46 protein-coding genes and 1 tRNA gene are annotated in these 57433 nt (G+C 71.8%); 30 read left to right on the top strand and 17 right to left on the bottom strand.

Translation table 11 applies throughout. From position 1 onward, the window contains the following. Positions 1 to 103: 103 nt before the first annotated feature. On the top strand, positions 104 to 802 hold the full coding sequence (locus NP777_RS42200) for a DegT/DnrJ/EryC1/StrS family aminotransferase (RefSeq protein WP_256655491.1): 699 nt from the start codon (positions 104 to 106) through the stop codon (positions 800 to 802). A 60-nt stretch (positions 803 to 862) separates the two neighbouring features. Further along, positions 863 to 935 (top strand) — tRNA-Thr (locus NP777_RS42195). Between the two features lie 84 nt (positions 936 to 1019). Here the strand turns inward: NP777_RS42195 and NP777_RS42190 are convergent. Beyond that, complete coding sequence (locus tag NP777_RS42190) at positions 1020 to 3653, bottom strand: SpoIIE family protein phosphatase (protein ID WP_256655490.1); 2634 nt, start codon at positions 3651 to 3653, stop codon at positions 1020 to 1022. Positions 3654 to 3903: 250 nt separating this feature from the next. Between NP777_RS42190 and NP777_RS42185 the strand changes: the two genes are divergently transcribed. From NP777_RS42185 to NP777_RS42140, 10 genes are all read left to right on the top strand, one after another. Beyond that, the gene (locus NP777_RS42185) at positions 3904 to 9453 is read left to right on the top strand and encodes a HAMP domain-containing protein (protein ID WP_256655489.1); all 5550 of its coding nucleotides are present in this window, start codon (positions 3904 to 3906) and stop codon (positions 9451 to 9453) included. A gap of 274 nt (positions 9454 to 9727) precedes the next feature. Further along, the gene (locus tag NP777_RS42180; RefSeq protein ID WP_020868040.1) at positions 9728 to 10405 is read left to right on the top strand and encodes a response regulator; all 678 of its coding nucleotides are present in this window, start codon (positions 9728 to 9730) and stop codon (positions 10403 to 10405) included. Positions 10406 to 10581: 176 nt separating this feature from the next. After that, positions 10582 to 13419 carry a DNA translocase FtsK gene (locus tag NP777_RS42175; RefSeq protein WP_256655488.1) on the top strand — a complete coding sequence of 946 codons (2838 nt, stop codon included), beginning with the start codon at positions 10582 to 10584 and terminating at the stop codon, positions 13417 to 13419. A gap of 189 nt (positions 13420 to 13608) precedes the next feature. Beyond that, complete coding sequence (locus NP777_RS42170; RefSeq protein WP_256655487.1) at positions 13609 to 14439, top strand: helix-turn-helix domain-containing protein; 831 nt, start codon at positions 13609 to 13611, stop codon at positions 14437 to 14439. 63 nt (positions 14440 to 14502) lie between these two features. After that, positions 14503 to 15999 carry a 30S ribosomal protein S12 methylthiotransferase RimO gene (gene rimO, locus NP777_RS42165; protein ID WP_256655486.1) on the top strand — a complete coding sequence of 499 codons (1497 nt, stop codon included), beginning with the start codon at positions 14503 to 14505 and terminating at the stop codon, positions 15997 to 15999. After that, a complete protein-coding gene (gene pgsA / locus NP777_RS42160; RefSeq protein WP_256655485.1) occupies positions 15996 to 16631 on the top strand; it encodes a CDP-diacylglycerol--glycerol-3-phosphate 3-phosphatidyltransferase in 636 nt (211 codons plus the stop codon). The genes rimO and pgsA overlap by 4 nt, the downstream gene beginning before the upstream one ends. Beyond that, positions 16628 to 17146 carry a CinA family protein gene (locus tag NP777_RS42155; RefSeq protein WP_256655484.1) on the top strand — a complete coding sequence of 173 codons (519 nt, stop codon included), beginning with the start codon at positions 16628 to 16630 and terminating at the stop codon, positions 17144 to 17146. Before pgsA ends, NP777_RS42155 begins: the two co-directional genes overlap by 4 nt. Positions 17147 to 17255: 109 nt before the next feature. After that, entirely contained in the window at positions 17256 to 17642 is a 387-nt protein-coding gene (locus tag NP777_RS42150; protein WP_020868033.1) for a helix-turn-helix domain-containing protein, read from the top strand. Between the two features lie 146 nt (positions 17643 to 17788). Continuing rightward, entirely contained in the window at positions 17789 to 18271 is a 483-nt protein-coding gene (locus NP777_RS42145; RefSeq protein WP_256655483.1) for a Dps family protein, read from the top strand. Between the two features lie 271 nt (positions 18272 to 18542). Then, positions 18543 to 18845, top strand: a complete 303-nt coding sequence (locus NP777_RS42140) for a hypothetical protein (protein ID WP_256655482.1) — start codon at positions 18543 to 18545, stop codon at positions 18843 to 18845. Here NP777_RS42140 and NP777_RS42135 read toward each other — a convergent pair. Together NP777_RS42135 and NP777_RS42130 are read right to left on the bottom strand one after the other, a co-directional pair. Then, positions 18779 to 19585: an Fpg/Nei family DNA glycosylase gene (locus NP777_RS42135; RefSeq protein ID WP_256655481.1), complete on the bottom strand. Its 807-nt coding sequence runs from the start codon at positions 19583 to 19585 to the stop codon at positions 18779 to 18781. The two genes, NP777_RS42140 and NP777_RS42135, sit on opposite strands and share 67 nt — an antisense overlap. 96 nt (positions 19586 to 19681) lie before the next feature. Continuing rightward, positions 19682 to 24442, bottom strand: a complete 4761-nt coding sequence (locus NP777_RS42130) for an ATP-dependent helicase (protein WP_256655480.1) — start codon at positions 24440 to 24442, stop codon at positions 19682 to 19684. 81 nt (positions 24443 to 24523) lie between these two features. Here NP777_RS42130 and NP777_RS42125 point away from each other — a divergent pair, with 81 nt between their 5' ends. The 3 genes from NP777_RS42125 to NP777_RS42115 are packed head-to-tail and all read left to right on the top strand — an operon-like array spanning position 24524 to position 26413. Continuing rightward, positions 24524 to 25375: an AraC family transcriptional regulator gene (locus NP777_RS42125; RefSeq protein ID WP_256655479.1), complete on the top strand. Its 852-nt coding sequence runs from the start codon at positions 24524 to 24526 to the stop codon at positions 25373 to 25375. A gap of 1 nt (position 25376) precedes the next feature. Next, positions 25377 to 26114, top strand: coding sequence for an AzlC family ABC transporter permease (locus NP777_RS42120; protein ID WP_391858682.1), 738 nt, complete (start codon positions 25377 to 25379; stop codon positions 26112 to 26114). Then, positions 26111 to 26413, top strand: a complete 303-nt coding sequence (locus NP777_RS42115; protein ID WP_256655477.1) for an AzlD domain-containing protein — start codon at positions 26111 to 26113, stop codon at positions 26411 to 26413. The genes NP777_RS42120 and NP777_RS42115 overlap by 4 nt, the downstream gene beginning before the upstream one ends. Before the next feature lie 19 nt (positions 26414 to 26432). Here NP777_RS42115 and NP777_RS42110 read toward each other — a convergent pair whose 3' ends face one another. Further along, positions 26433 to 27428, bottom strand: a complete 996-nt coding sequence (locus NP777_RS42110; protein WP_256655476.1) for a hypothetical protein — start codon at positions 27426 to 27428, stop codon at positions 26433 to 26435. Positions 27429 to 27506: 78 nt separating this feature from the next. Here NP777_RS42110 and NP777_RS42105 point away from each other — a divergent pair, with 78 nt between their 5' ends. The 4 genes from NP777_RS42105 to recX all read left to right on the top strand — a co-directional run bounded on the left by NP777_RS42105 (position 27507) and on the right by recX (position 30874). Further along, positions 27507 to 27701 (top strand): DUF3046 domain-containing protein, encoded by a 195-nt coding sequence (locus NP777_RS42105; protein WP_020868025.1) that lies wholly within the window; start codon positions 27507 to 27509, stop codon positions 27699 to 27701. 79 nt (positions 27702 to 27780) lie between these two features. Next, positions 27781 to 28986: an AI-2E family transporter gene (locus tag NP777_RS42100; RefSeq protein ID WP_256655475.1), complete on the top strand. Its 1206-nt coding sequence runs from the start codon at positions 27781 to 27783 to the stop codon at positions 28984 to 28986. Positions 28987 to 29122: 136 nt separating this feature from the next. After that, on the top strand, positions 29123 to 30259 hold the full coding sequence (gene recA, locus NP777_RS42095) for a recombinase RecA (RefSeq protein ID WP_256655474.1): 1137 nt from the start codon (positions 29123 to 29125) through the stop codon (positions 30257 to 30259). Positions 30260 to 30262: 3 nt separating this feature from the next. Next, positions 30263 to 30874, top strand: a complete 612-nt coding sequence (recX, locus tag NP777_RS42090; RefSeq protein WP_256655473.1) for a recombination regulator RecX — start codon at positions 30263 to 30265, stop codon at positions 30872 to 30874. 85 nt (positions 30875 to 30959) lie between these two features. Here recX and NP777_RS42085 read toward each other — a convergent pair whose 3' ends face one another. The 8 genes from NP777_RS42085 to NP777_RS42055 form a co-directional block, all read right to left on the bottom strand. Further along, a complete protein-coding gene (locus NP777_RS42085) occupies positions 30960 to 31355 on the bottom strand; it encodes a rhodanese-like domain-containing protein (protein ID WP_256655472.1) in 396 nt (131 codons plus the stop codon). 5 nt (positions 31356 to 31360) lie between these two features. Then, positions 31361 to 31936, bottom strand: a complete 576-nt coding sequence (locus NP777_RS42080) for a cysteine dioxygenase (RefSeq protein WP_391858681.1) — start codon at positions 31934 to 31936, stop codon at positions 31361 to 31363. 61 nt (positions 31937 to 31997) lie between these two features. Next, entirely contained in the window at positions 31998 to 32087 is a 90-nt protein-coding gene (locus NP777_RS48390) for a putative leader peptide (RefSeq protein WP_309471148.1), read from the bottom strand. Positions 32088 to 32382: 295 nt separating this feature from the next. Then, the gene (locus tag NP777_RS42075; RefSeq protein ID WP_256655471.1) at positions 32383 to 34122 is read right to left on the bottom strand and encodes an FAD-dependent monooxygenase; all 1740 of its coding nucleotides are present in this window, start codon (positions 34120 to 34122) and stop codon (positions 32383 to 32385) included. 233 nt (positions 34123 to 34355) lie between these two features. Continuing rightward, a complete protein-coding gene (locus tag NP777_RS42070) occupies positions 34356 to 35300 on the bottom strand; it encodes an amino acid ABC transporter permease (RefSeq protein ID WP_256655470.1) in 945 nt (314 codons plus the stop codon). Beyond that, on the bottom strand, positions 35297 to 35944 hold the full coding sequence (locus tag NP777_RS42065; protein WP_256655469.1) for an amino acid ABC transporter permease: 648 nt from the start codon (positions 35942 to 35944) through the stop codon (positions 35297 to 35299). The genes NP777_RS42070 and NP777_RS42065 overlap by 4 nt, the downstream gene beginning before the upstream one ends. Positions 35945 to 36051: 107 nt before the next feature. Then, positions 36052 to 36963, bottom strand: a complete 912-nt coding sequence (locus NP777_RS42060; protein ID WP_256655468.1) for a glutamate ABC transporter substrate-binding protein — start codon at positions 36961 to 36963, stop codon at positions 36052 to 36054. 99 nt (positions 36964 to 37062) lie between these two features. Further along, positions 37063 to 37839: an amino acid ABC transporter ATP-binding protein gene (locus tag NP777_RS42055; RefSeq protein WP_256655467.1), complete on the bottom strand. Its 777-nt coding sequence runs from the start codon at positions 37837 to 37839 to the stop codon at positions 37063 to 37065. Between the two features lie 306 nt (positions 37840 to 38145). Here NP777_RS42055 and NP777_RS42050 point away from each other — a divergent pair, with 306 nt between their 5' ends. Both NP777_RS42050 and NP777_RS42045 read left to right on the top strand, forming a co-directional pair. Continuing rightward, entirely contained in the window at positions 38146 to 38856 is a 711-nt protein-coding gene (locus tag NP777_RS42050) for a response regulator transcription factor (protein ID WP_256655466.1), read from the top strand. A gap of 18 nt (positions 38857 to 38874) precedes the next feature. Further along, the gene (locus NP777_RS42045) at positions 38875 to 40311 is read left to right on the top strand and encodes an ATP-binding protein (RefSeq protein WP_256655465.1); all 1437 of its coding nucleotides are present in this window, start codon (positions 38875 to 38877) and stop codon (positions 40309 to 40311) included. 37 nt (positions 40312 to 40348) lie between these two features. On the opposite strand, the gene NP777_RS42040 is transcribed toward NP777_RS42045, so the two are convergent. Then, positions 40349 to 41338 (bottom strand): TAXI family TRAP transporter solute-binding subunit, encoded by a 990-nt coding sequence (locus tag NP777_RS42040; protein WP_256655464.1) that lies wholly within the window; start codon positions 41336 to 41338, stop codon positions 40349 to 40351. Between the two features lie 211 nt (positions 41339 to 41549). Continuing rightward, positions 41550 to 42272 (bottom strand): IclR family transcriptional regulator, encoded by a 723-nt coding sequence (locus NP777_RS42035; protein ID WP_256655494.1) that lies wholly within the window; start codon positions 42270 to 42272, stop codon positions 41550 to 41552. Between the two features lie 217 nt (positions 42273 to 42489). Between NP777_RS42035 and miaB the strand changes: the two genes are divergently transcribed. After that, entirely contained in the window at positions 42490 to 43941 is a 1452-nt protein-coding gene (miaB, locus tag NP777_RS42030; protein WP_256655493.1) for a tRNA (N6-isopentenyl adenosine(37)-C2)-methylthiotransferase MiaB, read from the top strand. Between the two features lie 22 nt (positions 43942 to 43963). Next, the gene (locus tag NP777_RS42025) at positions 43964 to 44713 is read left to right on the top strand and encodes a class III extradiol dioxygenase subunit B-like domain-containing protein (protein ID WP_256655463.1); all 750 of its coding nucleotides are present in this window, start codon (positions 43964 to 43966) and stop codon (positions 44711 to 44713) included. A 112-nt stretch (positions 44714 to 44825) separates the two neighbouring features. On the opposite strand, the gene NP777_RS42020 is transcribed toward NP777_RS42025, so the two are convergent. Together NP777_RS42020 and NP777_RS42015 are read right to left on the bottom strand one after the other, a co-directional pair. Continuing rightward, complete coding sequence (locus NP777_RS42020; protein WP_256655462.1) at positions 44826 to 45068, bottom strand: antitoxin; 243 nt, start codon at positions 45066 to 45068, stop codon at positions 44826 to 44828. Between the two features lie 24 nt (positions 45069 to 45092). Beyond that, positions 45093 to 45275, bottom strand: coding sequence for a gliding motility protein (locus NP777_RS42015; RefSeq protein ID WP_256655461.1), 183 nt, complete (start codon positions 45273 to 45275; stop codon positions 45093 to 45095). A gap of 285 nt (positions 45276 to 45560) precedes the next feature. Here NP777_RS42015 and miaA point away from each other — a divergent pair, with 285 nt between their 5' ends. The 6 genes from miaA to hflX all read left to right on the top strand — a co-directional run bounded on the left by miaA (position 45561) and on the right by hflX (position 53831). Beyond that, on the top strand, positions 45561 to 46499 hold the full coding sequence (gene miaA, locus NP777_RS42010; RefSeq protein WP_256655460.1) for a tRNA (adenosine(37)-N6)-dimethylallyltransferase MiaA: 939 nt from the start codon (positions 45561 to 45563) through the stop codon (positions 46497 to 46499). A gap of 108 nt (positions 46500 to 46607) precedes the next feature. Then, positions 46608 to 47105 (top strand): hypothetical protein, encoded by a 498-nt coding sequence (locus NP777_RS42005; protein ID WP_256655459.1) that lies wholly within the window; start codon positions 46608 to 46610, stop codon positions 47103 to 47105. Between the two features lie 74 nt (positions 47106 to 47179). Next, the gene (dapF, locus tag NP777_RS42000; RefSeq protein ID WP_256655458.1) at positions 47180 to 48112 is read left to right on the top strand and encodes a diaminopimelate epimerase; all 933 of its coding nucleotides are present in this window, start codon (positions 47180 to 47182) and stop codon (positions 48110 to 48112) included. A 137-nt stretch (positions 48113 to 48249) separates the two neighbouring features. Further along, positions 48250 to 50505 (top strand): RelA/SpoT family protein, encoded by a 2256-nt coding sequence (locus tag NP777_RS41995; protein WP_256655457.1) that lies wholly within the window; start codon positions 48250 to 48252, stop codon positions 50503 to 50505. A 120-nt stretch (positions 50506 to 50625) separates the two neighbouring features. Further along, positions 50626 to 52206 carry a M1 family metallopeptidase gene (locus NP777_RS41990; RefSeq protein WP_256655456.1) on the top strand — a complete coding sequence of 527 codons (1581 nt, stop codon included), beginning with the start codon at positions 50626 to 50628 and terminating at the stop codon, positions 52204 to 52206. Between the two features lie 122 nt (positions 52207 to 52328). Continuing rightward, complete coding sequence (gene hflX / locus NP777_RS41985) at positions 52329 to 53831, top strand: GTPase HflX (protein WP_256655455.1); 1503 nt, start codon at positions 52329 to 52331, stop codon at positions 53829 to 53831. Between the two features lie 120 nt (positions 53832 to 53951). Here hflX and NP777_RS41980 read toward each other — a convergent pair whose 3' ends face one another. Next, positions 53952 to 55127, bottom strand: a complete 1176-nt coding sequence (locus NP777_RS41980) for a trypsin-like serine peptidase (protein WP_256655454.1) — start codon at positions 55125 to 55127, stop codon at positions 53952 to 53954. Positions 55128 to 55386: 259 nt separating this feature from the next. Here NP777_RS41980 and NP777_RS41975 point away from each other — a divergent pair, with 259 nt between their 5' ends. Further along, entirely contained in the window at positions 55387 to 57132 is a 1746-nt protein-coding gene (locus tag NP777_RS41975) for a diaminobutyrate--2-oxoglutarate transaminase family protein (RefSeq protein WP_256655492.1), read from the top strand. Positions 57133 to 57433 lie beyond the last annotated feature (301 nt).

The raw sequence follows: 57433 nt of genomic DNA, 5'->3' as shown, positions 1-57433 counted from the left end.
ATTTTGTAGAGAGCCCTGTCGGGACTTCGGTCACCGGCAGGGCTCTTCTCTTGTTGTGTTGCGAGCCACTCGGTGTTCATGTTGTCTGGGCACGATGCCGCTCATGGGGACACCTACGGATGAGCTGCTGCATGAGTTGACCCGGGCGCGTGTGCGACCGGGCGACGAGGTCATCGTGCCGTCCTACGGCACTCCCGAAGCCGCGGAAGCGGTGCTGCTGGCCGGTGCCAGGCCGGTGTTCGTGGACATCGACGCCCATACCTACTGCATAGACCCGGCCGCGGTGGCCGAGGCGCTGACGCCCAGGACCGCGGCCATCGTGGCCATTCACACCTTCGGACATCCCGCCGATATGGCGGCCCTCACCGAGCTCGGCCAGCGGCACGGCGTGCTGGTGATCGGATACGGGGCTGTCAGCGAGCCCGCCGGGGAGATACTGCGGCGGCAGGCCAACGCGGCTTATCTGGACGGAAAGCTGCGTGGCGTCCTCACGCCGCCGGTCGCCCCCGGCGTCGAACACACCTACCAGCAATACGTCGTCCGGGTCCCCGGCAACGGCCGGCCGGACCGGGACGCGTTCGCCCGTACGCTGCGTTCTCGCGGCGTCGTATGCCATGTGCCCGTACAGACGCCCGCGCACCGCACCGCGCGCTTCCGGCGCGATCTGTGGCTCGCGGAGACCGAGCGCGCGGCCGATGAGTGCCTGGCGCTGCCCGTGGACCCGACCATGTCGCGGCGGGAGTTGCAGCGCGTGGTCTCGGCCTGCAACGCGCTGGGCGGGCTGCTGCAGTCAGCCGCCTGAGCCACGGGGCGGGTGGTCGGGAGCGCACTCGAGTTCGGGTATGATCGATCTCGTCGACGCGCCCCAATAGCTCAGTCGGCAGAGCGTCTCCATGGTAAGGAGAAGGTCTACGGTTCGATTCCGTATTGGGGCTCTCCTGCGAAGGCCCCCGCCAAGTGGCGGGGGCCTTCGTCATGTTCAGACTCCGCCGGGGGCGCCCCCGGCCCGCCCGGCCGACTCAGGCGTCCGCGGGCTCGGGCTCCGGGACGCGCATCGCCAGGATCGCCATGTCGTCGGACGGCGGCTCCGCGGCGAAGCGCTCGACCGCCCGCAGCACCCGGGCGGCCACCGCGCCCGCCGTAAGGCCGGTGCAGGTCGTGAGGACGTCGAGCAGGCCGTCGTCGCCGAGCATCCTGGTGCCCTCGCGTCGCTCCGTCACGCCGTCCGTGACGCACAGCAGCACATCGCCCGGGTCGAGCGTCACCGTCTGCTCGTACAGCTCGAGGTCCTCCATGACGCCGAGCAGCGGCTGGGGCTCGGCCGCCGCCTCCACACTGCCGTCCTGGCGCAGCCGGAGCGGCAGCGGGTGTCCGGCGCAGACGACCTTGAGCACCGCGCTGCCGTCGTGCTGCGGCCACAACTCGCCGTAGAGGAGGGTCAGGAAGCGGCTGCGGGCGCCCTCGTCGAGGATCGCCGCGTTGAGCCGCTCCAGGACCGCCGGGCCGCCGAATCCCTCGCGGGCGAGCAGCCGCAGGGCGTGCCGGGCGAGTCCGGTGACCGCGGCGGCCTCCGGTCCGGTGCCGCAGACGTCACCGATGGCGAAGCCGTACGCCCCGTCGCGGATCGGGAAGAGGTCGTAGAAGTCGCCGCCGACCTCGTTGCCCTCGCCCGCCGCGCGGTAGATGACCTCGACCTCGACTCCGGGGACCTCGGGCTGCTCGGGCGGCAGCAGACTGCGCTGCAGGGACTGGCTGATGGCGGTGCGCTCCGAGTAGAGCCGCGCGTTGTCCAGCGCGAGCGCGGCCCGGCGGGAGAGGTCCTCGGCCAGCTCCAGGTTCTCCTGGCGGAAGTGCTCGTCGGTGGGCTTGCCGAGGATGAGCATGCCGATGACGCGGTTGCGGGCCACCAGGGGCAGCACGACCGTCTCCCCGCCGACCGCGGAGGCGGTCGCGAGCGAGGCGCCGGGGCCGGAGGAGGGGCGGGCGGAGTCGCCGAGGCTGAGGCTGCGCAGCGAGGTGCGCAGGGCGGCGGCGTGGGCCGCGTCGTAGGGGCCGGACCAGCTGCGGGCGCCGCCGGTGGGGACCTGCTCCGGTGGGTCGATCTTCATCAGCAGGGCCTTGAGCCCGTCGATGCGGTCCTCGTCCTCATGCAGAACGTACGACAGCTCGGGATCGGACACCTGGTCGGCGACCGTATAGACGGCGCACCAACTGGCCAGCGTGGGCACCGTCATCTGGGCCATGAGCGCCAGCGTCTGATCGCGGTCCAGCGTGCCCGCGAGGAGGTCGGACGCCTCGACGAGGAAGGACAGGGAGCCGCGGCGCAGCCGCTCGAGCTCGGTGAGGCGGGCCCGCTCGACGGCGAGGGCGATGCGGTCGGCGGCGAACTGCAGCCGCAGGGCCTCTTCGTTGCTGTAGCGGGCGGGGGACTCGGCGGCGACGCCGAGCGAGCCGGTGAGCCGGCCCTCGACCTTCAGCGGGACCGTGACCACGGAGCGCATCCCCGTGTTCACCAGCAGCGGAACCGCGCCGGGCACCGCGGACAGGTCCTCGTGGACGGCGGGCATCCGGGCCGAGCCGTAGCGCCCGGTGCCCGCTTCGACGGGGACGCGGGCGAAGCGCTGGCGGGCGGAGGGCAGCCCGGTGGAGGCGCGGACCTCCAGTTCGGTCTCGTCGTCGGTGGCGAGCAGCAGATAGGCGGCGTCGCCGTCGAGCATGTCGCGGGCCCGTTCGACGGTGCGCTGGAGCAGTCCGTCGAGGTCGTCGGGGGCAGGGGAGCCGATGAAGACCTCGAAGGCGTCGGTGGCCGGGCCCCGCTCGGCGGTTTCGGCGGTGTCCACGTTCGCACCGCGCATCGGGCTCTGGAGCACCGCGCGCTCGCGGTCGCGCACCAGCAGACAGACGGTGGACGGCTCGCCCTCGGCATCGCGGATGCGCAGGTGGGAGGCGTAGACGGGGGAGACCCGGCCGTCGGCGCCGCGGATGCCGTACGAGCCCTCCCAGCGGGAGAGCAGGAGCGCCTCGGCGACGCCGGTGCCGGTGCCGGGGGTGTGCGGCCAGGCGGCGAGGTCGGTCAGCGGCTTGCCGATGATCTGTTCCGGGTGGTAACCGAACAGTTCCTGGGCGTCGTCGTTCCAGGCGCTGATCAGTCCGCCGCTGTCGACCTGGACCACGCCGACCCGGACCCGGGAGTCGGCGATGGGCAGGGCGCTGGAGGGCAGGGCGGGCCCGGCGGCCCGGGTGCCGGCCGGGCGGTCGGGGAAGTCGAGCTGGAACCAGACCTGCTTGTGGGTCGCGGTGTACTCGACGCCCCAGCGGGCGGCGAGCGCGGCGCACAGCAGCAGACCGCGGCCGCCCTCGCGGTCGGGGTGGCCGAAGTGGTGGCCGCCATTGCTCTGCAGCGGGACCTCGCGCTCGGGGTAGCGGTCGGCGACCTCGACGCGCACGCCGGTGTCGGCGCGGATGCAGACCACATCGGCGGTGGTACCGGCGTGCACCACCGCGTTGGTGACGAGTTCGCTGGTCAGGACGACGGCGTCGTCGACGATGTCGGTGAGTCCCCACCCCTGGAGGGTGTCCCGGACAAAGGCGCGGGCGGCGGCGACCGAGCGTCCGACCGGCTCGAAGGTGGCGGCTGCCCGCGCGGTGATCACAGGTCTCCTCATAAGTGTCTCGGCGAACTGCTCACCCATGTCGCAGCGCCCCTCCGATGCCCTGGCCGGTTGCCAGGTTACTTACCACCGATGCCGTCGCGAATGCCGGTCGGTCCTGAATCCACCCGGAGGTGCCCTCGGCGGTGTGGGATGCTGCCGAACTGTTATGGCCTGGTTGGGGCATGGTGAAACACTGGGGAAGCTGGAAGAAGAACCCGACGAGGACGGTCAACCCTGCGGGAGGGACACGGTGGAGTCTGGCGCAGCGGCGCGGGGCACGAATACGCGCGCGAAAGGCGGACGGTCCCGGAGCAATGGGACGACTGAAGTGGAGACGGCGGCCCTGAACCGGCTGCTGACCGCGATGACGGCCATGCGGGACGGGAACTTCCGCAAGCGGCTCACGGTCTCGGGCGAGGGCGTGATGTCCGAGATCGCCGCGGTGTTCAACGAGGTCGCGGACCGCAATCTGCAGCTCACGGGCGAGCTGACCCGGGTGCGGCGGGTGGTCGGCCGCGAGGGCAAGCTCACCGAGCGGCTGGAGACCGGCGCCTGTGAGGGGCAGTGGGCCGCGGCCATTGACGCGTCCAACGCCCTGGTGGACGATCTCGTACGGCCGGTGTCCGAGGTGGGCCGGGTGCTGTCGGCGGTCGCCGAGGGCGACCTGGAGCAGCGCATGGACCTGCGGGCGCAGGGCTCCGACGGGTCGGCGCATCCCCTGCGGGGCGAGTTCCTGAAAGTGGGCCGCACGGTCAACGGCCTGGTGGATCAGCTCTCGGCGTTCACCGACGAGGTGACGCGGGTCGCGAGCGAGGTCGGCACCGAGGGCAAGCTGGGCGGTCAGGCCCGGGTGCGCGGAATGTCGGGTTCGTGGAAGGACCTCACGGAGTCCGTCAACACGATGGCCTCCCGGCTCACCGCTCAGGTGCGTGACATCGCTCTCGTGACCACGGCGGTGGCCAAGGGTGATCTGTCCCGGAAGGTCACGGTTCATGTGTCCGGGGAGATGCTCGAGCTGAAGGAAACCGTCAACACGATGGTGGACCAGCTCTCCTCCTTCGCCTCCGAGGTGACCAGGGTCGCCCGTGAGGTGGGCACCGAGGGCGAGCTCGGCGGCCAGGCGAAGGTGCCGGGCGTGGCGGGCGTCTGGAAGGACCTCACCGACTCCGTCAACCTCATGGCCGGGAACCTGACCGCGCAGGTGCGCGGGATCGCCCAGGTCACCACGGCGGTCGCCAACGGTGATCTGTCGCAGAAGGTGACGGTGAGCGCACGCGGCGAGGTCGCGCAGCTGGCCGACACGATCAACACCATGACGGAGACGCTGCGCACCTTCGCGGACGAGGTCACGCGGGTGGCCAGCGAGGTCGGCGCCGAGGGGCTGCTGGGCGGTCAGGCGCAGGTGCCGGGTGCGGCGGGTACGTGGAAGGACCTCACCGACTCGGTGAACACCGCGTTCCGGAACCTCACCGCGCAGGTGCGGGACATCGCCCAGGTGACGACGGCGGTGGCGAACGGCGATCTGTCGCAGAAGGTCACCGTCGATGTGGCCGGTGAGATGCTGGAGCTGAAGAACACCGTCAACACGATGGTGGACCAGCTGCAGTCGTTCGGCGCCGAGGTGACGCGGGTCGCCCGGGAGATCGGTGTCGAGGGTGAGCTGGGCGGTCAGGCGCAGGTGCCGGGCGCCGCCGGTACCTGGAAGGACCTCACCGACTCGGTGAACACCGCCTTCCGGAACCTCACCGGACAGGTGCGCAACATCGCCCAGGTGACGACGGCGGTGGCGAACGGCGACCTGTCACAGAAGGTCACCGTCGACGTCTCCGGTGAGATGCTCAAGCTGAAGAACACCGTGAACACCATGGTGGACCAGCTGTCCTCGTTCGCCGACCAGGTCACCAGGATGGCGCGGGACGTGGGCACCGAGGGCCGGCTGGGCGGTCAGGCCCGGGTGGACGGGGTCAGCGGCGTCTGGGCCGACCTGACCGACTCCGTGAACTCCATGGCCGGGAACCTTACGGCGCAGGTGCGCGGTATCGCCCAGGTGACGACGGCGGTCGCGCGCGGCGATCTGTCGCAGAAGATCGAGGTGGACGCGCGCGGCGAGATCCTGGAGCTGAAGAACACCATCAACACGATGGTCGACCAGCTCTCCGACTTCGCCGAGCAGGTGACCCGGGTCGCCCGCGAGGTGGGTACGGACGGCCGGCTGGGCGGTCAGGCGCAGGTGCCCGGTGTGGCGGGCGTCTGGCGGGATCTGACCGACTCGGTGAACGGCATGGCGGGCAACCTGACCGCCCAGGTGCGGAATATCGCGCAGGTGGCCACGGCGGTGGCGCGCGGTGATCTGTCGCAGAAGATCGACGTCGATGCGCGCGGCGAGATCCTTGAGCTGAAGAACACTCTGAACACGATGGTCGACCAGCTGTCGTCCTTCGCGGAGGAGGTCACCAGGGTCGCCCGTGAGGTGGGCACCGAGGGCCAGTTGGGCGGCCAGGCCGAGGTGCAGGGCGTCTCCGGGACGTGGAAGGACCTCACCCAGTCCGTCAACAGCATGGCCAACAACCTGACGTCCCAGGTGCGTTCGATCGCGGAGGTGACGACGGCGGTCGCCAAGGGCGATCTGTCGAAGAAGATCACCGTCGATGCCAAGGGCGAGATCCTCGAGCTGGTCACCACGGTGAACACGATGGTGGATCAGCTGTCGTCGTTCGCCGAGCAGGTCACCCGGGTGGCCCGTGAGGTGGGTACCGAGGGGCAGTTGGGCGGTCAGGCGCGGGTGCCGGGCGTGACCGGTATCTGGAAGGACCTGAGCAACAACGTCAACCTGATGGCCAACAACCTGACCATCCAGGTGCGGAACATCTCGCAGGTTTCGGCCGCGGTCGCCAACGGCGATCTGACGAAGAAGGTGACGGTCGAGGCGCGCGGCGAGGTCGCGGCGCTGGCCGACACCGTCAACACGATGGTGACGACGCTGTCCTCGTTCGCGGACGAGGTCACCCGCGTGGCCCGAGAGGTGGGTACGGACGGCATCCTGGGCGGACAGGCCCGGGTGCCCGGCGTCTCGGGGACGTGGAAGGACCTCACCGAGTCCGTGAACTCGATGGCGTCCAACCTGACCGGCCAGGTCCGCAACATCGCGATGGTCACCACGGCCATCGCCCAGGGTGATCTGACCAAGAAGATCGACATCGAGGCACGGGGCGAGATCCTCGAGCTGAAGACGACCATCAACACGATGGTGGACCAGCTCTCCTCGTTCGCCGACCAGGTGACCCGGGTGGCCCGTGAGGTGGGCACCGAGGGCCAGCTGGGCGGCCAGGCGCGGGTGCGGGACGTGGCCGGCACCTGGAAGGACCTGACCGAGTCGGTGAACGAGATGGCCGGGAACCTGACCCGACAGGTGCGCGCCATCGCCGAGGTGGCCACCGCGGTGACCCGTGGCGATCTCAACCTCAAGATCGACGTGGACGCCTCCGGCGAGATCCAGGTCCTCCAGGACCACATCAACACCATGATCGCCAACCTTCGTGAGACCACGCTCGCCAACAAGGAGCAGGACTGGCTCAAGGGCAACCTGGCCCGGATCTCCGGTCTGATGCAGGGCCGTCGCGACCTGGAGGACGTCGCCCGGCTGATCATGAGCGAGCTGACCCCGGTGGTCTCCGCCCAGCACGGCGCGTTCTTCCTGGCCGTACCGCCAGGCGAGGGCACCGACGTGGTCGCGGACAGCACCTCCGACGACGGCTACGAACTGCTGCTGGTCGGTTCCTACGGCTACACCCAGGGCTCGATGCCCACGCGCTTCAAGCCCGGTGAGACGCTGATCGGCACGGTCGCCGAGGAGAAGCGGCCGATCCTGGTGGAGAACGTGCCACCGGGCTACCTCAAGATCGCCTCCGGGCTCGGTGAGGCGGCTCCGGCCCATGTGATCGTGTTGCCGGTGCTCTTCGAGGGGCAGCTGCTGGGCGTGATCGAGCTGGCCTCGTTCCAGCCCTTCGCCCAGATCCAGAAGGACTTCCTCAACCAGATCGCCGAGATGATCGGCACCAGCGTCAACACCATCAGCGTCAACACCAAGACCGAGGTGCTGCTGAAGCAGTCGCAGGAGCTGACCGAGCAGCTGCGGGAGCGGTCGGCCGAGCTGGAGAACCGGCAGAAGGCCCTCCAGGCGTCCAACGCGGAGCTGGAGGAGAAGTCCGATCGGCTGGCCCGCCAGAACCGCGACATCGAGGTCAAGAACACCGAGATCGAGGAAGCCCGGCAGGTGCTGGAGGAGCGCGCCGAGCAGCTCGCCGTCTCGATGCGCTACAAGAGCGAGTTCCTGGCGAACATGTCGCACGAGCTGCGCACGCCGCTCAACTCGCTGCTGATCCTGGCCAAGTTGCTCGCCGACAACGCCGACGGCAACCTCTCGCCGAAGCAGGTGGAGTTCGCCGAGACCATCCACGGCGCGGGTTCGGACCTGCTGCAGCTGATCAACGACATCCTGGACCTGTCGAAGGTCGAGGCGGGCAAGATGGACGTCAGCCCGACCCGTATCGCCCTGGTCCAGCTCGTCGACTATGTGGAGGCCACCTTCCGGCCACTGACCGCCGAGAAGGGCCTGGACTTCTCCGTAAGGGTGTCGCCGGAGCTCCCGGCGACGCTGCACACCGACGAGCAGCGGCTGCTGCAGGTGCTGCGCAATCTGCTGTCCAACGCGGTGAAGTTCACCGACAGCGGCGCCGTGGAGCTGGTCATCCGGCCGGCGGGCGCGGATGTGCCGAACGCCATCCGGGAGCAGTTGCTGGAGCACGGCGCGCTGCGCGACGCGGACGCCGAGATGATCGCGTTCTCGGTGACCGACACCGGTATCGGCATCGCGGCGAGCAAGATGCGGGTGATCTTCGAGGCGTTCAAGCAGGCCGACGGCACCACCAGCCGTAAGTACGGCGGCACCGGACTCGGCCTGTCCATCAGCCGGGAGATCGCCCGGCTGCTGGGCGGCGAGATCCACGCGGCGAGCGAGCCGGGCCGCGGCTCGACGTTCACGCTCTATCTGCCGCTGCACCCCAGCGAGCTGCCGCCCCAGGGCTACCCGCAGCTCGCCCCGAGCAGCTCCGCACCGGGCCTGCTGGCGCTCCCCGGCGCCGTGGAGGAGACCGCGGAGAACGGCGCCGGGGCGGAGCGGGAGGAGGCCGCACAGGACGCCTCCGACGGCTCTTCGGTGGCGCGCGGCCAGGGCGGCTCCGGGCTGTTCCGGCGGCGCCAGCGGGCCGAGCAGGAGGCGTCGCGGACGGACGTGGAGCAGGCCCCGACGGAGCCGGAGACGGGCGCCCGGTCGGCGGGCCGCCGCCCGGGACGGCAGTCGCAGGCCCCCGAGCCATGGCTGCTGGGTGGCCAGGACCTGGTGGCCCCGGAGCCGGTGGGCGGCTTCCAGGGCGAAAAGGTGTTGATCGTCGACGACGACATCCGTAATGTCTTCGCGCTGACCAGTGTGCTGGAGCAGCACGGGCTGCAGGTGCTGTACGCGGAGAACGGCCGGGAGGGCATCGAGGTCCTGGAGCAGCACGACGACGTCGTACTGGTCCTGATGGACATTATGATGCCGGAGATGGACGGCTACGCCACGACGGCCGCGATCCGCAGGATGCCGCAGTTCGCCGGGTTGCCGATCATCGCCCTCACCGCGAAGGCGATGAAGGGCGACCGGGAGAAGAGCATCGAAGCGGGCGCGTCGGACTACGTCACCAAGCCGGTCGACACCGATCATCTCCTTACGGTGATGGAGCACTGGATGTCGGTTGAGTGACCCGAGGTACGCGCGGGACAGCCGTGGTGTTGACTGAGTGTCGCCGAACACGTGTGGGAACGCGGTATTCGGGGAACCTTCTGGTCTTCCACCGCGTTTCTGCTACGTGCACAGTGACATCGCGGTGACAGGGTGTGGCGAACAGCGGGGTGCGGCTACCATGACCGGCACAAGGACGGGCGGCGCAAGGGAGCCGTCCCCTGGGGCGGCGCCCGGTGCTTCCCCCAGCTCTGCGAGCTGGGGAGACCCCAAGCCGGGACGAGGAGGACGGGGCATGGTGCAGAAGGCCAAGATCCTCCTGGTCGATGACCGGCCGGAGAATCTGCTGGCGCTGGAGGCCATTCTCTCCGCGCTCGATCAGACCCTGGTGCGGGCATCGTCAGGGGAGGAAGCGCTCAAGGCGCTGCTGACGGACGACTTCGCGGTGATTCTGCTGGACGTCCAGATGCCGGGCATGGACGGATTCGAGACCGCGGCGCACATCAAGCGCCGGGAGCGGACCCGCGACATCCCGATCATTTTCCTCACGGCCATCAACCACGGCCCGCACCACACCTTCCGGGGCTATGCGGCCGGCGCGGTGGACTACATCTCCAAACCCTTCGACCCGTGGGTGCTCAGAGCCAAGGTCTCGGTCTTCGTGGATCTGTACATGAAGAACTGTCAGCTGCGGGAGCAGGCGTCGCTGCTGCGGCTGCAGTTGGAGGGCGGCCAGCCCGCCGCCGGCGAGGCCAAGGAGTCGGCGGGGCTGCTCGCCGAGCTGTCCGCGCGGCTCGCCGCCGTCGAGGAGCAGGCCGAGGCGCTGTCCAAGCAGCTGGACGAGTCGGCCGACGCCGCCGCCGTGGCCACCGCGGCCCATCTGGAGCGCAAGCTGACCGGTCTGCGGCGGGCGCTGGACGCGCTGGAGCCGGGCGCGGGCAGCGGGGCCGGCCAGGTCCCCTCGCAGAACTGACCCGCCGCCCCACCGTCACCGCCGGTCGGTCATCGATGACCGGTCACCCGCACTTTGACGTGCCGTCATGGCCGTCTCACCGCCTCGTCGGCGCAGCGGCACCGGCGTGACGTCAGTGGTGCCCGATACCCCCGCCATGCGTGCTCCGTACGGCGGACGCGGGTAACCTCGCCTCCATGGCCTCTCGTACGTCCGGCAAGGGTTCCCAGAGCACGGCGGGCACCTCGAAGAAGCGCGCCGGGCAGTCCGGAGGCGCGGCGAAGAAGGCGGCCGCCAAGAAGGCGCCCGCGAAGAAGGCTCCCGCCAAGAAGTCCGCCGCGCCCGCGAAGAAGGCGCCCGCGAAGAAGGCGGCGGCCAAGGCGGCTCCCGCACCCGCCCCGAATCCCACCAGTGGTGTGTTCCGCGTCGTGCGCGCGGTGTGGATGGGTATGGCGCGCGGCCTCGCGGCGATGTTCCGCGGCATAGGACGCGGCGCCAAGGGGCTCGACCCGGCCCACCGTAAGGACGGCAGCGCGCTGCTGCTGTTCGCCCTCGCCCTGATCGTCGCGGCGGGCACCTGGTCCAATCTGGACGGGCCGGTCGGCGGGCTGGTCGAGATGCTGATCACCGGTGCCTTCGGCCGGCTCGACCTGGTGGTGCCGATACTGCTGGGCACCATCGCCGTCCGGCTGATCTTCCACCCGGAGCGGCCGGAGGCCAACGGGCGGATCGTCATCGGGCTCTCGGCGCTCGTCGTCGGCGTCCTGGGGCAGGTGCACATCGCCTGTGGCGCCCCGGGGCGCGGCCAGGGCGCCGAGGCGATGCAGGACGCGGGCGGTCTGATCGGCTGGGCCGTCTCCCAGCCGCTGATCTACCTGATGGGCGATGTGCTGGCCGTACCGCTGCTGATGCTGCTCACCGTCTTCGGGCTGCTGGTGGTCACCGCGACGCCGGTCGCCGCCATTCCGCATCGGCTGCGGCAGCTCGGCGTCCGGCTCGGCCTGGTGCGGGACCACGAGGACGCGTACGCGTCGGAGGCCGGGTACGACGCGGCGGAGTACGCCGACGAATGGCGCGAGACGCCCGCCAGACGGCCTCGCAGAACCTCGCTCGCCAAGGAGGACCCGGACGGCGCCGGAGGCCCGGAGCGGGCCGAGGAGGAGGAGGCGCTGCGCAAGCGCCGGCGTTCGCGCCGCTCGTCGGCCACCCAACCGCCGCTCGACCGGCCTCTGGACGCGGTGGACGTGGCGGCCGCCGCGGCCGCCTCGCTGGACGGGGCCGTGCTGCACGGTGTGCAGCCCTCGCCGCTGGTCGCCGGGCTCAGCAACGGACTTTCGGGTGAGCGCGAGGACGGAGCCGCGAGCGGCGGGGTGCCGGGCGCACGCGATGCCGACAAGGAGTCCGGGAAGGGCGGCGCCAAGGGCGGGGCGGCGGCCGGGAAGGGCCGTACGGACGGAGCCGACGAGGCGGACTCGGCCCAGGTTCCCGATCTCACCCGGACCACGGTCGAGTCCGGCGAGCCGCTGCCGCCGCGCGCCGAGCAGCTCCAGCTCTCCGGCGACATCACCTACTCGCTGCCCTCGCTCGAGCTGCTGGAGCGCGGCGGCCCCGGTAAGACGCGCAGCGCGGCCAACGACGCGGTCGTGGACTCGCTGACGAAGGTGTTCACGGAGTTCAAGGTGGACGCCGCCGTCACGGGCTTCACCCGGGGCCCGACGGTCACCCGCTACGAGGTGGAACTCGGCCCGGCCGTCAAGGTCGAGCGGATCACCGCGCTGACGAAGAACATCGCCTACGCGGTCGCCAGCCCCGATGTTCGTATCATCAGCCCGATCCCCGGCAAGTCGGCCGTCGGCATCGAAATCCCCAACAGTGACCGCGAGATGGTCAACCTGGGAGATGTGCTGCGCTCGGCGGACTCCGTCGGCGACGACCACCCGATGATCGTCGGGCTGGGCAAGGACGTCGAGGGCGGCTATGTGGCGGCCAACCTGGCCACCATGCCGCATGTGCTGGTGGCGGGCGCGACCGGTTCCGGCAAGTCGTCCTGCATCAACTGCCTGATCACATCGATCATGGCCCGTGCCACGCCGGACGATGTGCGGATGGTGCTGGTCGACCCCAAGCGGGTGGAGCTGACCGCGTACGAGGGCATTCCGCATCTGATCACACCGATCATCACCAACCCCAAGCGCGCCGCCGAGGCGCTCCAATGGGTCGTGCGGGAGATGGATCTTCGCTATGACGACCTCGCGGCCTTCGGCTTCCGCCATATCGACGACTTCAACGCGGCGGTCCGCAAGGGGAAGGTGAAGGAGCCCGAGGGGAGTGAGCGGGAGCTCAAGCCCTATCCGTATCTGCTGGTGATCGTCGACGAGCTGGCCGATTTGATGATGGTCGCACCGCGGGACGTCGAGGACTCGATCGTGCGGATCACCCAGCTGGCGCGTGCGGCCGGAATCCACCTGGTGCTGGCCACCCAGCGGCCCTCCGTGGACGTCGTCACCGGTCTGATCAAGGCCAATGTGCCCTCACGACTCGCCTTCGCCACCTCCTCGCTGGCCGACAGCCGCGTCATCCTGGACCAGCCCGGCGCCGAGAAGCTGATCGGCAAGGGTGACGGCCTCTTCCTGCCGATGGGCGCGAACAAGCCCACCCGGATGCAGGGCGCCTATGTCACCGAGTCCGAGGTCCAGGCGGTCGTCGCCCACTGCAAGGCGCAGATGACACCGGTCTTCCGCGACGACGTGACGGTCGGGACGTCGAAGAAGAAGGAGATCGACGAGGAGATCGGCGATGATCTCGATCTGCTCTGCCAGGCCGCTGAGCTGGTGGTTTCCACTCAGTTCGGCTCGACGTCGATGCTGCAGCGCAAGCTGCGGGTGGGTTTCGCCAAGGCGGGTCGGCTGATGGATCTCATGGAGTCCAGGAACATCGTCGGCCCGAGCGAGGGATCCAAGGCGCGCGATGTGCTCGTCAAGCCGGATGAATTGGATGGCGTGCTCGACGTGATCCGCGGTAAGGCTCACTCATAAGGGTTTGGCGGGCAACCGTTTCCCCTGCCGAAACGTCAAGTTGAGGGAGGTGGCGGAGTGAGACCCCAGAATCGTGATCGAACGGCAATCCCGATGGCGGACAAACTCCGTCCTCCCGCTTGCCCGACCCTTTCGCCCCACCCCTAGACTGAACCCCCAGCAGGTGGCTCACGCTCGAAAGGCGCCCCCGTGTCCATCGGCAACCTTCCCGAAGACGGCAACTCCCCCGAAGACGACCGGCCTTCCATCGGTCGCGCCCTCCAGCAGGCCCGTATCGCCGCGGGGCTGACCGTCGACGAGGTCAGTTCCTCGACCAGGGTGCGCACCCCCATCGTGCGGGGCATCGAGCAGGACGATTTCTCGCGCTGCGGCGGCGATGTCTACGCCCGGGGGCACATCCGGGTGCTCGCGCGTGCCGTGGGCCTCGATCCGGAGTCCCTGATCGCGCAGTTCGACGCCGAGCACGGCGGCCGGCCCGCGCCGACCGCACCGGCGCCGCTGTTCGAGGCCGAGCGGATCCGTCCCGAGCCCCGGCGCCCCAACTGGACGGCCGCGATGGTCGCGGCGATCGTCGCCGTCGTCGGATTCGTGGGCTTCACCCTGTTCCGGGGCGGTGACGGCGACGGTTCGAGCGTCGCCGAGGACACCGCCTCGCCCAAGCCCAGCGCCTCCGCGCCCACCAACAGCGCCGCCCCCTCCAAGCCCGCCACCCCGCACAAGCCCGACCCGTCCGACAGCGCCATCGCGGGCGTCCCGGCGGACAAGGTCACTGTCAAGCTGACCGCCGAGGGCGGCCAGAGCTGGATCTCCGCCCAGGACCACAACGGCCGGCTGATCGAGGAGGGCGTGCTGCGCGAGGGCGACTCCAAGACCTTCAGCGACAGCAGGCGCATCGACCTGGTGCTGGGCAACGCCGGGGCGATCAAGCTGTTCGTGAACGGCAAGGAAGTGAAGAACGTGGGCACCAGCGGGGCCGTCCAGCGGCTGAGCTACACCAAGGGAGACCCCGAGGCGGGCTGAGCCGCGCGAAGATCGGCAGCCCTGGCAGCGGGGGCTGTCGTGGGGACAAAGTAGTCTGAGCCCATGCCCGAACGCCGCACCGTCGCCCTCGTCACTCTTGGCTGCGCCCGTAACGAGGTGGACTCGGAGGAACTCGCAGGCCGCTTGGCGGCGGACGGCTGGGAGCTCGTCGAGGAAGCCGCCGACGCGGACGTCGCCGTCGTCAACACCTGTGGCTTCGTCGAGGCCGCCAAGAAGGACTCGGTCGACGCCCTGCTGGAGGCGAACGATCTGAAGGACCACGGCCGCACCCAGGCCGTGGTCGCCGTCGGCTGCATGGCCGAGCGGTACGGCAAGGAGCTCGCCGAGGCGCTGCCCGAGGCCGACGGAGTGCTCGGCTTCGACGACTACGGCGATATCTCCGACCGCCTCCAGACCATCCTCTCCGGCGGTATCCACGCCTCCCACACCCCGCGCGACCGCCGCAAGCTGCTGCCGATCAGCCCCGCCGAGCGCCAGGACGCCACCTCGGTGGCGCTCCCCGGCCACGCCCAGGACACCGCGCCCGAAGATCTGCCCGAGGGGGTGGCCCCGGCCTCCGGGCCGCGGGCCCCGCTGCGGCGCAGACTGGACACCAGTCCGGTCGCCTCGGTGAAGCTGGCCTCCGGCTGCGACCGGCGCTGCTCGTTCTGCGCCATCCCGTCCTTCCGCGGCTCCTTCATCTCCCGCCGCCCCTCCGATGTGCTGGGCGAGACCCGCTGGCTGGCCGAGCAGGGGGTGAAGGAGATCATGCTGGTCTCGGAGAACAACACCTCGTACGGCAAGGACCTCGGGGACATCCGGCTGCTGGAGACGCTGCTGCCGGAGCTGGCCGCGGTGGACGGCATCGAGCGGATCCGGGTCAGCTATCTGCAGCCCGCCGAGATGCGCCCCGGGCTGATCGACGTGCTCACCTCGACCGAGAAGGTCGCGCCGTACTTCGATCTGTCCTTCCAGCACTCGGCGCCCGGGGTGCTGCGCGCCATGCGCCGCTTCGGTGACACCGACCGGTTCCTGGAACTGCTGGAGACGATCAGAGGCAAGGCGCCGCAGGCCGGCGCCCGGTCCAACTTCATCGTCGGCTTCCCCGGCGAGACCGAGGAGGACCTGGCCGAGCTGGAGCGCTTCCTCAATGCGGCGCGGCTGGACGCGGTCGGCGTCTTCGGGTACTCGGACGAGGACGGCACCGAGGCCGCCGGTTACGAGAACAAGGTCGACCCGGAGGTGGTCGCGGAGCGCCTGGAGCGCGTCTCGCGGCTCGCGGAGGAGCTGACCGCCCAGCGGGCGGAGGAGCGGCTCGGCGAGGTCGTGGAGGTCCTGGTGGAGGAGATCGACGACACCGGGGCGGTCCTGGGCCGTGGCGCCCACCAGGCGCCGGAGACCGATGGCCAGACGCTGCTGCGCACCGACGGGGAGCCGGAGGTGGGCCGTATGGTCGAAGCGAAGGTGATCGCGACGGAGGGAGTGGACCTCGTCGCGGAGCCGCTTGAGCCGCTGGAGCGGCGGGGCGGCGGCGCGTCCACCGGAGAGGCGGACAGATGACGGGTGTCCCGGCCTCCGCCGCGGGGGGGCACCACCGACCGGCCGCCGCCACGGTCGGGCCCGCCAGTTTGTGGAACATCGCCAACATCCTCACCATGGTGCGGCTGCTGCTCGTGCCCGGGTTTGTGTTGTTGATGCTGCACAATGGCGGGTACGACCCGGCGTGGCGCTCCTTCGCATGGGCGGCGTTCGCCATCGCCATGATCACCGATCTCTTCGACGGTCATCTGGCCCGCCGGTACAACCTGGTCACCGACTTCGGGAAGATCGCCGATCCGATCGCGGACAAGGCGATCATGGGCGCGGCGCTGATCTGCCTGTCGGCCCTGTCCGATCTCCCCTGGTGGGTGACGGGAGTGATCCTCTTCCGTGAGATCGGAATCACACTGATGCGGTTCTGGGTGATCCGGATCGGGGTCATCCCGGCCAGCCGGGGCGGAAAGATGAAGACGCTCGCGCAGGGCACCGCCGTCGGGATGTACATCCTGGCGCTGACCGGACCGCTGGCTTCGCTGCGGTTCTGGGTGATGGCCGTGGCCGTCGTCCTGACCGTGGTCACCGGCCTCGACTACGTCCGGCAGGCGATCGTGCTGCGCCGGGCGGGACGGACGACGGAGGAGGCCACACCGTGAGCGACGGCGGGACGGCGGCCGATGTGCTGGCGCTGCTGGAGCGGCGCGGGCAGACCCTGGCCGCCGCCGAATCGCTCACCGGCGGCCTGGTGGCCGCCGAGCTGACCTCGGTGGACGGAGCCTCCCGCGCCTTCCGGGGCTCGGTGACGGCGTACGCCACCGACCTCAAGCGCGAGGTGCTGGGCGTGGACGGGGCCCTGCTGGCCGAGCGCGGCGCGGTCGATGCCGAGGTGGCCCGGCAGATGGCCCGGGGCGTGCGGCGTGCGCTGGGCGCGGACTGGGGCGTGGCCACCACCGGTGTGGCCGGTCCCACACCCCAGGACGGCCAGCCCGTGGGCACCGTTCATGTGGCCGTCGCGGGACCCTCGGGCGCGGTGGCGGCGGCCGCGCTGAGGCTCGAAGGAGACCGCGCCGGAATCCGCGGCCAGACCGTCCATGCCGCCGTCAAGCTGCTGTTCAGCGAATTGATCGCGACGGCGGGGGCAAAGGATACGGAACAACACGACGAGATTTGATGTTTGCAGCCCTGAGTGAACACGACATCGCTCCCCGCACGGGCGCAGCCGGAGGCGGTACGGTGGGGCGTGAAGGATCCGGATCCGAGGTCCGAGGAGGGAGCCAGCGATGATTCTGCTCCGTCGCCTGCTGGGTGACGTGCTGCGCCGGCAGCGCCAGCGCCAGGGCCGTACTCTGCGCGAGGTTTCCTCCTCCGCCCGGGTGTCGCTCGGCTATCTGTCAGAGGTCGAGCGCGGTCAGAAGGAAGCCTCGTCCGAGCTGCTGTCGGCCATCTGCGACGCCCTGGAGGTACGGATGTCGCAGGTCATGCGCGAGGTCAGCGACGAGCTGTCGCTCGCCGAACTGGCCGAGTCGGCCGCGTCCACCACCGAGAAGGTGCCGGCGCCCATGCGTCCCGTGCTCAACCCCGTGTCTGTGACGTCCGTGACGGGCGTCCCGGAGGAGCGCGTGACCATCAAGACGCCCAAGGAAGCCGTGGACGTGGTGGCGGCCTGAGAACGCCCTGAGAAGCCAGCTCTCCGAGGCCCCGGCCGGTAGCGATACCGGCCGGGGCCTCGATGTTTGTCCGGCCGGATTCGGGTCACCCCAGAGGAAGAGAGGCAATCAAGAGGGGCCAAACGGTCGAGAACAGGAGGAAGTGGATGTCTGTGGTGAAGAGCCCGCTGCCGGAGGAGCACCTCAAGATCGTCGCCGATGCGCTGCAGGGCGCCCTCGTCGATCTCGTCGACCTCCACCTGGTGGGCAAGCAGATCCACTGGACCGTCGTGGGCCCGCGATTCCGCACGGTTCATCTGCAGCTCGACGAGGTCGTGGCGTCGACCAGGGAGTATGCCGACACGGTGGCGGAGCGGGCCTCTGCGCTCGGGGTGCCGCCGGACGGACGGGCCCAGACGGTCGCCGCGACCAGCGGTGTCGACACGGTCAAGGACGGCTGGACCGATGACGCGCAGGCCGTCCGGACGCTCGTGGACGCCCTCGGAGCGGTGATCGGGCGGATGCGGGAGCGCATCAGGGCGACCGACGAGCCGGACCCGGTGACCCAGGACATTCTCATCGAGCTCACTCGTGACCTGGAGAAGCACCACTGGATGTTCCAGGCCGAGAACGGCGGCCATCGCGGTTAGACGGCGGCCGGTGCGGTTTGACGGCGCACAGCGCGGCTGGATGGCGGCTGGTGCGGCCAGACGGCGGCTGCCGCGGCTGAGGCGGATGTGGGGCCCGGCCGGGCGGGGCTGAGGCCACCGCGTTCCGGCCCGGTGGCCCGCTCTGGGTGCGCCGTATCGCCCGGCTGGGCAAACTGGGGGGAGCGCGAGTGTCCGACACGCGCCGACGTGCCTCCTGTGCGCCCTCCCGCCGTATGCGAACAGGCGTCTAGCGTCGCCGAAGGAGGCAGTCATGGCAGCCGTCGGAGGGGCCGACACCCAGGGGCTCAGGCCGGTCCGGTGGGTGCTCGCGCTCGTTCTGGGCGGCGTCTGGTGGTGGTCGGTGCTGCGGCTGGCGGTGCAGCCGGGGGAGACCGGACCGGTGGAGGGGGCGTTAGCGGTCGGCGGCTGGGGGCTGAGCCTGTTGCCGGTGCACTGCGGTCCCTCGCCCAGAAGGCGTGGCGCCCGCCGCCGGGGAGGCCCTCCGCGTCAGGACGGGACGGGCCCCTGTGGTCCCGCCTGGCAGCTCGGGCACCAGAAGGTCGAGCGCTCCTGACCCGCGCGCCCTTGGTCGGCGGCTCGCACCGGTGTGCCGCAGCGCAGACAGGGCCGCCCCGGGCGCCCGTACACCCATAGCCTGCGGTCACGGCGTGACTCGGCCGTGGTGACCCGGGCACGCCGGTTCCTGTTGGCCTCCAGGAGCTTCTTGGCGTGGGCCACCAGGCGCTCGGGGGAGGCCACCTCGCCGATCGGCAGCCACGGCGACACACGCAGCAGGAAGCACAGCTCGGACTTGTAGACATTGCCGATCCCGGCGAGGTTCCGCTGGTCGAGCAGCGCTTCGCCCAGGGGCCGGGAGGGATCGGCGAGCAGTCGGCGCAGCGCCTCGTCCGGATCCCAGTCGGGGCCGAGGAGATCGGGGCCGAGATGGCCGACGACCCGGTCCTCGTCGCCGGTGCGGAGCAGCTCCAGGACGGGCAGCCGGTAGCCGACGGCGGTGTGGGCGGCGTTGGCGAGGATGGCCCTGATCTGGTGGTGCGGGCCGCCGCGCCAGCGCTCGTCCGGCCCGTAGACCTGCCAGGAGCCGTCCATCCGCAGATGGGAGTGGAGGGTCAGCCCGCCCTCGACACGGGTCAGCAGATGTTTGCCGCGCGGGACCACCTCGAGAACCCGGCGGCCGGTGAGGTCGGCGGTCGCCAGATGGGGGACGCGCAGGTCGCTGCGGATGAGCGGGGGTCCCGCGAGGGCCTGGTGCAGGCGCTGCGCGGTCTGCCAGACGGTGTCTCCTTCGGGCATGCCATCCATGATGCCGGTGGGCGCGGGCAGGCGGGAGCGGCCGGTGATCGGGGGCGCGCGGAGCCGTTGTTCCGGGGCGCGGACGACGGGGGTTGATCAAGGGCGCAGGCGGAGGCCACGGGGAGTCGGGTGGAAGCCCGCCGATTCCAGGAGCTTGCCGATCGGGGACGAGAGCGCCTGGGCGCCGTTGACGCGCTCGACGGTGACGGAGCCGAGCGCACCCGCGCGGGCGGACTCGGCCAGCGCCTCCACCGCCGTCCACAGCCTGACGTCGTCCTCCGGGGAGGCGGCCTCGGCCTCGCCAGATGGCCAGGCGAGCAGGGTCTTGCCGCCCCGCTCCATGTAGAGGGTCAGCTCTCCGTCGACGAGCACCACCATCGCTCCAGCCTTACGGCCCGGCCGGTGGCCCGCGTCGGCGGGCGGATCGGGCCAGGGGAGAGCGGCGCCATAGGCGTTGGCGGGGTCGGCCGAGGCGAGCACGAAGGCGCGCCGGGGCTGCCCCCGCTGTCCGTCGAAGGCGGGGGCCGCGGCGCGGTCGCGGGCCGTGCTGACCGCGCGCAGCCGGTCCACCGCGCCGTCCATCGCGAACTGGGCGGCGCCGAGGCCCTCGATCACATAGCCGCGGCGCGCCTGGCCGGACTCCTCGAAGGCGGACAGCACCCGGTAGGCGGCGGAGAAGCCGCCCTCGACCCCCTCGGCGGCGACCGCCCCGCGGGTGACCACGCCGTGCCGGTCGAGCAGGGTGCGCGCCAGGGCGTGGGCGCGGTGGGTCGGTTCGGGCTCGCGCTCCGGCAGCAGGGACCAGCGACCGGCGACCGTGGGCGGGCCGTTGCGCGACGCCGTCGGGCGGCCGGTGCGGCCCGTAAGGCCGCCATAACGCCCCCTGGGGACCGTGCGCTTGGCGCGGTGGGCCGTGGAGCCCGCCGTACGGCCCGAGCCCAGCAGGGAGCGCAGCGGGGCGAGGGTGTCACCGGTGACCCGGCCCGACCAGACCAGGTCCCACAGGGCCTCGGCGAGCTCGGGATCCAGGAACTCGTGCCCGGCGGCGCGGGCCTGCTCGGCGATCTGGCGGAAGAACAGCCCGTACCCACCGGCCAGGGCGTCGAGGACGGCCTGGTGGAGCGGGCCCGCCTCGAGAGGGTGCGGGGTGTGCAGCAGCAGTGGGGCGGTGTCGGCCAGGTGCAGGGTGACCCAGCCGTCCTTGCCCGGCAGCGCGCCCGCGCCGGCCCAGACGACCTCCCCGGAGGCGCTGAGCTCGTCGAGCATCGTGGGGGTGTAGTCGCTCACCCGGGACGGCAGGACCAGCTTCTCCAGGGCGGAGGCGGGGACCGGTGCGCCCTGGAGCTGCTCGACCGCGCGCACCAGCCCGTCGATACCCCGCAGGCTGTGGGTGCCCAGATGCTGCCACTGCGGGAGGAAGGAGGCGAGCGCCGAGGGCGGTACGGGCTCCAGCTCATGGCGCAGCGCGGCCAGGGAACGGCGCCGCAGGCGGCGCAGCACCGCCGCGTCGCACCACTCCTGGCCCGTGCCCAAGAAAGAGGTCGCGCGAAGCGCATCGTCAGAAGGGTGGTGGTGGGTGACGGGTGGGCGGAATTCGCCCTGGACGACGCGGGCGCTCGCGGCGAGCCGGTGCAGGGCGCCCTCGGTGACGGCCGTGCCGAGGCCGAAGCGGGCGGCGGCCTGCGCCGAGGTGAACGGGCCGTGGGTGCGGGCGTAGCGGGCCAGCAGATCGCCGAGGGGGTCCTTGACCGGCTCGGTGAACGCCTCGGGGACGCCGACCGGCAGGGCCGTGCCGAGCGCGTCCCGCAGCCGCCCGGCGTCCTCCACCGCGGCCCAGTGGTCCTCGCCCGCGATCCGGACCCGGATGGCGCGCCGGGCCCCGGCCAGGTCCTCGACCCACCCGGGCTCGGCACCGCGCTCGGCCAGATCGGCGGTGGTGAGCGGGCCGAGCACCCGCAGGGCGTCGGCCACGCCCTCGGCGTCCTTGATCCGGCGGTCCTCGGTGAGCCACTGGAGCTCCTGCTCCAGCTCGGCCAGGACGTCGGCGTCGAGCAGCTCGCGCAGCTCGGCCTGGCCCAGCAGCTCGGCCAGCAGCCGCGAGTCCAGGGAGAGCGCGGCGGCACGGCGCTCGGCGAGCGGGGAGTCGCCCTCGTAGAGGAACTGCGCCACATAGCCGAAGAGCAGCGAGCGGGCGAAGGGGGACGGCTCGGGGGTGGTCACCTCCACCAGCCGGACCCGACGGGTCTCGATGTCGCCCATCAGCTCGGTGAGGCCGGGGACGTCGAAGACGTCCTGGAGACATTCGCGGACCGCTTCGAGGACGATCGGGAAGGAACCGAACTCGCTCGCCACCTGGAGGAGTTGCGCGGCGCGCTGGCGCTGCTGCCACAACGGGGTGCGCTTGCCGGGATCGCGGCGGGGCAGCAGCAGGGCGCGGGCGGCGCATTCACGGAACCGGGAGGCGAACAGCGCCGAGCCGCCGACCTGGTCGGTGACGATCTGGTTGATCTCGCCCTTGTCGAACGCGACATCGGCCGCGCCCACCGGGGACTGCTCGGTGTCGTACTCCACGCCCTGGCGCATCGGGTCCGCGTCGAGGAGGTCGAGCCCCATCAGATCGGCGTCGGGCAGCCGCAGCACGATGCCGTCGTCGGCGTGCATGACCTGGGCGTCGATGCCGTACCGCTCGGACAGGCGGGCGCCCAGGGCGAGCGCCCAGGGGGCGTGGACCTGTGCGCCGAAGGGGGAGTGGACCACCACACGCCAGTCGCCCAGCTCGTCGCGGAACCGCTCCACCACGATCGTGCGGTCGTCCGGCACATGCCCGCAGGCGCGGCGCTGCTCGTCCAGATACCCGATGACGTTCTCGGCGGCCCAGGCGTCCAGACCGGCGGCCAGCAGCCGCAGGCGGGCGTCCTCCGGCCGCAGCGCGCCCACCTCGCGCAGGAACGCGCCCAGGGCGCGGCCCAGCTCCAGGGGGCGGCCGAGCTGGTCGCCCTTCCAGAAGGGCAGCCGGCCGGGGACGCCGGGGGCGGGGGAGACCAGGACCCGGTCGCGGGTGATGTCCTCGATCCGCCATGAGGTGGTGCCCAGGGTGAACACATCGCCCACCCGCGACTCGTACACCATCTCCTCGTCGAGCTCGCCCACCCGCCGCCCGCCACCGCCCCGGGCCGAAGCGCTTCGCGCTGCCGATTGGCCGCCGCCCTTCTCGGGGCCGGCGCCCGCCAGGAAGACGCCGAAGAGCCCGCGGTCGGGGATGGTGCCGCCGGAGGTCACCGCGAGCCGCTGCGCCCCGGGGCGGCCGGTGACCGTATGGGCGACGCGGTCCCACACCAGCCGCGGCCGCAGCTCCGCGAAGGCGTCGGAGGGGTAGCGGCCCGCGAGCATGTCGAGGACCGAGGTGTACGCCGACTCCGGGAGCGAGGCGAACGGCGCGGCGCGGCGGATCAGGGTCAGCAGCTCGTCCACGTCCCAGGTGTCCATGGCGGTCATGGCGATCAGCTGCTGGGCGAGCACGTCCAGCGGGTTGGCGGGCACCCGCAGCGACTCGATGGCGCCCTCGCGCATCCGCTCCGTGACCACCGCGGCCTGCACCAGATCGCCGCGGTACTTGGGGAAGACGACGCCGGTGGAGACCGCGCCCACCTGGTGGCCGGCCCGGCCGACCCGCTGCAGCCCGGAGGCCACCGAGGGCGGCGACTCGACCTGGACGACCAGGTCGACCGCGCCCATGTCGATGCCGAGCTCGAGGCTGGAGGTGGCGACGACGGCGGGCAGCCGGCCCGCCTTGAGGTCTTCCTCGACCAGCGCCCGCTGCTCCTTGGACACCGAGCCGTGGTGCGCGCGGGCCAGCAGCGCGGGCGCGCCACGGGCCGCACCGGCCTCGGCCATCAGCTCGGCGGGGGAGTGGTCCTCGGGCAGGGCCTCACCGGTGGCCCGCTCGTAGGCGATCTCGTTCAGCCGGTTGCACAGCCGCTCGGCCAGCCGGCGGGAGTTGGCGAAGACGATGGTGGAGCGGTGGGCCTGGACCAGATCGGCGATCCGCTCCTCCACATGGGGCCAGATCGACGGCCGCTCGCCCGCCTCTCCCTCCTGGGCGGGGGCGCCGCCCAACTCGCCCAGGTCCTCCACGGGTACGACCACCGACAGGTCGAACTCCTTGCCCGAGGGCGGCTGGACGATCTCCACCTTGCGCCGCGGTGACAGGAACCGCGCCACCTCGTCCACCGGCCGCACGGTCGCGGACAGGCCGATGCGCCGGGCGGGGCGCTCGAGCAACTCGTCGAGGCGCTCCAGGGACAGCGCGAGATGGGCGCCCCGCTTGGTGCCCGCGACGGCGTGGACCTCGTCCAGGATCACGGTCTCCACCCCGCGCAGCGCCTCCCGGGTGGCGGAGGTGAGCATCAGGAACAGCGACTCGGGGGTGGTGATGAGGATGTCCGGCGGGCGGGTGGCCAGCGCGCGGCGCTCGGCGGCCGGGGTGTCGCCCGAGCGCGTACCCACCCGGATCTCCGGCTCGGGCATGCCCAGCCGCACCGCCTCCTGGCGGATACCGGTCAGCGGGCTGCGCAGATTGCGCTCGACGTCCACCGCCAGGGCCTTGAGCGGGGAGACATAGAGCACCCGGCAGCGCTTCTTCGCCTCGGCGGGCGGCGGCTCACCGGCCAGCCTGTCCAGGGCCGCGAGGAAGGCGGCCAGGGTCTTGCCCGAGCCGGTGGGGGCGACGACCAGGACGTCCGAGCCCGCGCCGATCGCCCGCCACGCGCCCTCCTGCGCGGGGGTGGGCGCGGTGAAGGCACCCGTGAACCATCCGCGGGTGGCCGGGGAGAAACCGTCGAGCGCCGAGCCTGCCATGCCCTCCATCGTGCACCGCACCACTGACAACGGACGGAGTCGCAGGTCAGAGGGGGCCCGGGTGGGGCGCACAATGGTGCCATGGCCAACCGGGAAAGCGCGCGGCACTGGCGGTACCCCCAGCTTCCGGGCGTCGATCTGCTGCGGGCCCGCTACATCGACAAGACCTTCGTCTGGCACACCCACGAGACCTTCGTGATCGCCGCGATCACCGAGGGCGTCGAGGAGTTCCACCACCGCGGTGCCATCGAGCGCACCGGGCCCGGCGGGCTCGCGCTCATCAACCCCGAGGTGCCGCACACCGGACGGGCGGGGGCGCCCGAGGGGTGGGCGTACAGCGTGCTGTACCCGGCCGCGGACCTGGTCGCCGGCATCGCGGCCGAGACGACCACGCTCCGGGGTACGGCCGGATTCCGGATCCCCACCGTGGCCGATCCCCAGGGCTCGCGGCTGGTCACCGCGGTGCACCGGGCCGCCGAGGAGGGCAACGCGCTCGCCGCCGACAGCCTGCTGCGCGTCGCGCTCGCCCGGCTGCTGCGCGACCACGGTGGCCCGCTCCCCGAGCGCACGGCGCGCACCGCGGGTGCGCGGACGGCGACGCGCGCCCGCGCGATCCTCGAGGAGCGGATGGCGGACCCGCCGTCCCTGGAGCGGCTGGCGGCCGAGGTGGGCACCGGTCCCTTCGCCCTCCTGCGCGCCTACCGCGCGGTCTACGGGATGCCGCCGCACACCTGGCTCACCGACGCCCGGGTCCGCCGGGCCCGACGGCTGCTGGACGCCGGGACCGCGCCCGCCGAGGTGGCCGTCGCCGTCGGCTTCACCGACCAGTCCCACCTGAACCGTCACTTCACCCGCATCGTGGGGGTGCCACCGGGCGCCTACCGACGCGAGCGCGCAAGAACGTACAAGACCGGAGCCGAAGTGCTCGCCTAGCGTGCGCGCTGTGTCAGAACAGATAGAGATACGAACCGATCCCGCCGCGCCCCCGGCGGACTCGGCCGTCGTCCGGGACGCCCTGGGCGTCGGTGTCGCGGTGGGGCTCTCCGGCTTCGCCTTCGGGGTGACGTCGGCGGGCGCCGGGCTCGGCCTGCTGCAGACCTGCGCGCTCAGCCTGCTGGTCTTCACCGGGGCGTCGCAGTTCGCCCTGGTGGGCGCGCTGGCGGCGGGCGGCAATCCGTTCACCGCCGCCGCCGGGGCATTCTTCCTCGGGGTGCGCAACGCCTTCTACGGGCTGCGGCTGTCCGGACTCCTCGGGCTGCCGCGCGCGGTGCGCCCCCTGGCGGCCCAATGGGTCATCGACGAGACCTCGGCCGTCGCCCTCGCCCAGCCAGACCGGCGCACCGCGCGCCTCGGCTTCACCGTCACCGGGCTGACGCTGTACGTCCTGTGGAACCTCACCACGCTGATCGGCGCCCTGGGGGCGTCCGCCCTCGGCGACACCGACGCGTGGGGCCTGGACGCCGCGGGGCCCGCCGTCTTCCTCGCCCTGCTGGCACCCATGCTCAACGGCACCGTCGAACGGGCCGTGGCCGGTCTCGGGGTCCTGCTGGTGCTCCTGTGCCAGCCGGTGCTGCCCGCAGGGGTCCCGGTCCTGGTGGCGGCGCTCGCCGCTCCCGTCGTCCTTACGGTGCACGGGCGCATGGCGCGCGGCGCGGAGGGTGAGCGCCGATGACCACCTGGATCGCCATCGGCGCCACCGCCGTGGGCTGCTACCTGGTCAAGCTGCTGGGCCTCTCGGTGCCCGCCGGAGTCCTGGAGCGCCCGCTCGTCAGGCGTCTGGCCGCGCTGCTGCCCGTGGCCCTGCTGGCCGCCCTCACCGCCCAGCAGACCTTCAGCGACGGCCGGCACCTCCTCCTGGACGCGAGGGCGGCCGGGCTGGGGGCGGCGGCGCTCGCGCTGGTGCTCCGCGCCCCCTTCCTGGTCGTGGTCGCCGTGGCCGTCGCCGTCACGGCCGGTGTCCGGGCCCTGTGACCGCCCCGGACGCCCGCGCTCAGATCGGCCGCCCGTAGGCCCGCAGCGTCAGCAGCGCCTCGATGGTCGCCACCGACCGCCACTCGAGCGTGGCCCCAGGCGTCCACGCCCGCCGGTGCGGCGGCCAGCCGCCGTCCTCCTGCTGTGCGGCCACCAGAGCGTCCAGGGACCGCTCCACCTCGGCGTCGGTGAACCACCGGCGCGCCGGTGAGCCGGGCGTACGGGCGATGTCGTGCACCTGCAGGGGCTCACAGGGCCCCGGCGCCAGGGGGCGGTCCTCGGCGGGCCCGGGGGCCGGGGGCGGCACGATCAGCCGTTCCTCCCGCACCCGGCGGCCGAGCCGCTGGGCCGCGGCCTCGGCGCGGGCCCGGTCCGGTGCCCCGTCGAGGAAGGCGACGGCCGCGGCGACCTCGTACGGACGTACCGTCGCGCCGCCCTCCGCCAGGGCGGCGACCGCCTCCCAGCAGAAGTCCGTGGCCCGGAACAGCCACGCATGCCACACCTCGTTGCGGTGCAGCAGCCCCACCACCGGCCCGGTGGTCAGCAGATCACCGCGCGGATCGTCCGCCGACGGGATCCAGGGGGCCGCCGGATAGCCGTGCGGCGAGGGGCGGCAGGCGGGCAGCGCGCCGTCCGGGGTGGACACCGACGTCAGATAGCGGCACAGGCGCTCCACTCGCTGCCCGCCGCACCGCCCGATCCCGTCGAGCACCCGTAAGGCGTGCACGGCATGCGGCGGCTGGCTCACCGGGCCGCGCAGATCCGGATCCAGCGCATGGCCGTAGCCCCCGTCGGTCCCCAGATACGCGGTCAGCGCGGTCTCGACCGCCTCGGCGCCGCCGTCCAGGAAGTGATACGCGAATCTGCGCTGCTCCAGCACGCGGGCGGACAGCCAGATGAACCGCTCGGCGCGGGAGAGCGTGGAGGAACCGGCCGGCCGGGCCGGCTCGGCGGGCCCGGGCGTGGGCAAGGGGGGCGACGACGGCGAGGAGGGGAGGCTTGCGGATCGATCCATGGACAGACCGTAGGCCGGAAGACACGGTCAGTAGGGGGCTCACGCACCGGTGCACCCCGGGAGCGCGATACTGGTCGCATGCGGTTGACGGACTTCTGGCAGCGAATGGCGAACCACTTCGGCGAGGCGTACGCCGACTCCTTCGCGCGCGATCATGTGATGTCGCAACTCGGCGGCCGGACGGTGCACGAGGCGCTGAGGGACGGCTGGGAGGCCAAGGACGTCTGGCGCGGGGTCTGCGCCGCGATGGAGATCCCCGAGAGCAGGCGCTGAGGTCTCTCCGGGCGCTCCGGACGTATCAGCTTCCCGGGGTGGCCGGATTTCTTCGACCGGTGTACGCCACACTTGCTCCGTGGCCCCGACCGAAGAGACCCTCTCCTCCGACGCCGACGACAACCCGAGCGCCGCTCGGGCCTCCTCGGATTCCCCGCAACCCGCCGCGCACATGCCGCGCTGGCTGCCGCGCGCCATGGTCCTCGCACTCGCGCTGGTGGCCTGTTACCGCCTTGCGACCTGGGCCTTCGACCAGCTGACCGGGCTGTTGCTGAACATCCTGATCGCGTTCTTCCTGGCGCTCGCGATCGAACCGGCCGTGGACCGGATGGCCGCCCGCGGCATGCGCCGGGGGCTGGCCACCGGGCTGGTATTTCTCGCCATCCTCGTCGGCACCGCGGGCTTCTTCACCCTGCTCGGCTCGATGCTCGCCGACCAGATCATGACCATGGTCCAGGACTTCCCGAAGTACCTCGATGACGTGGTCAGCTGGATCAACGACACGTTCCATACGCATCTGTCGCGTCTGGAGATCCAGGACAGCCTGCTGCACTCCGACTGGCTGCAGAGCTACGTCAAGAACAGCGCCGACAATGTGCTGGACGTCTCCGCGCAGGTGCTCGGCGGGTTGTTCAAGACGCTGACGGTGACCCTGTTCGCCTTCTACTTCGCCGCCGACGGCCCCCGGTTGCGCCGCGCCCTGTGCTCGGTGCTGCCGCCGACCCGGCAGGTCGAGGTGTTGCGCGCCTGGGAGATCGCGGTCGCCAAGACCGGCGGCTACATCTACTCCCGCGGGTTGATGGCCCTGATCTCCGGTGTCGCCCACTACATCCTGCTGGAGGCGCTGGGCGTGCCCTACGCCCCGGCGCTCGCCGTCTGGGTGGGGCTGATCTCGCAGTTCATCCCGACCATCGGCACCTATCTGGCCGGGGCCCTGCCGATGCTCATCGCGTTCACCATCGAGCCCTGGTACGCGCTGTGGGTCCTGATCTTCGTCGTGATCTACCAGCAGTTCGAGAACTATCTGCTGCAGCCGAGGATCACCGCCAGGACGGTGGACATCCACCCGGCCGTGTCCTTCGGATCGGTGATAGCGGGCACCGCGCTGCTGGGCGCGGTGGGCGCGCTGATCGCGATTCCGGCGACCGCGACGCTGCAGGCGTTCCTCGGCGCGTACATCAAGCGCTATGACGTGACCGACGATCCGCGGGTGCACGGGCGCACGCGGCGGCGCGGACTCTCGGCCCTCGCGCGGATGCGTGCCGCGCTGGCGCGGCGTAGTTGACACAAAAATCGAACATCCATTCTCATGGAGATCCCGGCAGTTATCCACAGGCCGAGGACGACAGGGCCGCTTGTCAGTGGCAGGCGCTAGCGTCTTGGACGTGAAGCGATCGACTCAAGCAAACCGGGTGGGACCCATGGCAGGAACCGACCGCGAGAAGGCCCTCGACGCCGCGCTCGCACAGATTGAACGGCAATTCGGCAAGGGCGCCGTGATGCGCATGGGCGACCGGCCGAACGACCCCATTGAGGTCATCCCCACCGGGTCGACCGCTCTGGACGTCGCCCTCGGCGTGGGCGGCTTGCCGCGTGGCCGCGTGGTGGAGGTCTACGGCCCGGAGTCCTCGGGTAAGACGACCCTGACCTTGCACGCGGTGGCCAACGCCCAGCGGGCGGGTGGCACGGTCGCCTTCGTGGACGCGGAGCACGCCCTCGACCCGGACTACGCGCAGAAGCTCGGCGTGGACACCGACTCGCTGATCCTGTCCCAGCCGGACAACGGCGAGCAGGCGCTCGAGATCGTGGACATGCTGGTCCGCTCCGGCGCTCTCGACCTCATCGTCATCGACTCCGTGGCCGCCCTGGTGCCGCGCGCGGAGATCGAGGGTGAGATGGGCGACTCCCACGTCGGTCTCCAGGCCCGGCTGATGAGCCAGGCGCTCCGCAAGATCACCAGCGCGCTGAACCAGTCCAAGACCACCGCGATCTTCATCAATCAGCTGCGCGAGAAGATCGGCGTCATGTTCGGCTCCCCGGAGACGACGACCGGTGGCCGGGCGCTGAAGTTCTACGCCTCGGTCCGCATCGACATCCGCCGCATCGAGACCCTCAAGGACGGCACCGACGCGGTCGGCAACCGCACTCGCTGCAAGGTCGTCAAGAACAAGGTCGCGCCGCCCTTCAAGCAGGCCGAGTTCGACATCCTCTACGGCCAGGGCATCAGCCGCGAGGGCGGTCTGATCGACATGGGCGTCGAGCACGGCTTCGTCCGCAAGTCCGGTGCCTGGTACACCTACGAGGGCGACCAGCTCGGCCAGGGCAAGGAGAACGCCCGCAACTTCCTGAAGGACAACCCCGATCTCGCCAATGAGATCGAGAAGAAGATCAAGGAAAAGCTCGGTATCGGGGTGAAGCCCCAGGATCCGGCCGCCGCACCCACCGCGGACGCGGCAGGTGCCGCGGGCGTGGCCGCCGCCGCACCGGCGAAGGCCGTGGCCGCACCGGCGGCCAAGTCCGGGGCGAAGGCGGCCAAGACCGCCGCGGCCAAGAGCTGATCCATGACACGGCGGACCGAATGGCCGGACGGCCCAGGCCGCCCGGAGCGCCCGGACCGTCCGGACAGCGGCGCCCCCTCCTTGTCGAGGGCCGAGCAGGGGCCGCCGCCGGGCCCGGAGGAGCAGGCGCGGGCAATCTGCCTGCGCCTGCTCACCGGGACCCCGCGCACCCGTAAGCAGCTCGCGGACGCGCTGCGCACCCGGGGCATCCCCGACGACGCCGCGCAGGAGGTGCTGTCCCGGTTCGAGGACGTCGGTCTGATCGACGACGCGGCGTTCGCGGAGGCATGGGTGGAGTCCCGGCACCACAGCCGGGGGCTCGCCCGGCGGGCGCTCGCCCGTGAGCTGCGCACCAAGGGCGTGGACTCCGCCCTGATCGACGACGCCGTGGGACAGCTCGACGCCGATCAGGAGGAGCGGACCGCGCAAGAGCTGGTCGAGCGCAAGCTGAGGGCCACCCGTGGCCTGGACCGGGAGAAGCGGATACGCCGTCTCGCCGGGATGCTGGCCCGCAAGGGTTACTCCGAGGGGCTGGCACTGCGGGTGGTGCGGCGGGCGCTGGAGGAGGAGGGCGAGGACGCGGAGCTGCTGGAGCATCACCTTCCCGACCTCTGAGAGGCCTGGTGGGCTCCTGCGGAGACGTAGTGGCTCCGTCTCGGGGCTATGGGGCTACGGGGCTATGAGGGCGGGGGACGGCCTCTCAGCTCACCGGGAGGCCCGCCGCGCGCCACGCCTGGAAGCCGCCGATCAGATCGGTCGCCCGCGCCAGCCCCAGCCGGCGCAGCGAGACCGCCGCGAAGCTGGACGCGTAGCCCTCGTTGCACACCACCACGACCCGCAGATCGTGGTGGGTGGTCTCGGGCAGCCGGTGGTCGCACTGCGGGTCAAGCCGCCACTCCAGCTCATTCCGCTCGACGATCAGCGCCCCGGGGATGGTGCCGTCGCGCTCCCGCAGCGCCGCGTACCGGATGTCCACCAGCAGCGCGCCCTCGGTCTGCGCCGCGGCGGCGTCGAGGGGCTCCAGCCGGACGAGTTCCTCGCGGGCCTCGGCCAGCAGTTCGTCCACGCTTCGCTTGGTGGTGTTGGTCGTGCCCATCGCGTCTATCCCCACTCCTCGGGCCGCTCGACCTGCTCCAGCCGCAGCGTCTGACCGGTGCGGCTGTAGCGCCGCATGAGCGGCAGCGGCGGATAGTAGGCGTGCACCGACACCGCGTGCTCGGTGTCGGAGGGGTTGATCACCTCATGCACATGGTGCGGCCCGAAGGCCCGGCCCTGCCCGGCGGGCAGCCGCCGTTCGCGGTCCACGCCGTCGGCCAGCTCCAGGGTCTTCCAGCCCTCGGTGGGCAGACTCGCGGCGAGCGACTGCTCGTTGAGCTCACCCGCCGCCGAGACGAAGGCGCCATGGGAGCCGCCGTGGTCGTGCCAGCCGGTGCCGGTGCCCGGCGGCCAGCCGATCAGCCAGGCCTCACTGCCGCCGGGCCCGTCGAGACGCAGCCAGGTGCGGCCCTCCGGGTCGAGCGGAAGCGAGGCGACGAGATCGGCGTCGACGGCGGTCCGGCGGGCGAAGTCGAGCAGTTCCGCGGCGCTGGGCGGGGTGACGGGACCGGATACGGGGTCCGTGACGAGGTCCACGGCGGGGCGCACGGGACTGGAGGTGGAAGTGCGTACGTCGGGCACAGAGAACCGTCCTGAATGATCGCGAAAGGGGCGCGGCCGCGCCGCGCGGAAAAGAAGCGGATCAACAGGACGGACGACACACACAGCCCGCGTAGCGGACCAGGTCCAGATGGACCCTCCGCCAGAAGCGAGGCAAGCAGGTGTCAGTCACGCTGCGAAGTGAATCATGTGCCGGAAAGGAAGGTCAACCTCACCGCCCCGGACGTGGGTGCGCGGCCGGATCACGCACGCCCCCGAGACGTCCACGCACGCCCGCGGACGACCGTCCGCGCCCGCAGACGATCTCCTGCGCCCGGACACGGACACGCCCCGGACACGGACACGCCCCGGACACGGTCGCGCGCCCTGGACGCGCACCGCGACCGGGGCGCGCGACCAGGCGCCCGAGCGCACCGGGCGCGCCCCGCTGAGCCCGCGCTTCCGGCGCTACCGCCGTGCTTCCCGCTTTACCGCCGCGCGCTCGCCTGCGCCGGGGCGCCCCTGGCCGCGATTCCGCCCCGGGCCGCGTCCGCGCACGCGTACAGCGCGCTCGGCCGCACCCCGGACAGCGCCGCGGCGAGATGGCCGTCCGGCCGCACCAGCAGCACGGTGTGCGCCGGGGCGCCCGGATACACCTCGGTGACCAGCAGCTCGGTGCGCAGGGGCAGCGCCGCGACGGCCGCCGCCAGCCGCGGCATCAGCCCGGCGCGCATCCAGTGGCGGCGGTCCCACACCCCGGTGCCGGGGGCGACCAGCACCACCAACAGCTCCCGGCCGAGCCGCTCCCGCAGCCGTACCACCGAGCCGTCCGGCGCGGTCACCGGCACATCGGCGACCGGCGCCCCGAGCGCCGTGCCCACCGTGATCGAGCCGTCCGGCGGTGCCGCCGGGGCCAGCGGCGAACGGTCGTAGACCGGTGGCGCGCCCAGCGGGCCCCGCCCGAGATGACCGTCGGTGAGCAGCACGTCGTGCCCACGCGCCCCGCCGGGTCGCACGGTGCGCCGTACCGCGTGCCAGCCGCCGGCCGCCCGTACCAGCGGCAGCGCCTGGTCCGCCGCCCGCAGCCGGGCCCCGACGGCTCCGCGCCGCTCCGCCTGATAGCTGTCCAGCAGCGCGTCCGAGGCCCCGTGGTGCCAGGCGAGGGAGAGTTTCCAGGCGAGGTTGTCGACGTCCCGCAGCCCTTCCTCGAGCCCCTGGGTGCCGAGCGCGCCCAGCAGATGGGCGGCGTCCCCGGCCAGGAAGGCGCGGCCGACGCGCCAGCGCAGCGCGAGCCGGTGGTGCACGGTGTGCACGCCGGTGTCCAGGAGCTCATAGGGGGGCTCGGATTCGCCGCACCACCCCGCGAGGGTGTCGCGCACCCGCACCATCAGGGCGTCCGGGGTGACGAGATCGCGGCCGGGCGGCAGCAGCCAGTCGATCCGCCACAGGCCGTGCGGCAGCGGCCGGGCGGTCACCTCGGCATCGATGCTGCGCCAGGGCGGGGAGCGGTGCAGCAGGGCCTCCCCGGGCCAGGGGAGTTCGGCGCGCAGCGCCGCGACGGCGTGCCGCTCCACCGCCGTACGGCCCGGGAAGCGCACGCCCAGGAGCTTGCGGACGGTGGACCGCGGCCCGTCGCAGCCCACCAGATAGCTGCCCCGCCACCAGGTGGCCTGGGCGCCCCGGGTGCGCACCCCGACCCCGTTGTCGTCCTGCTCCAGGTCGTCGATCCGGGTTCCGGAGACGATCCGGACGAGGTCCTCGTCACCCATGGCGGCCAGCGAGCCCCGCAGCGCCCGGGCGAGCTCATGCTGGGGCAGATGCAGCGGTGAGGGCGCCGACACCGGTGCCGACTCGTCCTCCGAGGCGGGCGCGTCCCCCTCGGGAGCCTCCATGGCCTCCGTAAGGCCGCCGTCCCAGCCGCCGGTGCCGCGCGCGGGCGACGGCGAACCACCGAAGAGACCGCCGGGCGTGAGGGGCACCTGCCGCACCAGCTGCCGCCGCCGCATCGTGCGCCAGCCGGTCCACGGCCGGGCGCGGGCGGTGACCCGGCAGCCCAGCCGCTCCAGCAGGGCGGCGGCATCCGGGCGCAGCACGACGGTGCGGGCCAGACGGCTCTCCTCGGCTTCCGTGGACTCGTCCAGCAGGATGACGGGCACCTCGAGGCGCGCGAGGGCGAGGGCCAGGGTGAGGCCGACCGGGCCCGCCCCGGCGACGATCACCGGGTCCACGGTGCGGTTCCTGTGTCCCTGCGGGTCGTACGTGACGTACGGAAATTGGCAGTTGAAACCCGGTGAGCGATCACAGAAAGCATGCAACCCACTGCCGCTGCCCGCGTCAAGCGACGAAGGGCGGTGGCGCGTGCGCCACCGCCCTGGTAAGGGTCTCGCTCATCCGCCCGGCCCCCGGATGGCGTCCCGTCCGGCCCTCCGGGCGGCGTCCGTCCGGAGGACCGGACGGCCCCTCAGTTCGTCTTGCCCGCGGACGCGTCCGGTGCCGAGGCCGCGGACTGGTCGACGACGTCGAGCGCGTCGGCGGCCGCGAGCGGCTGTCCGGCGTCCGCGACCCGGATACCGGTCTTGGCGCGCCGGCCGCGCCGCTCGATCCAGGTGGCGAGGGCGGAGAGGGCCAGACACATCGCGATGTAGATGACACCGCCGACGATGATCACCGGGACGTAGGGGTTCTCGTCGTTGACCACGATGTTGCCGGCCAGTTGCTGAAGCTGGAACAGCAGCTCCTGGTAGGTGATGACATAGCCGAGGGAGGTGTCCTTCAGCGTCACCACCAGCTGGCTGATGATGGTCGGCAGCATCGCCCGTACGGCCTGCGGCACCAGGACCGTCATCATGACCTGGGTCTTGCGCATGCCCAGGGCGTACGCGGCCTCGCGCTGGCCCCTGGGCACCGAGTTGATGCCCGCCCGCAGGACCTCGGCCTGGACCGAGCCGTTGTAGACGGTAAGGCCGATGACCAGGGCCCAGAAGCCGGTGTTGTCACCGCTGAGCCCCAGGTCCGAGCGGTAGGTCAGGAAGAGCACCCACAGCACGTAGATGGTGATCAGCAGTGGGACGGCCCGGAACAGCTCGATGAAGCCGGTCGCGAACCAGCGGACCGGCTTGTGGTCCGAGAGCCGGCCGACGGCCAGCAGCACACCGAGGGCCAGGGAGAGCACCGCCGCGACCGCGAACACCTTCAGGGTGGTGAGCACACCGTCGCGGATGCTGTTCCGCACCCCCGCGTAGTTGAAGATGTCCCACATCTCGGGCGCGAACTGGCCCTTGGCGTTCAGCCGCACCACCGCGAAGACGATCAGCCCGAGGACGGCCAGGCCGCCGACCACGGAGAAGATGCGGTTCCGGACGCGGGCCTTGGGGCCGGGGGCGTCGTACAGGACGCTCGAGCTCATCGGGCCACCTCCAGGCGGTTCTCCAGCAGCCGGAAGAGACCGCTGATGGCGAACGTGATGACCAGGTAGCACAGCGCGATCCACAGGAAGATCCAGCCGATCGCGAAGCCCTTGTCACTCAGCAGCTTCGAGACATTGAACAGTTCGGTGTTGCTGAACGCTCCGGCGATGGCCGAGTTCTTGGTGAGCGCGATGAAGATGCTGCTCATGGGCGGAATGACGGACCGGGTGGCCTGGGGGAGGACGATCAGCCGGAGGGTCTGGAAGAAGGTCATCCCCAGGCTGCGGGCGGCCTCCGCCTGGCCGAGCGGCACGGTGTTGATACCGGACCGCACGGCCTCGCAGACGAAGGACGACGTGTAGCAGCCCAGCGCCATCATGGCGAGCACGAAGGGGCTCGTCCCCGGGAAGAAGATCTGCGGGATCACGAAGAACGCGATCAGGAACAGCAGGGTCAGCGGGGTGTTGCGCAGCAGGGTGACCCAGGCTGTCCCGAACGCCCGCAGCGGCGGTATGGGCGACACCCGGAAGCCGGCTATGACGATGCCCAGCACGAGAGCCAGCGCCGCACTGGCCGCCGTGATGGAGAGGGTTCCCAGGAACCCCTCCCGGAACTGGGGCAAATGATCGAGAAGTACGTTCATCGATTCTCCGCGGTAGCGGTCAGGTCAGCGGCGTGCGGAGCGCACCGGCTTCGAGGTGAACAGGTGAAACGGGCGGACGAGCGGACGGGCCCGTCGAGGAACCCTGCTCAGTAGCGCGGCAGGGGCGTCTTCGGCGCGACGTAGGAGGAGCCGGACTTGCCGAGCGTGCCCTCGTACGCCTTCTTGTAGTCGCCGTTCTTGATGTGCTTCTCGAGCGAGTCGGTGATCGCGTCGCGGAGCGCCTTGTCGTTCTTGTTCATGCCGACGCCGTACGGCTCCTCGGTGAACGGCTTGCCGACCACGTACAGCTTGCTCGGGCGCTGGGCGGCGTAGCCCTTGAGGATGGCGTCGTCGGTGGTGACCGCGTCGACCTGGCCGTCGAGCAGCTGCTTGACGCAGAGCGAGTACTTGCTCAGCTCGGTGGTCTTGGCGCCGTACTTCGGCTTCTTGATCTCCTGGAGCGGGGTGGAGCCGACGATCGAGCAGACCTTCTTGCCCTTGATGCTGTCCGGGCCGGTGATCTTGTCCTTGTCCTCCTTGCGGACCAGCAGGTCGGCACCGGCCTGGTAGTACGGGCCGGCGAAGCCGACCTGCTTCTTGCGCTCGTCGTTGATGGTGTAGGTGCCGACGTAGTAGTCGACCTGGCCCTTGGAGATCGAGGTCTCGCGGACGTTGGAGTCCACCGTCTTGAAGCTGATCTTGTCCGCGGAGAAGCCGAGGTCGGCGGCGACCATCTTGGCGATCTCGATGTCGAAGCCGGAGCGCTTGCCCTCGGTGTCCTGGAACCCGAGGAAGGGCTGGTCGGCCTTGGCGCCGATGACGATCTTGCCGCGCTTCTGCGCCGCCTTCAGGGTCGGCGAGTCGATCTTCACATCCTTCGCGACCGTGTAGTCGCCGCTGAAGACCTCGCCGCCCTTCGGCTTGTCCCCGGCGGTGCCCTTCTCGCCGCCACAGGCGGTCGCCGTCGCGGCCAGCGCGAGAACCACCGTGGCCGCCGCGGCCGTCTTACGAATCCTCATGGTGCCCATCCCTCTGTGTTCAGTACGTGGTTCACATACGCAGTGGCGAACGTGGAGCGGTCTGCCGGGCCACGTGCTGGCCCGGCGGGCTCAGCGGGCTCAGTGGTGCAGGATCTTCGACAGGAAGTCCTTGGCCCGGTCGCTGCGGGGGTTGTTGAAGAACTGCTCCGGCTCGGCCTCTTCGACGATCCGGCCATCGGCCATGAAGACCACCCGGTTCGCCGCGGAACGGGCGAAGCCCATCTCGTGGGTGACGACGACCATCGTCATGCCGTCCCGGGCGAGCTGCTGCATGACCTCCAGCACCTCGTTGATCATCTCGGGGTCCAGCGCCGAGGTCGGCTCGTCGAAGAGCATCACCTTCGGGTCCATGGCCAGGGCACGCGCGATCGCCACGCGCTGCTGCTGACCACCGGACAGCTGGGCGGGGTACTTGTCCGCCTGCGCGCCGACGCCGACCCGGTCGAGCAGCGTGCGGGCCTTCTCCTCGGCGGCCTTCTTGTCCGTCTTACGGACCTTGATCTGGCCCAGCATCACGTTCTCGAGCACCGTCTTGTGCGCGAAGAGGTTGAAGGACTGGAAGACCATGCCGACGTCGGCACGCAGCCGGGCGAGCTCCCTGCCCTCCTGGGGCAGCGGCTTGCCGTCGATCGTGATGGAGCCGGAGTCGATCGTCTCCAGCCGGTTGACCGTGCGGCACAGCGTCGACTTCCCGGACCCGGACGGCCCGATGACGACGACCACTTCGCCGCGGCTGATGGTCAGGTCGATGTCCTGGAGCACATGCAGCGCGCCGAAGTGCTTGTTGACTCCTGACAACGCAACCAACGCGGTCGCCACCGGTGCGGCGTCCTTGGTCACCGATACTTCGCTCATCGGCGTCTCGCTCCGTCCTCCTCGGTTGGGAGGACACTAATAAGCGCCCGCGACCAGCGTCATTACATCTGAGCTGAAATTGAGGATAACGATCTGGCTGCGATGCGACACTCTGCGTGAACGGGACGACGCGCGCCGTACCGGGTGCGTAACGGAAACCAGTGTGTGACCGAATGCGTCTTGACGGCTGCCCGTCGATCGGGGTGGATGCCCTGTGGCCATGTTCGTGGCCGCATCCGAAGACATGGTGACGGGGACGCGTACGGGACGCGTCTCCCCTGATACGGAAAGGTGGCGGAGGGGTCGGTGAGACTGCTGCTCGTCGAGGACGACAACCATGTCGCCGCGGCCCTGTCCGCCATGCTCTCCAAGCACGGTTTCGAGGTCACCCACGCCCGCAGCGGCGAGGAGGCGTTGCAGGCGCTGCTGCCCGATTCCGGCGCCCCCTTCGGCGTCGTCCTGCTCGACCTCGGCCTGCCCGACCAGGACGGTTTCGAGGTGTGCGGCAAGATCCGCAAGCGCGCCGCCACTCCCGTGATCATGGTGACGGCACGTGCCGATGTGCGCTCGCGCATACACGGGCTCAACCTCGGCGCCGACGACTACGTGGTCAAGCCGTACGACACCATGGAGCTGCTCGCGCGGATCCACGCCGTCAGCCGCCGCACCGCCGCCCACGACCCGGGCCACGGCACCGAGGAGAGCCCGGACGGCTCCCATCCGCCGCTGCGGCTCGGCCCGGTGACCATCGAGCTGCCCACCCGCCAGGTCTCCGTCAACGGCACGACCGTCTCGCTCACCCGTAAGGAGTTCGATCTGCTCGCCCTGCTCGCCCAGCGCCCCGGCGTGGTCTTCCGCCGGGAGCAGATCATCAGTGAGGTCTGGCGCACCAGTTGGGAGGGGACGGGGCGGACCCTGGAGGTCCACATCGCCTCCCTGCGCTCCAAGCTGCGGATGCCCGCCCTGATCGAGACGGTGCGCGGGGTGGGCTATCGCCTCGTCGCCCCGGCCGGCTGAGCGACCGGGGCTCCCTCGGTGCGCACTCGGCTCCTCCCGCTCCTCATCGTCCTCATGGCGGGCGTGCTGCTCGCGCTCGGCTTCCCGCTCGCGGGGAGCCTGGCCGCCCGGGAGCAGCAGCGCGTGGTCGTCGACCGGATCGACGACACCGCGCGCTTCGCCGCGCTCGCCCAGTTCGTCACCGCCGGGCCCACGGGGGCGGTCGGCGCCGAGGGGAACGAGCGGCTGGGCACCCTGCGCGCCGAGCTCAAGCGCTACCACGACCTCTACGGCATCCGGGCCGGGGTCTTCTACCGGGATCGGGACGCACCGCCCATGGCCGAGGCGCCCGGCGGCTGGCGGCTGCCGGACACGGGGGAGAGCGCCCAGGCGTTCGACGAGGCCCTCGCCGGGCGCCGCAGCCACGATCCGCCCCAGGTGTGGCCCTGGCAGCGGGGCAGGCTGACCGTGGCGTCGCCCGTCGTCCGCGACGGGGACGTGGTGGCCGTCGTCGTCACCGACTCGCCCACCGGCCAGATGCGGTCGCGGATCCTGCACGGCTGGCTGGTGATCGGCGCGGGCGAATGCGCCGCGATGCTGCTGGCCGTGGGCGCCGCCTTCCGGCTCACCGGATGGGTGCTGCGGCCCGTGCGCGTCCTGGACACCGCGACCCATGACATCGCGACCGGGCGGATGCAGTCACGCGTCGCGGCCGCCTCCGGGCCGCCGGAGCTGCGCCGGCTGGCCCGCTCGTTCAACGAGATGGCCGACAACGTCGAGGAAGTCCTGGAGCAGCAGCGGGCGTTCGTCGCCGACGCCTCTCACCAGCTGCGCAATCCGCTCTCCGCGCTGTTGCTGCGCATCGAGCTGCTGGCGCTGGAACTGCCGGACGGCCATGAGGAGATCGCTTCGGTGCGGACGGAGGGCAAGCGCCTGGCCAGCGTCCTGGACGATCTGCTCGACCTCGCCCTGGCCGAGCACTCCGCCGCGGATCTGCGGCTCACCGATATCGCGGAGCTGGCGACCGATCGGGTGGACGCCTGGCTTCCGGTGGCCGAACGGGAGGAGGTCGGGCTCGCCTACACCGGCCCCGCGGCCATCACCGGCTGGGCCGATCCGGTGGCCCTGTCCAGCGCGCTGGACGCCGTCGTCGACAACGCCCTGAAGTTCACGCCCGAGGGGGCGCATGTCGAGGTCTCGGCGCGTACGGAGGGCGACACCGTGGCGATCGTCGTCGCCGACGGCGGCCCGGGCCTCACCGAGGACGAACTCGCCCGCATCGGCGACCGCTTCTGGCGCAGCAGCCGCCACCAGAACGTCTCGGGCTCGGGCCTGGGCCTGTCCATCACCCGCGCGCTGCTGACGGCGGGCGGGGGCACGATCGACTACGCGCCCAACGAGCCCTGCGGTCTGCGCGTGACCATTACGGTGCCGCGGACGGGGCCCGGTGAGACGGTGACGACCGTAAGGACGTGAGGCGGGCTGTGAGGACGTGGGGCGGGCGTAAGAACGGCTACGGCTTGACCGAGCGGTAGTAGCGCGCGGCGCCCTTGTGGAGGGCGAGGGGATCGGTGAAGACGGCGGTCCGCAGGTCCACCTTCTGGGCGGCGTGCACCTTCGCCCCGATGCGGTCCCGGTTCTCTATCACCGTGCGGGTGACGCCCTCCGCCAGATCGGGTGCCACCCGGTCCGTGGTGACCAGAAGGTTTGGTACGGCGATCGTCTTGACCGGCTCCGGCCTGCGTATCTCCTCGTACGCGTCGGCGGGCACGGTGGCCGCCCGGTAGTAGCGCGTCACCCCGCCCTGCCGGTGCAGCGGGCCGGTGAGGTCGCCGAGCTGGACGAGCCGGATCGGGTAGGCGTGGGCCAGGGTGCGCACCGCGGTGGTCGGCAGCCCGCCCGACCAGAAGAACGCGTCGAGCTTGCCCTGCCGCAGCAGCTTCGGCATGGCGTCGATGCCGACCCGCTCGGCCCGGATGTCCCGGTCGAAGTCGAGCCCGGCGGCCTTGATCAGCGCCCGGGTGATCAGCTGCACGCCCGAGCCGTCGTCGCCCACGCCCACCCGCAGATGCTTCAGACCGCGGGCCGATCGCACGGCCGAGCCCCTCGGCACGACCAGCTGCATGTAGTCGTCGTACAGCCGTGCGCAGGCCCGCAGCCGTCCCGCTCCCTCGCCCTGGTAGGCGGCGACGGCGTCGGTGGCGGCGATGGCGAAGGTGGCCCTGCCGCGGGCCAGCCGTTCGACGTTGTCCGGGGATCCCCTGGTCTGCTCCAGCCGCACGTCGACATCGGGGAGGTCCCGGGCGAGGTCCTGCTCGAGCATCCGGCCGTAGGTGTCGTAGACCCCGGTGGAGACCCCCGTCGCGAACGTCACCCTGCCACTGGGCGAGGGGCCACCGCCCGACGCCAGCAGCCACCACAGCAGCAGCCCGAGGGCGACGAGGCCCGCGGCCGCGGACTGCAGGGCACGGCGCCGGTCCAGGCGCGGAAGGGTCAGGGCCATGGCGAGGATCCTGCCAGGCCGGCCGGCGGGAGGGGAGGGGCGAGCCGCTGGGGGCGCCGTTACGGGGGCAGGGCGAGCCGCTGCGGGCGCCGCTACCGGGGCCGGGGCGAGCCGCTGCGGGCGCCCTTACCGGGGCCGGGGCGAGCCGCTGCGGGCGCCCTTACCGGGGCAAGGGCCGGCCACGCATTCCGTCGAGCGGGCGCGCCCCTGCTCACCTGCCGGAGCGCAGGGCCCTCGACAGCCCCAGGGCCGCCGTCCGGACCGCCGGTGCCAGCTGCGCCGGCCGGAAGCGGCCGCGGGGTACGGCCACCGACAGCGCAGCCACCGAGGTCGGCCCGTCGAAGACGGGAGCCGCGATGCAGCTGACCCCCGGAGCCGCCTCTTCCTCCTCATAGGCCAGACCCGCGACCTGGGCCTGCTCGACGGCCGTGCGCAGCCGCTCCGGGTCGGTGATCGAATGGGGGGTGAGGGCGGGCAGAGGCGCGGCCAGGATCTCCTCGACCAGCTCGGAGCCCGAGAACGCCAGAAGCGCCTTACCGACGCCGGTGCAGGTCAGGGGCAGCCGGCCGCCGATGCGGGACGGCAGCCGAAGGGCGTCGTGGCCGTGGATGCGCTCGACGTAGACCACCTCGTGGCCCGCGCGCACCCCGAGGTGCACGGTCTCGTGCGTGGCCTCGAAGAGGTCTTGCAGGAACGGCAGCGCGGCCTCCCGCAGATCGCGCCGGCGCGGGACGAGTGAGCCCAGTTCGAAGAGGGCGCCCCCGAGCCGATAGGTCTCGGCGTCACGTTCGAGCAGACCGAGACGGACCAGATCGGCGCAGAGCCGGAACACGGTGGTCTTGGCCAGCCCGGTACGCGCGGACAGTTCTGTGAGACGGAACGCGCCCCCGTCCGGCCGAAAGCAGTCGAGGACGGTCATGGCCTTGTCGAGCATGTTGCCCCGCGCGCTGTTCCGTGTCATGGAACACAGTGTGCCGGTGCTCGCCCGTCGGCCCACCCCCGGGGGGACGGCTCGGCGGCCCGGTCCACCGCCCGGCGGAGGGGCTTCTGTGAGCGCCTACCCTTGTTGGGTGACCATCAGCAGCGACCGGAGCCCGGCAGTGGACGTTCAAGCATCCAAGAGCTACGAGATCCGCACCTACGGGTGCCAGATGAATGTCCACGACTCCGAACGGCTCTCGGGCCTCCTGGAAGAGGCGGGCTATGTCCGCGCGCCCGAGGGCACCGGCGAGGGCGAGGCCGACATCGTCGTGTTCAACACCTGCGCGGTGCGGGAGAACGCCGACAACCGGCTGTACGGCAACCTCGGCCGGCTCGCCCCGATCAAGGCGCGGCGGCCGGGCATGCAGATCGCCGTCGGCGGCTGTCTGGCCCAGAAGGACCGCGACACCATCGTCAACAAGGCCCCCTGGGTCGACGTGGTCTTCGGCACCCACAACATCGGCAGCCTGCCGGTGCTGCTGGAGCGCGCCCGCGTCCAGGAGGAGGCCCAGGTCGAGATCGCCGAGTCCCTGGAGGCCTTCCCCTCAACGCTGCCGACGCGGCGCGAGTCCGCGTACGCCGCGTGGGTCTCCATCTCCGTGGGCTGCAACAACACCTGCACCTTCTGCATCGTCCCGGCGCTGCGCGGCAAGGAGAAGGACCGCCGCCCCGGCGACATCCTCGCCGAGGTGGAGACCCTGGTCGCCGAGGGCGTCACCGAGATCACCCTGCTCGGCCAGAACGTGAACGCGTACGGCTCCGACATCGGCGACCGCGAGGCGTTCAGCAAGCTGCTGCGCGCCTGCGGGAAGGTCGAGGGCCTGGAGCGGGTCCGGTTCACCTCGCCGCATCCGCGCGACTTCACCGACGACGTCATCGCCGCCATGGCGGAGACGGAGAACGTGATGCCGCAACTGCACATGCCGCTGCAGTCGGGCTCGGACACCGTGCTCAAGGCGATGCGCCGCTCGTACCGTCAGGAGCGCTACCTGGGCATCATCGAGAAGGTGCGCGCCGCGATGCCGGACGCCGCCATCTCGACCGACATCATCGTCGGCTTCCCCGGTGAGACCGAGGAGGACTTCGAACAGACGCTGCACGTGGTGCGCGAGGCGCGGTTCGCCCAGGCGTTCACCTTCCAGTACTCCAAGCGGCCCGGGACGCCCGCCGCCGAGATGGAGGGCCAGGTACCCAAGGCGGTCGTCCAGGAGCGTTACGAGCGGCTGGTCGCCCTCCAGGAGGAGATCTCCTGGGAGGAGAACAAGAAGCAGGTCGGGCGCACGCTGGAGGTGCTGGTCGCCGAGGGTGAGGGCCGTAAGGACGACGCCACGCGGCGGCTGTCCGGCCGGGCCCCCGACAACCGCCTGGTGCACTTCGCACGGCCCGAGGAGCCGGTGCGGCCCGGCGATGTCGTCACCGTCGACATCACCTACGCCGCCCCTCACCATCTGCTGGCCGAGGGTCCGGCCCGGGGCGTGCGGCGCACGCGCGCCGGAGACGCCTGGGAGCGGCGGAACGCGGCCGAGGAGAAGAAGCCCGCGGGCGTGATGCTGGGTCTGCCGACGGTGGGCGCCCCGCCGCCGCAGCCGGTCGCGCCCACCGCGGGCTGCGGCTGCGACTGAGCGCACGGCTAGGCTCACGATCATGCTGATCGCCGCCGCCGTCTGCCCGTGTCCGCCGCTGCTGGTGCCCGAGGTCGCCGCCGGAGCCGCACCCGAGCTGGACGGGCTGCGGGCGGAGTGCTTCGAGGCCGTCCACGCCCTCGCGGCGGCGCGTCCAGAGCGCCTGATCGTGGTGGGGCCCGCCGATCGCGCCGGGCGCGGGACGCATGCGCAGGGTGCGGCCGGGACGTTCCGCGGCTTCGGCGTGGAGGCGGATGTGCGGCTCGCCGCGCCGGTGGCGGGGGAGTCCGGACGCGTGGACGCCGCGGACGGCGGGTCCTCGCGCCCGCTGCCGGCGTCGCTGGCCGTCGGCGCCTGGCTGCTGGAGCACGCGGGGTGGGACCCGGCGATGCCCGTCGAGGGGCTGGGTGTGGGGGAACCTCTCGCGGCCGAGCGGTGTATTGAAGTCGGAAGGGAGCTCGCCGGGCGGGCGGAGCGGGTCGCGCTGCTGGTGATGGGCGACGGCACCGCATGCCGCACGCTGAAGGCGCCGGGCTATCTCGACGAGCGGGCGGCCCCGTTCGACGCCGAGGTGGCGCGGGCGCTGGCGGCCGCCGACACCGGGGCGCTGGCCGCGCTCGACGAGGAGTTGGCGTACGAGCTCAAGGCGGCGGGCCGCGCGCCGCTGCAGGTGCTCGCGGGGGCGGGCGAGGGGGCGCGCCTGAAGGGGGAGTTGCGGTATGACGAAGCGCCGTACGGCGTGGGGTATTTCGTGGCGAGCTGGTCGTCCTAGGCCGCTCGCGGCCGTGGAGCCCGTGCTCCACGGCCGCGTACCGGCGGGGCCGGCCGGTACGGGCCCGGCATCGCCCGCCCCCGTCTTCCGTGCCTTGTCCGCTTGGCCGGTCTTATGCGTCGCCCTTGTCCTTGGGCTTGCGCTCGTCCATCTGCGAGAGGCGGTTGAGAGCGTTCTTCGCCTTGCCCGTGCCAGTCTCGATCTTGGCGCTGTACTTGCCCTTGGTCCTGGTGTCGACCGTCTTGGCCGCCTTCTCCAGGCCCCGCCCGATCTTGGCCTCGTGCTGCTGCGCGAGGCTCCCGGCCTTGCCCTTCATCTGACCGGCCTTGGCCTTGAGATTGTCCATCAGGCCCATGTGACACCTACCCTCGTCGGTTGCCTATGCGCGGGCGCTCTCACCGGTCTCGCTGTCGGCCGCCTCGGCCGCGGACTGCTGTTTGGGGATCCCGGCACCTTCACCCGTCGGGTTCTCCTTCCCGCTCCGCGCGGCCTCAGCCCCATCGGCGGTCCCGGACTCGGTCTCCGACGCCAGGGCGTCGGCCGTGGCCTCGGCGTCCCGCACGGACGGTGCCTCTTCGGACGAACGGCTCGCCTCCTTCGAAGCACGACGAAACCTGGAAAACACGCCCATATCTACTCCATACCTTACTCGTGTGGGCGAAACTCGCGTGGGCGAAATCCCCTGCCGCCCGGAGTGCCCCCTTGTGCGGTGCGCGGCGACTGTGCGGCGCGCGGCGGCCGATTCACCGAACCGGCCCTCGGAACCTCGCAACAGGCAACGAACCCGGCGGCGCCCCGTCACGTCGCTCATTCGAGGAGCCCCCGGGGCATTTGCGAGACTGGCCCGGTGAATACTGCAGGCCATCCGCCGCGAGTCATCGCCGTCGTCGGCCCCACGGCGGCCGGAAAGTCCGATCTGGGCGTCGCACTCGCCAGACACCTCGACGGCGAGGTCGTCAACGCCGACTCCATGCAGCTGTACCGGGGCATGGACATCGGCACCGCCAAGCTGACGGAGGACGAGCGACAGGGGGTGCCGCACCGGCTGCTGGACATCTGGGACGTCACCCAGACCGCCAGCGTCGCCGAGTACCAGCGGCTGGCCCGCGCCGAGATGGACCGCCTGCTCGCCGAGGGCCGCACCCCCGTCCTGGTCGGCGGCTCCGGCCTCTACATCCGCGGGGCCATCGACGCCCTCGAGTTCCCGGGCACCGACCCCGCCGTCCGGGCCCGGCTCGAGGCCGAACTGGAGGAGCGGGGCTCCGGGGCGCTGCACGCCCGGCTCGCCGACGCCGATCCCGAGGCGGCGCGTGCGATCCTGCCCAGCAACGGCCGCAGGGTGGTCCGGGCGCTGGAGGTCATCGAGATCACCGGCCGCCCGTTCACCGCCAATCTGCCGGGGCACGAGGCGGTCTACGACACGCTCCAGATCGGCGTCGACGTCGAGCGGCCAGAACTGGATGAGCGGATCACCCTGCGGGTGGACCGGATGTGGGACGCCGGGCTGGTTGCGGAGGTCCGCCGGCTGGAGGACGCCGGGCTGCGCTCCGGCCGTACCGCCTCCCGCGCGCTGGGCTATCAGCAAGTGCTCTCCGCGCTCGCGGGGCAGTGCGCCGAGGAGGAGGCGAGGGCCGAAACCGTGCGCGCCACCAAGCGGTTCGCACGCCGTCAGGACTCCTGGTTCCGCCGCGATCCCAGGGTCCACTGGCTCAGCGGAGCCGCCGACCGCAGAGGGGAACTCCTGGCGAGCGCGCTCGCGTTGGTTGAACGGTCGGTCACAGCCTGATCACGTCATGGCATCGGGAAGCTCAGCTCGTCATTCGGGCCCCGGCGGGCATGCCATCATCAAGCTCCGATCGTGCCGTGGTGTCTGGAGTTGGGAGGGCGTGTGGCGATGGAGGCCGGCCCTCGCGACGCATCGCAGCAATCGCCGCACGGAGACGCGCGGCCGCTGACCCCGGACGGCCCCGATGAGGCCGGAGGGCTCCACGAACCCGGCGCGCCGGTCCTCGAGGACGGCTCCGAGGGCGAGGTCGGCGCGGGCTCGGTCTCCGGGGAGTCCTTCCGGGAGCTGCGCCCGCCACGCCGGCTGCGGATCTGGCAGATCGCACCGATCGTCGCCCTCGCCATCCTCGGCTCGCTGATGTTCGCCTTCCCGCTCGCCTTCGAGTTCGGCGACGGAGGGGCGGTCGTGGCCATGCTCGGCCTGCTGCTGAGCTGCTGTGCGGCGGGCTGGGGCCTGATGGCCGCCCGCCGGGTGGGCTACACCTGGCCGGGCCTGCCCCCCAGAGGCTCCGGACGCCGTCCGGACTGGCGCTTCGTCGTGCTCTATGTGGTGATCGTGGCGCTGCTGGCCGCCCTCACCTTCTGGCGGGTGGCCCGCCTCCGCTAGGCCCTCCGTCCAGTGGGCCCCGGGCGCCCCGGGCACCGGGGGACGGCCCGCGCGGCGCCCCGTAGGATCGAGGAATGAGCACCGCACCACGGCTGGCCTTCCTGAAGGGGCACGGCACCGAGAACGACTTCGTCATCGTCCCCGACCTGGACGGCCGTCTGGAGCTGTCCGCGGCCACCGTCGCCCGGATCTGCGACCGCCGCGCCGGTATCGGCGGTGACGGCCTGATCCGCGTCGTGCGGTCCTCGGCGCACCCCGAGGCGCGGGCCATGGCCGACCAGGCCGAATGGTTCATGGACTACCGCAACAGCGACGGCAGCATCGCCGAGATGTGCGGCAACGGAGTCCGTGTCTTCGCCCGGTACCTTCAGCGCGCCGGGCTGGTCGAGGCGGGAGATCTCGCCATCGCCACCAGGGCCGGGGTGCGCCGGGCCCACATCGCCAAGGACGCAGGTGACGCCGCCCGGCCGGGCGAGGCCACCGCCGGGCCCGACGGCCCGATCACCGTGGTGATGGGCGAGGCCACACTGCCCGAGCCCGGCCCCGAAGGGGAGATCACGGTCACGGTCGGTGACCAGAGCTGGTCCGCGCGCAACGTGAACATGGGCAATCCGCACGCGGTCGCCTTCGTCGACGACCTCGCCCAGGCCGGTGATCTGTTCGCGGCCCCCGCCGTGCGCCCCGCCGCCGCGTACCCGAATGGCACCAATGTCGAATTCGTCGTCGACCGCGGCCCGCGCCATGTCGCGATGCGCGTGCATGAGCGCGGCTCCGGTGAGACCCGCTCCTGCGGCACCGGCGCCTGCGCCGTGATGGTCGCCGCCGCCCGCCGTGACGGGGCCGATCCGGCCGTCACCGGCCACCCCGTCACGTACACCGTGGACGTTCCCGGAGGGCGGCTTGTCATCAGCGAACGGCCGGACGGTACGGTGGAGATGACCGGCCCTGCCGTGATCGTGGCCGAGGGGGAGATCGATCCCTCTTGGCTGGGCACGGACCTCGGCTGACACTTCCCTCGAATGGGTGATCCGTTTCACTCTGGGCGAGAGCCGGTCGGCCGTGCGTGATGGGCTCGATAGCATCAAGCACCGGCCCCCGGGGGAGTACCCACGCCGGTTGACGCTCGACGCCGCCGGAGGTGCCCATGAGCGCAGAGGCCACCGACCAGGCCCCGTTCGGCCGCAGGCGCGGCCTCCCCCGCATCGATCTGCGCAATCTCCGCAGGTTCAGCCGGGCCGCCCTGCTGGGGTCCGCCTCCCGCGGCCGGCTGCCGGACGCGATCGAGCATGTGGCCAAGGTCCATCGCGCCCACCACCCCGGAGCCGATCTGGATGTGCTCCGCAAGGCGTATGTGCTGGCCGAGTCCTCCCACCGCGGTCAGATGCGCAAGAGCGGGGAGCCGTACATCACCCATCCGCTGGCCGTCACGCTGATCCTCGCCGAACTGGGCGCCGAGACCACGACGTTGACCGCCTCGCTGCTCCACGACACCGTCGAGGACACCGATGTGACCCTCGATCAGGTGGGCGAGCAGTTCGGCGAGGAGGTCCGCTATCTGGTCGACGGCGTGACCAAGTTGGAGAAGGTCGACTACGGCGCGGCGGCCGAGCCCGAGACCTTCCGCAAGATGCTCGTCGCCACCGGCAACGACGTCCGGGTGATGTCGATCAAACTCGCCGACCGGCTGCACAATATGCGCACCCTCGGCGTGATGCGCCCCGAGAAACAGGCGCGCATCGCCAAGGTCACCCGCGATGTGCTGATCCCGCTCGCCGAGCGGCTCGGGGTGCAGGCGCTCAAGACCGAGCTCGAGGACCTGGTCTTCGCCATCCTCCACCCCGACGAGTACGCGCGGACCCGCGAGCTTCTCCAGGCCCACGCCGGCCGCCCCGACCCGCTGGCCCAGGCCGCCGAGGACGTACGGGGCGTGCTGCACGAGGCGGGCATCACCGCCGAAGCCCTGGTCCGGCCGCGGCACTTCGTCTCCGTCTACCGGGCCGGGCTCAAGCGCGGCGAGCTGACCGGCACCGACCTCGGCCGCCTTCTCGTCCTCGTCTCCGACGACGCGGACTGCTACGCGGTCCTCGGCGAACTGCACACCTGCTTCACCCCGGTGATCTCGGAGTTCAAGGACTTCATCGCGGTCCCCAAGTTCAACCTCTACCAGTCGCTGCACACGGCCGTGGCCGGGCGCGACGGCGAGGTCACCGAAGTCCTCATCCGCACCCACCAGATGCACCGGGTCGCGGAGGCCGGAGTGATCGCCCTCGGCAATCCGTACGCCCCGCCGGAGGGCGCCGACGCCCCCGAGGGCGAGCGGGCCGACCCCACCCGCCCCGGCTGGCTGTCCCGGCTGCTCGACTGGCAGAGCGCCACCCCCGACCCCGACATCTTCTGGACCTCGCTCCGCGACGACCTCGCCCAGGATCGGGAGATCACCGTCTTCCGCTCCGACGGCGGGACGATCGGCCTGCCCGCGGGCGCGAGCTGTGTGGACGCCGCGTACGCCCTCTACGGCGACGACGCGCACTCCTGTATCGGCGCCCGGGTCAACGGCCGGATCGCGACCCTGAGCACGGTGCTGCGCGACGGCGACACCCTGCAGCTGCTGATGGCGAGCGACACCCGGGACACCGCCTCCCACGGCCCCTCGCCGGAGTGGCTCGACCACGCCCGTACCCCGGCCGCCCGGATCGCCATCAACCGCTGGCTGGCCGCCCATCCGGCGTCGCCGCAGGAGCACCGGGGGGCCGCCGAGGAGCCGGAGTCCGCCGCCGAGCCCACCGGCCAGGACGGCCAGGACGGGCGGGACGGCCAGGAGACGCAGAAGGCCCCGGACACCCAGGACGCGCAGGCCACGCGGGGCTCGCAGGCTTCGGAGGGCGGCCAGACCGTCGCCCCCGCGTCGCCCGGTGCCGGCCGCCCCGCGGCGGGCATCGTCGTCGACCTGCCCGGCGTGACCGTACGGCTCGCCCGCTGTTGCACCCCCGTGCCGCCCGACGCGATCACCGGCTTCGCGGTCCGCGGCGGGGCCGTCACCGTGCACCGGGAGCGGTGCCCCGGAGTGGCGCGGATGACCTCGGCCGGGCGCACGGCCGTCGGAGTGCGCTGGGCGGACGAGGACGACGGGGACGGGGGCGGCGACTATCGCGTGACCCTCTTCGCGGAGGCGTTCAGCAGGCCGCATCTGCTCGCGGACCTCACCGAGGCCATCGCCGCCGAGGGCGCGGAGGTGGTGGCGGCCGCCGTCGAACCGCCGCGTGAGCAGCGGGTCCGGCACACCTACACGCTCCAGCTGCCCGACGCGGGCAGGCTGCCGACGCTGATGCGGGCCATGCGGAACGTCCCGGGGGTCTACGACGTGACGCGCGAGGGCCGCAGCGTGGCCGCGGCACACTGACGGGCGGTCATGCTCCTGAGCGGCCCGCTCCTGACCTCCGTTGGGGTCGCCTGAACTCCTTCGGGTGGATCAAGGCCGGGAGCGACTGCGCGGGAGCCGGGGCGCTGGTAGCCGTAGGGCATGACGCTTTCTTCGGGGCGCCGCCCCTGGCCGCCGCGCACCGGGCGCCGCAGGACCGCTCCGGTGGCCGCCGCCATGGCCGCCGTCTTCCTCGCGGTCGGCCCCTCCTCCGCCGCGGGACCGGTGTCCCCCGGGCATCCGAGTCCCCTGGGCATCGGCGACCCCCTCTTCCCGCAGCTCGGGAACCCCGGGTACGACGTCACGGCGTACGACATCGCGTTCGCCTATCACCGTCAGGACCGGCCACTCGACGCCGTCACCACCATCGACGCCCGCGCGACCGCCCCGCTGCGCACCGTCAACCTCGACTTCGCCCAGGGCGTCGTGGAGTCGGTGCGGGTCGACGGAGCGCGGGCCCGGTTCGCGACGGCAGGTGAGGACCTGGTGATCACCCCGTCCGCTCCCCTCCGTAAGGGCGCCGCCTTCCGGATCACCGTCCGCCACACCAGCGATCCGCAGAGCGGCACGAACGGCGGCTGGGTCCGCACCAGCGACGGGCTGGCCATGGCCAACCAGGCCAACGCCGCCCACCGGGTCTTCCCATGCAACGACCACCCCGCCGACAAGGCCCGCTTCACCTTCAGGATCACCGCTCCGAAGAGCCTTACGGTCGTCGCGGGCGGTCTGCCCGGACAGCGCGTCCGCAAGGGACCGCGCACCACCTGGACGTACCGCCTCGCCCATCCCATGGCCACCGAGTTGGCGCAGGTCTCCATCGGCCGCTCCGCCGTGCCGCGCCGCACCGGGCCGCATGGGCTGCCGGTGCGCGACGTCGTCCCCGCGGCGGACCGCGCACGGCTGGAGAAGTGGCTCGCGCGCACCCCCGGGCAGCTGGCCTGGATGGAGAAGAAGGCCGGGCGCTACCCCTTCGAGACCTATGGCGTGCTGATCGCCCATGCCACCACCGGCTTCGAGCTGGAGACCCAGACGCTCTCCCTCTTCGAGCGCGATCTGTTCACCAGCGGTCGGCTGCCCCGGTGGTACATCGAGTCGATCATGGTGCATGAGCTGGCGCACCAGTGGTTCGGCGACAGCGTCAGCCCGCGCCGCTGGTCCGATCTGTGGCTCAACGAGGGCCACGCCACCTGGTACGAGGCCCTGTACGCCGATGAGCGCGGTAAGGCGAGCCTGGAGCGGCGGATGCGCAAGGCGTACGGGCAGTCCGACGCCTGGCGGGCCGAGGGAGGGCCGCCCGCGGCCCCCGAGGCGGCCGACCCCGGCCAGCCGATCGGCATCTTCCGCCCGGTGGTCTACGACGGCAGCGCGCTGGTGCTGTACGCGCTGCGGCAGCGGATCGGCCGGGCCGCCTTCGAGCGGCTGGAGCGGCAATGGGTGCTCCGCCACCGCGACGGTGTGGCCTCGACCGCCGACTTCGTCCGGCTGGCCTCCACGGTGGCGGGGCGCGATCTGAGCGGATTCCTCCATCCATGGCTGTACGGCAGAAAGACGCCGCCGATGCCAGGACACGCCGACTGGAAGCAGACGGATAAGGAGACCACGAAGGGCGCCGCGCTGCCCGGCGCACGGGCGGGGCGGCACGCGGTACGTTACGCGGTGCCATGGGCCGTGAAACCCGGGTGACGACCCGCCCGCCGCGTGCGACCATCAAGGGGTCGGCGTCCGCGGCCGGTCCCGGTGGGGGAATCCCACGGGCCCGCCACGCGTTGTCGACAGTGACGGTATTCCACGACGTAAGGATTCCTTTGACCCACTCCTCTTCCCTTCCGCAGGACCGGCAGCGCCTCGCCGAGAGCCTTCGGGCCGACGCCCTGATGGAAGAGGACGTCGCCTGGAGTCACGAGATCGACGAGGAGCGTGACGGCGACCAGTACGACCGCTCCGACCGTGCCGCGCTGCGGCGTGTGGTGGGGCTGTCCACCGAGCTCGAGGACGTCACCGAGGTCGAGTACCGGCAGCTGCGCCTGGAGCGCGTGGTGCTGGTCGGCGTATGGACCTCCGGCACGGTGCGGGACGCGGAGAACTCCCTGGCGGAGCTCGCCGCCCTCGCCGAGACCGCCGGCGCCCTGGTGCTCGACGGTGTGATCCAGCGGCGCAACAAGCCGGATCCCGCCACCTACATCGGCTCCGGCAAGGCCGAGGAACTGCGTGACATCGTGGTCGAGTCCGGTGCCGACACCGTGGTCTGCGACGGTGAGCTGAGCCCCGGACAGCTGATCCACCTCGAGGACGTCGTCAAGGTCAAGGTGGTCGACCGGACCGCCCTGATCCTCGACATCTTCGCCCAGCACGCCAAGTCCCGAGAGGGCAAGGCGCAGGTCTCGCTCGCCCAGATGCAGTACATGCTGCCGCGGCTGCGAGGCTGGGGTCAGTCGCTGTCCCGCCAGATGGGTGGCGGTGGCTCCGGATCCTCGGGCGGCGGTATGGCCACCCGTGGTCCCGGTGAGACCAAGATCGAGACCGACCGGCGCCGCATCCGCGAGAAGATGGCGAAGATGCGCCGCGAGATCGCCGAGATGAAGACCGGCCGCGACATCAAGCGGCAGGAGCGGCGGCGCCACAAGGTCCCCTCGGTCGCCATCGCCGGATACACCAACGCGGGCAAGTCCTCGCTGCTCAACCGGCTCACCGGTGCCGGTGTCCTGGTGGAGAACGCGCTGTTCGCCACCCTCGACCCGACCGTGCGCCGGGCCGAGACCCCCAGCGGGCGGCTCTACACGCTGGCGGACACCGTCGGGTTCGTCCGGCATCTGCCGCACCACCTGGTGGAGGCGTTCCGCTCCACGATGGAGGAGGTCGGCGACGCCGATCTGATCCTCCATGTGGTGGACGGTTCGCATCCGACGCCGGAGGAGCAGCTGGCCGCCGTGCGCGAGGTGATCCGCGATGTGGGCGCGGTCGACGTGCCCGAGATCGTCGTGATCAACAAGGCGGACATGGCCGATCCGCTCGTCGTGCAGCGGCTGCTGCGCATGGAGCGGCGCGCCATGGCGGTGTCGGCCCGCAGCGGGCTGGGCATCGACGAGCTGCTCGCGGTGATCGACGAGGAGCTGCCCCGGCCCCAGGTCGAGATCGAGGTGCTGCTGCCGTACACCCACGGCAAGCTCGTCGCGCGCACCCACGCCGAGGGCGAGGTGCTTTCCGAGGAGCACACCCCCGAGGGCACGCTGCTCAAGGCGCGCGTGCACGAGGAGCTCGCGGCGGAGCTGCGGCGCTTCATCCCGGCCGCGGCCGCCGGACAGCGCTAGCCACGACAGCCGCATCGCGTCGGCTACGACAGCCATACGACGAGGGCCCGCCCCCGGAAATCCGGGGGCGGGCCCTCGTCGTGGGACGGTCGGCCGTCTGACGGCTACCGGCTCAGCCGGTCACTGGCTCGCGAACTTCTTGCTGACCGCGCTGTAGACGCCCTTCGCCTCGGGGCCCAGGTGCGGGCCCGCCAGCCAGGTCGCGTCGGACGGGCCGATCGAGGTGTTGGACACCAGCGCCGGCTTGCCGTCCGCGCCGTCGGCGACCCAGCCACCGCCGGAGGAGCCGGCGGTCATGGTGCAGCCGATGCGGTACATCGTCGGCTGCTTGGCGTCCAGGGAGAGCCGGCCCGGCTTGTCCGCGCACTGGTTCATCTTCTGGCCGTCGAACGGCGGGGCGGCGGGGTAGCCGGTGGCCGTGATCTCGTCGATGGACTTCACCGCCGGGGCGTTGAAGTCGACCGGCAGCGCGCCGCCCACCGTCTCCTCGAGCGACTTTCCGCCGCTGACCTCCGGCTTCACATGCATCACCGCGAAGTCGTACGGAGCGCCCTTACCGCCCACGGCCGCGCCGTTGTCGATCCACTGCGAGGAGGTCTGCGCCCAGTCGGCCCACCAGACGCCCTTGGGAGCCAGCTCCTCCTTGGTGGCGTTCTCCAGCTCCGCCTGCGACTTGCCCGCGTCGTTGTAGGCGGGCACGAACATCAGGTTCTTGTACCAGCCGCCGCCCTTGCCCGCGTGGACGCAGTGGCCCGCCGTCCACACCAGGTTGGACTTGCCGGGGTGCGCCGGGTCCTCGACCACCGTCGCGGAGCAGACCATCGAGCCCTCGGGGCCGTCGAAGAAGACCTTGCCCGCGTAGGGGACGTTGGAGCTGTACGGGCTGGCGACCTCCTTGGCCGGGACGGGCTGCGGGTCGGGGTCGGTCACACCCTGGTCGTCCGCGATGTCGCTGTCGTCCACCGGCTTGTCGGGCTCCTGCGCGTCGCGCATCCGGTCCGGCTTCCACAGGCCCTTGATGATCGGGTTGATGAAGTCACCGGCCTCGCGCAGCCAGTCGTCCTTGTCCCACTTGTTCCAGGCACCGTTCTTCCACTGGTCCAGATCGATGCCGAGGTTCTTCAACTTGTCGTTGAGGTTGTCAGGCAGCTTGATGTCGCCCACACCCTGCTGCTCCGACGACGTGGTCGGCTTGGCGTCGGTGTTGTCGTCCGAGGAGCCGCACGCGGTGGCGGTGAGCGCCAGAACCGAGGCTATGGCGGCCACGGCCAGTGCGGGTCGGCGTTTGGATGGCATGGGCGGGACTCCCCCTGAGTTCTGAGCTGCTCTACGGCCTGTGTGGAATTGTCATGCACCGCCCCGGCAATGGGGTGGCATCCCACTATGCCGGTGCCGCCTACGACGGCTGCGAGCGGGTCCTTGGTTCCCGGCCGTAAGGATCTTCGCCCAGCCCGTGATCCAGAGCGCCACGCGTCGTTGGTACGTACGGGGGACAGCCGGAGGGTGTTCAGCAGCAGGAGGACCGAGACGCGTGGCCGTGACCCAGCTCCCGCCGATGGCCCTGGCCGCCGTCTCCGACGATGGCGGCGCCGCCCAGGGGATCTTGCGGCGTCAGGCGCTGCGTGAGTCCGCCGCCCGCATCTACGCCCGGGCGCTGCCCATCGTTCCGGTGCGCGCCCGGGGGATGACGGTCGAAGGGGCCGACGGCCGCCGCTATCTCGACTGCCTGTCCGGGGCCGGGGCGCTGGCCCTGGGGCACAACCACCCGGTGGCGTTGGACGCGATCCGGGCCGTCCTGGACGCGGAGGCACCGCTGCAGGTCCTGGACCTGGCCACACCGGTCAAGGACGCCTTCACGGACGAGCTGTTCGCCACCCTGCCGCCCGGACTCGCCGCCCGCGCGCGGGTGCAATTCTGCGGACCGGCGGGCACGGACGCGGTCGAGGCCGCGCTCAAACTGGTGCGGACTGCCACCGGGCGCGACGGCCTGCTCGCCTTTTCCGGGGCCTACCACGGCATGACGGCCGGGGCCCTGGCCGCCTCCGGCGGCGCCCCGTCGTCCGGTGTGACCCGGCTGCCCTTCCCGTACGACTACCGCTGCCCCTTCGGCGTGGGCGGGGAGCACGGCGCCGAACTCTCCGCGCGCTGGACCGAGAAGCTGCTCGACGACCCGAAGGGCGGGGCGCCCGACCCGGCCGGGATGATCCTCGAACCCGTACAGGGCGAGGGCGGGGTGATCCCAGCCCCGGACGGCTGGCTGCGCCGGATGCGCGACATCACCGCGGCTCGCTCCATCCCGCTCATCGCGGACGAGGTCCAGACCGGCGTCGGGCGCACCGGGGCCTTCTGGGCGGTCGACCACAGCGGGGTGGTGCCCGATGTGATGGTGCTGTCGAAGGCCATCGGCGGTGGCCTGCCGCTGGCCGTCGTGGTCTACCGCGAGGAGCTCGACGTCTGGCCCCCCGGCGCCCATGCGGGCACCTTCCGCGGCAATCAACTGGCCATGGCCGCCGGCGCCGCGACCCTCGCCTACGTCCGCGAGAACAACCTCGCCGAACGCGCGGCAACAGTCGGCGCCCGGATGCTGGACCGGCTACGCCAATTCGCCACCGGACGCCGGTGGATCGGAGACGTACGCGGCCGCGGCCTCATGATCGGCTTGGAACTGGTGGACCCGGAGGCTGGGCCCGCGGGGGAGGCCGGGAACGCAGCGCCGGTCGAGCACGCTGAAGTCGGGCACCCCGAGGTCGGGCACGCCGACGGAGCGGAGTATGCCGCGGGGGCCGGGCACCCCGAGGGAGCCGGGCACGCCGCGGGGGCCGGGTACGCGACGAACACCGACCGCGAGGGAACCCCGGGCCGCGCATCCCCGTACCAGGCACCCTCGACCGAGGCGGCCCCCTGCGAGATGACTTCGCGCGAGGAAGCCCGGTGGGTGGGCGCCCAAGGCGGGGGCGCGGGCGGGGCGTTGGATGGGGGAGCGTCGTACGCCGGTGCCACGCGTACGGGGGCTCCGCCCGCCGATCCCGCGCTCGCGGCGGCCGTTCAGCAGGAGTGCCTGCGGCGCGGGCTCATCGTCGAACTCGGCGGGCGCCACAGCGCGGTGATCCGCCTTCTTCCTCCCCTCACCATCACCGATGAGCAGGCAGAGGCCGTCCTGGACCGGCTCACCGACGCCCTGGACGCGGCGATCCACACCGCCGGAACTCGCTCCCGCGAACTTCCCGCCGGAACTCGCTCCCGCGAACTCCCTCCCACCGCTGCCCCATTCGCCCCGCCATTCACCGGAGACCACCGGTGACGCGTCCCGCACCGTACGACCGCACCGCCATCGCACCACCGAAGGAGGCAGGCGCCGGGCCCAGGACATGAACGCCGTGACGCCCGCGCCGCACACCCACCATGCCGCATACCCCCGGGGGAGCCCCCTTGTCTCCCCAACCGCAGCCCGTGCCCGGCGCCCTGACCGACCCCGACGACTCCGCCCGCCCCCGCCCCCCCCCCCCCCCCCCCCCCCCCCCCCCCCCCCCCCCCCCCCCCCCCCCCGCCCCACCCCCCCCCCCCCCCCCCCCCCCCCCCCCCCCCCCCCGCGGCCCCCCCCC

Origin of the sequence: Streptomyces rugosispiralis, assembly GCF_024505145.1 — a bacterium.
GTDB lineage: Bacteria > Actinomycetota > Actinomycetes > Streptomycetales > Streptomycetaceae > Streptomyces > Streptomyces rugosispiralis.
This window is presented reverse-complemented; position numbering and strand designations above follow the sequence as displayed.

What these genes read in the sequence shown, in the direction of transcription:
- NP777_RS42200 (WP_256655491.1), top strand. Translation starts at nt 104, where the DNA reads ATGGGGACACCTACGGATGAGCTGCTGCATGAGTTGACCCGGGCGCGT.
- NP777_RS42180 (WP_020868040.1), top strand. Translation starts at nt 9,728, where the DNA reads ATGGTGCAGAAGGCCAAGATCCTCCTGGTCGATGACCGGCCGGAGAAT.
- NP777_RS42175 (WP_256655488.1), top strand. Translation starts at nt 10,582, where the DNA reads ATGGCCTCTCGTACGTCCGGCAAGGGTTCCCAGAGCACGGCGGGCACC.
- rimO (WP_256655486.1), top strand. Translation starts at nt 14,503, where the DNA reads ATGCCCGAACGCCGCACCGTCGCCCTCGTCACTCTTGGCTGCGCCCGT.
- pgsA (WP_256655485.1), top strand. Translation starts at nt 15,996, where the DNA reads ATGACGGGTGTCCCGGCCTCCGCCGCGGGGGGGCACCACCGACCGGCC.
- NP777_RS42150 (WP_020868033.1), top strand. Translation starts at nt 17,256, where the DNA reads ATGATTCTGCTCCGTCGCCTGCTGGGTGACGTGCTGCGCCGGCAGCGC.
- NP777_RS42145 (WP_256655483.1), top strand. Translation starts at nt 17,789, where the DNA reads ATGTCTGTGGTGAAGAGCCCGCTGCCGGAGGAGCACCTCAAGATCGTC.
- NP777_RS42140 (WP_256655482.1), top strand. Translation starts at nt 18,543, where the DNA reads ATGGCAGCCGTCGGAGGGGCCGACACCCAGGGGCTCAGGCCGGTCCGG.
- NP777_RS42135 (WP_256655481.1), bottom strand. Translation starts at nt 19,585, where the DNA reads ATGCCCGAAGGAGACACCGTCTGGCAGACCGCGCAGCGCCTGCACCAG.
- NP777_RS42130 (WP_256655480.1), bottom strand. Translation starts at nt 24,442, where the DNA reads ATGGCAGGCTCGGCGCTCGACGGTTTCTCCCCGGCCACCCGCGGATGG.
- NP777_RS42125 (WP_256655479.1), top strand. Translation starts at nt 24,524, where the DNA reads ATGGCCAACCGGGAAAGCGCGCGGCACTGGCGGTACCCCCAGCTTCCG.
- NP777_RS42115 (WP_256655477.1), top strand. Translation starts at nt 26,111, where the DNA reads ATGACCACCTGGATCGCCATCGGCGCCACCGCCGTGGGCTGCTACCTG.
- NP777_RS42110 (WP_256655476.1), bottom strand. Translation starts at nt 27,428, where the DNA reads ATGGATCGATCCGCAAGCCTCCCCTCCTCGCCGTCGTCGCCCCCCTTG.
- NP777_RS42105 (WP_020868025.1), top strand. Translation starts at nt 27,507, where the DNA reads ATGCGGTTGACGGACTTCTGGCAGCGAATGGCGAACCACTTCGGCGAG.
- recA (WP_256655474.1), top strand. Translation starts at nt 29,123, where the DNA reads ATGGCAGGAACCGACCGCGAGAAGGCCCTCGACGCCGCGCTCGCACAG.
- recX (WP_256655473.1), top strand. Translation starts at nt 30,263, where the DNA reads ATGACACGGCGGACCGAATGGCCGGACGGCCCAGGCCGCCCGGAGCGC.
- NP777_RS42085 (WP_256655472.1), bottom strand. Translation starts at nt 31,355, where the DNA reads ATGGGCACGACCAACACCACCAAGCGAAGCGTGGACGAACTGCTGGCC.
- NP777_RS42070 (WP_256655470.1), bottom strand. Translation starts at nt 35,300, where the DNA reads ATGAGCTCGAGCGTCCTGTACGACGCCCCCGGCCCCAAGGCCCGCGTC.
- NP777_RS42065 (WP_256655469.1), bottom strand. Translation starts at nt 35,944, where the DNA reads ATGAACGTACTTCTCGATCATTTGCCCCAGTTCCGGGAGGGGTTCCTG.
- NP777_RS42060 (WP_256655468.1), bottom strand. Translation starts at nt 36,963, where the DNA reads ATGAGGATTCGTAAGACGGCCGCGGCGGCCACGGTGGTTCTCGCGCTG.
- NP777_RS42055 (WP_256655467.1), bottom strand. Translation starts at nt 37,839, where the DNA reads ATGAGCGAAGTATCGGTGACCAAGGACGCCGCACCGGTGGCGACCGCG.
- NP777_RS42040 (WP_256655464.1), bottom strand. Translation starts at nt 41,338, where the DNA reads ATGGCCCTGACCCTTCCGCGCCTGGACCGGCGCCGTGCCCTGCAGTCC.
- NP777_RS42035 (WP_256655494.1), bottom strand. Translation starts at nt 42,272, where the DNA reads ATGCTCGACAAGGCCATGACCGTCCTCGACTGCTTTCGGCCGGACGGG.
- miaB (WP_256655493.1), top strand. Translation starts at nt 42,490, where the DNA reads ATGAATGTCCACGACTCCGAACGGCTCTCGGGCCTCCTGGAAGAGGCG.
- NP777_RS42025 (WP_256655463.1), top strand. Translation starts at nt 43,964, where the DNA reads ATGCTGATCGCCGCCGCCGTCTGCCCGTGTCCGCCGCTGCTGGTGCCC.
- NP777_RS42020 (WP_256655462.1), bottom strand. Translation starts at nt 45,068, where the DNA reads ATGGGCCTGATGGACAATCTCAAGGCCAAGGCCGGTCAGATGAAGGGC.
- NP777_RS42005 (WP_256655459.1), top strand. Translation starts at nt 46,608, where the DNA reads ATGGAGGCCGGCCCTCGCGACGCATCGCAGCAATCGCCGCACGGAGAC.
- dapF (WP_256655458.1), top strand. Translation starts at nt 47,180, where the DNA reads ATGAGCACCGCACCACGGCTGGCCTTCCTGAAGGGGCACGGCACCGAG.
- NP777_RS41995 (WP_256655457.1), top strand. Translation starts at nt 48,250, where the DNA reads ATGAGCGCAGAGGCCACCGACCAGGCCCCGTTCGGCCGCAGGCGCGGC.
- NP777_RS41990 (WP_256655456.1), top strand. Translation starts at nt 50,626, where the DNA reads ATGACGCTTTCTTCGGGGCGCCGCCCCTGGCCGCCGCGCACCGGGCGC.
- NP777_RS41980 (WP_256655454.1), bottom strand. Translation starts at nt 55,127, where the DNA reads ATGCCATCCAAACGCCGACCCGCACTGGCCGTGGCCGCCATAGCCTCG.
- NP777_RS41975 (WP_256655492.1), top strand. Translation starts at nt 55,387, where the DNA reads ATGGCCCTGGCCGCCGTCTCCGACGATGGCGGCGCCGCCCAGGGGATC.